The organism is Flavobacterium sp. W21_SRS_FM6 (assembly GCF_052119645.1).
Taxonomy (GTDB): Bacteria; Pseudomonadota; Gammaproteobacteria; order Enterobacterales; family Alteromonadaceae; genus Paraglaciecola.
In genome coordinates this window covers 1-57,671 of the sequence record NZ_JBGQOM010000011.1, presented here as the reverse complement: position 1 = coordinate 57,671, position 57,671 = coordinate 1, and the positions used below count along the sequence as shown (strand labels likewise).

Here is a 57,671-nt window from a genome sequence, read left to right as displayed (position 1 = left end):
TGCAAACAGTTGCTCTAATGCCAAACTACTTACCAGCCCATAAAGCGCAAGCCATGAGCAGCAGCGCCCAGCGCCTAGACATGATAAAACGGGTGTGTGATACCTACCCTTTATTTTATCCAGAGCCTTGGGAAATAGAACAAGCTCGTGTCACTTATAGCGTTGACACTCTAAGCGCATTTAGAGACCGCCATCCTAATTCCCCTATCTGTTTTTTTATCGGCACAGATTCACTTAATTCATTACCAACGTGGCATCGCTGGGAAACGCTATTGAACTTATGCCACTTTATTGTGTGTAAACGAAGCAGTGAGACAACAAAAAAACCGACAACTGAGCAGCAGAAAATTGTCGCTGATTTATTACGCAAACATCAAACGACTGAGCATGCTTCACTGCATCGAACATTGGCTGGCCACATTTACTTAGCCGATACGCCAGAAGTGAACGTATCCTCTACCAAAATAAGAGCCTTAATCGCCCAAGGATACCGTCCTCACGAAATGCTGCCTGAGTCGATTTTACAGTACATCGAATACACTAAGTTATATCAGCCTAAGAGCAATATCTGATAAACTACCCACTTAACTTAAATTTGTAAGGAATATCTTTGGACCATCAACAATTAAAAGCATTTGTCATCGAGAAAATAGAAGACCTGAAAGGTCGAGACATAGTTGATCTTGATGTCGCAGAAAAATCATCGGTCACTGAAACTATGGTAGTGTGCTCAGGTAACTCTAAACGTCATGTTGTTTCTATCGCCGAAAATATTATCGTTGAAGCAAAATTGGCCGGAAACCCTCCACTAGGTATTGAAGGTCGTGATACCGGTGATTGGGTGTTGGTTGATTTAGGGGATGTCATTGTGCATGTTATGCAGGACGAGGCCCGTGATTTTTATCAATTAGAAAAACTCTGGGGTTAAAAAACCTTGGTGAATATTTTCGTTAGTCTGCAGTCGTAATGCGAATTCAGCTTATTGCCGTTGGTCAAAAAATGCCTGCTTGGGTAGAACAAGGGTTTCAGGAATATCTGCGACGTTTTCCCAGTGATATGCCACTTGGACTAACAGAAATACCAGCAGGAAAACGAGGCAAAAATGCAGATATTAAACGCATTTTGCAAAAAGAAGGCGAACTGACCTTAGCCGCTATCCCTAAAGGCAACCGGATTGTCACATTGGAAGTCAATGGTGCAAGTTGGGACACCCCTAAACTGGCCAGCCAGATGGAAAAGTGGCAAATGGACGGGCGGGACGTTAGTCTTCTTATCGGAGGTCCAGAGGGGCTTGCACCAGAATGTATTCAAGCCGCGGAACAAAAGTGGTCATTGTCGAGTCTGACCTTACCTCACCCACTTGTTCGAATTGTAGTGGCAGAGAGTTTATATCGAGCTTGGTCAATCAATAATAATCATCCCTATCATAGAGAATAGTTTTGCCTACACCGCGTATTATCATTAAAGACCATACGGCTGAGGCCAACTTATTTGCCAGACGCAGCGTGATCGCCATTTTGGTTATTTTTGTCATGATCGCAATCGTTTTGACTAATCTACATTACCTGCAGGTCACCCGATTTGAAGACTACCAAACCCGGTCAAATGGTAATCGCATCAAGGTGCTGCCTGTCGCCCCTAATAGGGGCTTAATCTACGATCGCAACGGCATTCTCTTGGCCGAAAATTTACCCGTATATAGCATTGAAGTGATTCCAGAAGAAATCACTAATTTAGACGCAACCCTGGCTGAATTGCAGCAGCTTCTGGCACTAGAAGATGACGAAATAGCAGATTTTAAACAGGATTTGAAACGCCAACGTCGTTTCAAACCCGTCACATTGCGAAATCGATTATCACCAGAAGAAGTCGCGTTGTTTTCTGCCCATCAACATAAGTATCCCGGTGTATCAGTCGAAGCTCGGTTAGCCCGTCACTATCCCTTTGGTGAAGCCCTAACCCATGCTCTGGGCTATGTAGCTAAAATTAACAAAGCTGATTTACAAAAATTATCTGAAGCAGGACAAGAAGCCAACTATGCAGCGACTTACGATATCGGCAAGTTGGGCATAGAAAAATACCATGAAGAACTCTTACATGGTCAAGTGGGTTATCAAGAAGTTGAAGTAAACAGTAAGGGCCGAATTATTAGGACCTTAGATTTTGAACCGCCTATTCCAGGCAAAGATCTAGTGCTGAATATTGATATAAATTTGCAGCTAGAAGCCATGCGCGTGTTTGCAGGTGAACGAGGCTCCGTTGTTGCCATCGATCCTCGTGATGGAGGCGTGCTAGCCCTTTACAGTAGCCCAAGCTACGACCCCAATTTATTTGTCCACGGAATAAGCAGCAAAGAATATAAAAAGCTCCTTTCTTCGAAAGACCGTCCTCTTATCAACCGTGCCACACAAGGTCAATATCCACCGGCCTCTACGGTAAAACCGATGCTTGGTTTACTCGGTTTAGAGGAGAAACTCATCACACCTGATTACAAAATCCACGATTTGGGTCGTTACAAATTAAACAACGTTGAGCGAATATGGCGTGACCACAATAAGTGGGGGCATGGTTGGGTGAATATCACAAAGGCGATTGAAGTTTCCTGTGATACCTATTTTTACGACTTAGCCTACCGCTTAGGAATTGATCGCATCAGTGAAAGTATGAATGAATTCGGTTTTGGTGATTATACCGGCGTTGATCTACACGAAGAATCTGATGGACTGATGCCAAGTAGAGGTATCGTTAAAGCCATGTTTAACCGCCCCTGGTACATAGGCGATACCATTAATGTCGGTATCGGGCAAAGTTATTGGACCGCCACGCCTATTCAGTTAACTCAGGCAATTACTGACCTAGCAAATAGAGGCCGCAGACTGATACCACAAATATTGCGAGGCAACATGGTGGATAACCAACTTGAGCTAGAGCCGCTTAAGGAACGCCGCCCCATAGAAGTAAAAAACAAACAAAATTGGGATGTTATTCTAGATGCGATGTACGGCACGGTAAATCGCGCAGGCAGTGCATTTAAGGCATTTGCAAATACTCCTTATACCTCAGCCGGTAAAACCGGAACTGCACAATTAGTTACCATAGGCCAAAACGAAAAATACGATGCCAGTAAGTTATCGGAAGAGAACCGCGACAATGCTATGTATGTGGGCTATGCCCCCTATGATAAACCGCAAATTGTGATGACCATAGTGCTTGAAAACGCAGGACACGGCGGAGCACAGGCTGCGCCTATAGCCCGCGCTATGATGGATTATTATTTCAAAGATCAAGTTTTCCCTGAACATACTGTCATTGATTATCCACCTGTTACTAAGGTTTCTGAGCAATCATCTACAGCAACAAGAGCGGCGGATTAATCAGTGTTACGAACTAAATTTACCACGAATAACGACAGTTTTTTAAGACGCATTCATTGTGATGGACCGCTGCTCTTAGGTCTTTTTGTACTGATGTCTGTGGGGCTGGTGACAATATATTCTGCCGGTGGCCAAGATATTGATCTTATTCAGCGCCAAGTTACTCGACTAGGCCTCGCCTTAGCAGTCATGTTAGCTATTGCTCAAGTTCCCATTGCCGCCTTTCGTAAATTATCGCTGTATTTTTATCTCGTTGGCGTACTGATGTTAGTCGGTGTTCTTGTGTTTGGTGTAGTGGGTAAAGGGGCGCAACGTTGGCTTGATTTAGGTGTGTTTCGTTTTCAGCCTTCTGAAATCTTGAAACTCGCGGTACCGATGATGATTGCTTGGTACATTAGTCGTTTCAATCTACCACCTAAAATGATTCACGTTCTTGGTGGTTTTGTGCTGGTTGGCATACCCACCCTGCTGATTGCCAAACAGCCCGATTTGGGTACCGCTTTGTTGATTGCTAGCTCAGGTATTTTTGGCTTATTTTTGGCTGGCATGAGTTGGCGTTTCATTAGCGGCGTAGTGGTGTGCGCATCCGCGTTTACCCCCATCATGTGGATATTTCTGATGAAGGAATATCAAAAGCAACGGGTACTTACCTTCCTCAACCCCGAAACTGATCCGCTGGGCTCCGGCTATCATATCATTCAATCGCAAATTGCTATTGGCTCGGGTGGACTCGACGGCAAAGGGTGGTTACATGGCACGCAATCCCAATTAGAGTTTTTACCAGAACGTCATACCGATTTTATCTTTGCCGTTTTCAGTGAAGAGTTCGGTTTTTGGGGCGTGGTAGGCCTGTTGGTAATCTATGCATTTATTGTGGTGCGCGGGATGATTATCGCAGTAAACGCCCAAGATGCTTACAGCAAAATATTAGCCGGGAGTATCACGCTGACGTTTTTTGTTTATGTGTTCGTTAATATGGGCATGGTTTCGGGCATTTTACCGGTTGTTGGCGTCCCGCTCCCCCTAGTGAGTTATGGCGGCACGTCAATGGTGACTCTGCTGGCGGGTTTCGGCATATTGATGTCTATCAGTACCCAAAAACGTTTACTTTCTCGTTAATTTCAATGCCTTGTCAAAGGAGCTTTAATGGTGTCGATGGTTCAAATATTAATTGAAAATTGCAATGTTCAGCGCTCCTCATGCACTCGGGTATTACGAAGCACCTATGCATTATTTAGTTTGCTGTTTATAGCAAGCTTTGTCAGTAATTGTGCAATAGCCTCAAGTCAAAGTGCGGACAAACAGGCTGCTTTTATTGAAAAAATGGTTAGCAAACATCAATTTAATGAACACTATCTCACCGAATTATTTAGCCAGGCGACACCAAATCAAGCCATATTAGAGTCGATTGCAAAACCATGGGAGGCGAAGCCATGGTTTAAGTACTACCCCATATTTTTAACCGAAAAACGCCTTAATAAAGGGCTCGAATTTTGGCAGCAATACCAAACTGAACTGGCTGAAGTAGAAAAACAAACGGGCGTGCCTGCCCAAATTATTGTATCCATTATTGGCGTTGAAACGTTTTATGGCAGCTACTTAGGTAAATATACGGTTTTTGATGCGTTGCAAACGCTGGCGTTTAACTATCCACCTCGCTCCACGTTTTTTACCAGTGAATTGGAACATTTGTTTTTACTCGCCCGTGAAGAGCAATTCGATATCACCTCACTCATGGGCTCTTACGCAGGGGCCATGGGCTGGGGGCAATTTATTCCCTCAAGTTATAGAGCCTATGCCGTTGATTTTGATAAAGATGGTCAAAGAGATTTATTGAATAATCCTCTTGATGCCATCGCCAGTATTGCCAATTATTTCAAACGTCATGGCTGGCAAGCGGGAAAACCCATCGCGTATCCGGCAAGCGTAAAAGGAAGTCAATATAACTCCCTTTTAAGCAAAAGCTTAAAATTAAAGCATACATGGCAGCAGGTACAAGATGCTGGGGTAGGATTAAGCACAGAATCAAGCCCAGAGTTCCCTGCGGATACCAGCGTAAAACTCATTGAATTTGAACTAGAGCAAGGTAAGGAGTACTGGCTTGTTTTTGGCAATTTTTATAGTATTACTCGGTATAATCATAGCCCGCTTTATGCCATGGTAGTGTATCAATTAAGTGAACAGCTATTAGCGGCAAAACATCCAAATACCAAGGACAACGCTGTTAATTAATATGCGATCGAGCTTCCGCCACTGTGTCTATTGTCTGATCTTAATTACTATGGTGATGGGGTGTGCGCAACAGCCAAGCCGTTATCAACTAAAGCATGACTCAGCGCCCCATGCATTGCCTGATACGGTTCATATGCATGATGCTGAACCCAAATATGAACCCTACGCCCCAGCTAATCAACGTCCTTATACAATTCGTGGAGTGCATTATACGCCCCTACCAACTGGCAAGGGCTACAGTGCAGAAGGTTTAGCGTCGTGGTATGGGCAAAAATTCCATGGTCATTTAACCTCTAATGGTGAAATTTACGATATGTTTACCATGACCGCGGCCCATAAAACCTTACCGCTGCCTTCTTTTGCTCGTGTTACTAATTTAGCTAATGGTAATCAAGCCGTCGTTAGAATAAATGATAGGGGCCCGTTTCACTCCGAAAGGTTAATTGACCTTTCATATGCGGCTGCGTTAAAGCTAGGCATGCTAAGCAACGGAGTCGCAAAAGTAAAACTAGACGTGATACATATTGATGAACTTGGCCACATGACTATTGGAAATAGTCCAACCATTGCCCCGATAGCGCCCCCCCTTGCTACCTCGCCGGTAAAAAACACCACTAATTCACCTCAGATGGTCTATCTTCAAGTCGCCGCTTTACAAGACAAAAGCAAAATAGAGATGATAGGCAATGCATTAACCAACTTATATCAAATACCTTACCGGGTTCCTTTTGACGGTAGTATTTATCGTTTACAATTAGGACCTTTAACCGATGAACGAGCCATCGAACATTTACTAAACGAACTTAAATCCAATGGCTACTCCGGCGCCTACAAAGTATACCAACCTTGATATAAACCTAATAAAAATAAACTTTTAAGACATTATTTGGTCGTAATTTGTGGTTTGCAAATTCTTACAAATTGCCTGAATTTATTGTTCCATGAGCAGTTTTTTGAGTGCAAAAGTGCTATATTAGTGGCCGAATTTAAAGAGCTATAAACATACCTTAGCTCTCTGTCTCCTAACTCAAATCATAAAACGGTTGATTAATGCGAAAACTCTATTCTTTCAGTGCTGTTATTTTCAGCAGTCTTAGCCTTGTATTTATTAGTAGCGCCTCATTGGCTGCAGTTGTTATTCCCCCTGCTCCATCGGTTGCGGCAAAAGGATTTATTCTGCTTGATTATCAAACAGGTAAGGTCATCGCAGAACAAAATGCCGATATTTTATTACCTCCTGCCAGTTTAACTAAAATGATGACCAGTTATGTTATCGGCAAAGAAATTGTGAATGGCAACATTCAAGAGAATGACATGGTCACTATTTCTGAAAATGCGTGGGCTAAGAACTTTCCAGATTCATCGGTTATGTTTATTGAAGTTGGCAAACAAATATCAGTGGGTGATCTTAACCGCGGCATTATCGTGCAATCTGGTAACGATGCCTGTGTTGCAATGGCAGAACACATTGCCGGTAGCGAAGATGCCTTTGCTAGCATGATGAATATGCATGCAGAAAAGCTGGGTATGTCTTCAACGCACTTTATTAACAGTCACGGTTTACATGATGCTGATCACTATACTACCCCCAGAGATATGGCGACCTTGGCTAAAGCACTGATTCGCGATGTACCAAATGAATACGCGATTTACAGTGAAAAAGAATTTACCTTCAATGGCATAAAACAATACAACCGTAACGGTTTGTTGTGGGATAAAAGCTTAAACGTTGATGGCATTAAAACGGGGCACACTTCTGATGCAGGTTACAGTTTGGTGACCTCAGCAACCCAAGATGGAATGCGTTTAATTTCTGTGGTAATGGGTACTGAAAGCGACCGAGCCCGTAAAGAAGAAAACAAAAAGCTACTTAAATACGGGTTTAGGTTTTTTGAAACGATTACCCCTTATAAAGCAGGCAGTAGCTTTGTAACGCAGCGTATATTTATGGGTGACAAGGAAACGGTCGATCTTGGTATTTTACAAGATACCCCCATTACCATCCCCCGTGGACAAAGTAAGAAGTTAGAAGCGAATTTTAAATTAGATAAAAACCTGCAAGCCCCTTTAGCCAAAGGCGAAGTGGTAGGTACCTTATATTTGCAAATAGAAGGCGAAGATATTGCTGAGTATCCATTGGTTACTTTGCAAGAAGTCAATGAAGGTGGATTTTTTGATCGCATGGTCGATTTCGTAAAATTGAAACTTGGGTTTGACAGTTAAACTTCTATTCAACTGAGATTGAGAGCGTAATGGATACTAATTTTGACAAACTGTTAGATTTTCCTTGTCAACAAACATTTAAAATCATGGGTGTGGCACACGAGCGTCTGCCTGATGATGTTGTTAGTTGTTTACAGGTGCATGCTCCGGGTGATTACACCCCAAAGGTCAAACCAAGCTCAAAAGGCAACTATCACTCTATTTCCTTAAGTGTGACAGTCGTCAGCAAAGAGCATATGGAAACCCTTTACGTCGAACTGGCCAAATTAGAATTAGTTCGAGTTGTTCTGTAACAAGCTAAAGAGTGAGTTATGTCACATCAGCACCATGTCATTATTAGGCAGCTTGGCCAACAGGCCTACTTGCCTATTTGGCAAGCCATGCAAGACTTTACCGATAAGCGCGATGAGCATACACCTGATGAATTATGGTTAGTCGAACACGAGCCAGTTTTTACTCAAGGTCAAGCAGGTAAAGAAGAGCATTTACTTGCGCCCGGCACCATTCCTGTGGTTAAAGTCGATCGTGGCGGTCAAGTCACTTATCATGGTCCTGGCCAACAAATGTTGTATGTACTGCTCAATTTAAAACGTAATAGACTCGGAGTAAGAACTTTAGTGACGGCGCTCGAAGAGTGCATAGTCAATACCCTTAAAAAATATCAGATTGACGCTTATCCGAAAGCGGACGCCCCAGGTGTGTATGTTGAAGGTAAAAAAGTGTGCTCTATTGGCTTAAGAATACGCAAAGGGTGTTCGTTCCATGGTTTAGCATTGAACGTTAATATGGATCTAAGTCCGTTTTTACGTATTAATCCCTGTGGTTACGCAGGCTTAGAAATGGTAAATTGCGAACAACTTGGTGGCCCAGCGAATATCGATGAGGCAGGCATTAAAATAGTTAAATCATTATGTGAGTTAATTGGTATATCACCACAAGATTCATCCACATTAATTGAATACAGAGAAGGTTTTGATGAGTAAGGTGCAGGTACAAGGGCGTGTTCAAGCGGGTGTAAAACTGCGTGATGATGAGAAAGTAAAGCATATTCCCATTACCATTTTACCAACTGAAAAAACAGAAATGTTGCGTAAACCTAATTGGATTAAAATCAAATTACCCAGCAACACCAGTAATATTGATCACATCAAAAATACTCTACGCAAGAATAATTTACATTCAGTATGTGAAGAAGCAAGCTGCCCCAATTTGGCGGAATGTTTCAACCACGGTACGGCGACATTTATGATTTTAGGCGATATCTGCACCCGTCGTTGTCCCTTCTGTGACGTCGCTCACGGCAAACCGCTTCCCCCTAGCGCTGAAGAGCCAATTAAGCTTGCAAAAACCATCGCTGAAATGCGTTTAAAGTACGTGGTGATTACCTCTGTAGACCGTGATGACCTACGTGATGGTGGCGCCCAACATTTTGTTGATTGTATTAATGCCATTCGTGAACATAGCCCGACTACTAAAATCGAAGTTTTGGTGCCTGATTTTCGTGGTCGAATGGACCGTGCCCTCGAAATTTTTAAGAACGGCGTACCCGATGTGTTCAACCACAACCTAGAAACCATTCCACGTCTCTATTTAGAATGCCGCCCTGGTGCAAACTACCAATGGTCGCTGGATCTATTGAAAAAGTTCAAAGCCCAACATCCTGAGATCCCTACAAAGTCAGGTTTGATGATGGGCATGGGTGAAGACAAACACGAAATCGCCGAAGTGCTCAAAGACTTGCGCGCCCACAATGTAGAGATGCTAACGCTTGGCCAATATTTACAACCGAGTAAACACCACTACCCACTGAAGCGCTATGTTCACCCAGATGAATTTGACGAGTTAGGTGAAATTGCCAAAGAAATTGGTTTCACCCATGCAGCCTGTGGTCCTATGGTACGCTCCAGTTATCATGCAGATAAACAAGCAGCTGGTGAAGAAGTGAAATAAGCTTCGAGCTTCGAGCTTCGAGCTTCGAGCTTCGAGCTTCGATAAAAATAAAAAACAAAACTCGCCCTAAGGCGAGTTTTTTGTTTGAATAAGTAAAACATTATTCAGGCCTTTTATGAAAACCTTGCTATCCGTTTTGTTTCTCTTGCTTAGCCCTGTGGTATTAGCCATTGATGAATGGCGCACACCTGAAAATGACAATCTCATCTACATGCAACTTGATAGCGGCACGGTGGTTATCGAGCTCGCACCTTTTATGGCACCTAAACACGTTGAACAGTTTAAAGCACTAGTCAAAGAGGGTTTCTATGATGACTTGGATTTTTATCGAGTAATTGATGGTTTTGTCGCTCAGGGAGGAGATGTCAGTGAACAAAAATCCAGCCAACATAACCACACATTAAAAGCCGAATTTAGCCGCCCTGCTCCACAATACACAAGTTTTCTGCCCGTACAAAAGCCTGATTTCATGGCGCCTGAAACTGGGTTTCTAGCTGGTTTTGCTGCCGGACGTGATCCTGCCAGCAAACAAGAGTGGCTACTTCACTGCCCAGGCACTTTAGCGATGGCCAGAAGTAACGAAGCTAATTCAGCGAGCAGCGATTTTTACATTGTCATCGGCCAAGCCACCCGCCATTTAGATCGTAATATGAGCTCCTTTGGACGAGTCATTTACGGCATGCCTGCGATCCAAGCCTTGCAACGGGCCGATATCAATAATGCCAGTGGAGTAATCGACGAGCCCAGCAAACGCAGTAAAATAAAATGGATCAAATTAGCCAGTGATGTACCAGCCAATGCTCGTCTTAATGTTCAGGTGCAGAACGAAAAATCTGAGGCTGTCAGCCAACGTTTAGCCAGCGCGCGCACTCTAGATAGTGAGTTTTTTCACTTCAAAGGTAATGGCAATTTAGATGTTTGTTATTACCAGTTAAAATCTCGTTTACTTAGCCAATAAAGCCTCGTGTTAAGACAAATTAGCCTGCACTATGCACTTAATATCTATCTAGGATAAATACTCAAAATGAACTTGGACAAAGCGCAAAAACGCCTTACAAAACTGCACAAACGTGGCGATCATGGTTATCCACTGATTCAAATCCAGTATTTTGGTGCAAACACGTCTTTAGCAACAAAAGTAGAGATCAGCTTTACCCCCGAACAAGGCGCCCAAAGCTTTGCAGAATCCTTTACCACCACGACTGATATCCGCCTTGATGAAACGATACAAACTACCCTACTCAAAATTATTGACCGCGCAGAAGCAAAAACCGTGGTGCTTAGAGAGCAAGTACTGGTGTTGGCTAAATAACAAGGCAAAACATATCAGCCACACTGAGCTGCGCTCGCAGTGTAGATAAAGTGAATGGCTGCTAAGTGAGAATTGAGGAAAGCATGGTTAATATATCGGGCTAGGCTGGACAAAAAAAACAACTTTAAAATTATCTGATAATTTGAATATCAGTCAGCTGTCGACCCAAAGCGGACTAGATAATTTGACTACAGAACAGGAAAAATGAGTGATTCCATTTAATTTGGAGTCGAAGTTAGGCTTAAGCTGAAGGCAAAATTTACCAATTGCAGTCATTCACAGCACTTTTAGTAAGCGAGCCTAGTAAGCGGAAAATGGATCTTCGATTAAGCCCTCTGAAGATCCGTGTTTCTGGAAAACAGTCGTTAACAAATATTTTGAAGAGTTAAGCTACATTACGAGATAACGTCATTTCTCTGTTATCTAAGGCACCACTAACTCGGGTAAGAGCCAACGCAATGAGTACCACAACAGCACCAACCCAAGGTGTATTCATTAATCCAGACTGTTCGACAATGAGTCCTCCTCCCCAAGCTCCAAGTGCAATACCTACATTGAAAGCTGCGATGTTCAAACCTGAAGCAACATCGACGGCATCTGGGGTATGCTGCTCTGCTAATTTTACAACATAGACTTGTAAGCCTGGCACGTTACCAAAGGCAAAAGCGCCCCATACTAAAATGGTAATGATTGCGGCGATTGGATTGACAGCAGTAAAGTTAAATGTAAATAATATTACAGCAAGACCAGTAAAGATAATGGTGAGTGCCGTAATAGGCCCCATTTTATCAGCCATTTTCCCGCCCCAAATATTACCAACAGCAACCGAGACGCCGTAAACCAACATAACTAAGCCAATAACACTAGGAGCTAACCCTGTAATTTGATTAAGAATAGGCGCTAAATAAGTAAACGCGACAAACGTACCGCCATAACCGACAGCTGTTATGGCGTAAACTAATAGCAATCTTGGCTGGGTTAATACTTTTAGTTGGGCTGAAATTTTAGCGGGTTTAGCTTGTGCTAAGTTATTGGGAACTAGTATTGCACTGCCCAACATTGCAATTAAACCTAAAGCTGAAACGGTTAAAAATGTTGCTTCCCAGCCAAATTGTTGTCCTATATAAGTCCCGAGTGGCACGCCAGTTACCAAAGCAACCGTCAATCCTGTAAACATTATTGCTATGGCGCTAGCAGCTTTCTCTTTAGGTACTAAACCTGTTGCAATAGTAGAGCCGATTGAGAAAAAGACACCATGTGCTAGCCCCGTTAGGATTCGGGCTACAATAAGCGCTTCAAAACTTGGTGCTTGCCACGCCACTAGGTTACCAAAAACAAATAAGCCCATAACAAATAATAGAACGTGTTTTCTGTTCCATTTACCCGTTAACGCAGTAAGGACAGGGGCTCCAATTGCAACACCTAGTGCATACAAACTTACCAGTAAGCCTGCGGAAGGAATCGAAACATTTAGGTCTTGAGCCATGGTAGGGAGTAAACCTACGATAACAAATTCTGTCGTACCTATTGCAAAGGCACTGAGTGCTAATGCAAGTAATGCTAATGGCATAATCATCTCCAAGTATTTTTAAAAAGTGAATGGTAGAAAGTGATAGCAATAAAATTGAGCATCACTTTGTAGGCGCTATTATTAATCGCTATACTGTTGCGATAAATGGCATTATTAACAAATTACTTTTGCAATAAATGATAGGAATTTTTAATTGAAAACACGCTCAGATGATTTGGAACTTTTGCTTTGTGTTGTCGACTCCGGAGGATTTTCTGCGGCTGCCGACGTGTTAAACATTCAAGTCGCTCGTGTATCTAGAGCAGTAAGTAAAATAGAGCAGCAACTTGGTGTTAATATTTTAACCAGAACAACAAGACGCACAGAGCTCACAGACGAAGGCAGAAAATTTGTCAACTCGGTACGAACCGCTTTGCAGTCTATTCAAGTGGCAGAAGATGATATTATGACGCGAGGAGCATTACCTGCTGGTAAGTTACGGATAAATGCTGCTAGTCCTTTTATATTTCATCAGCTTGTTCCTTTGATCCAACCGTTTAAATTAGCCTATCCAGACATAGAGCTTGAACTTAGATCTAATGAAGCCTTTATTGATTTAATAGAAAATAGGACCGATGTTGCCATTCGCATTGGTAAGCTCGAAGATTCAACTTTGCAAGCAAGAGCACTCGGCAGAAGTCCTCTCTATGTTGTTGCGTCACCTGAGTATATTGCTAGACGAGGCATGGCTAAACACCCTCAAGACCTAAAAAATCATGACATTCTTGGATTTTCGGACATTAAATCACTAAATAAATGGCCTATTAAAGGAGGGGAGCTTGTAGTCCCTACTTTAACGGCAAGTAATGGCGAGACAATACGACAACTAGCCTTATCAGGAAATGGTATCGCCTGTTTATCAGGGTTTATGGTTACTGCAGATATTGCATCAGGCGCTTTGATAACATTATTAAACTCATATCGCTTACTCAATACAGATAGAGAAAAAATAAATGCCGTTTACTATAAATCCTCTCCTGTTGCTAAGCGGATATCTGCATTTCTAGACTTTATTAAACCCCTATTACAACTTGAATAGTTGAAAATAGCATACCAACTTTTGTTTAAATTAGAGCGTCAATTTTCTAAGTGTTTTTGCCGTTCAACCTGATAAGTAATGTAGTCCGCTATGGGTGTGAAGCCCTTGTGCATCTGCATTCGCTTATTTTGGTACAAAACTAAAGTTACGTTTTAAATTGCCGCTTCTAGCACATCAAAGCCAATTAGGCTGATTTCCAAGTAACATAAAATTTAAGTTAATGGCTGTTCTTCCTTTTAAAAAGAAAGATTCCGGCTAAAAACAACCGGAATGACGTGGGTTGGGTCATTTTAGCCAGTCAAACTGAGTTCTAGCACGAGTGTTTATCACTTGCTAGAACTTAGATTGCTCGCTGGTTAAATTTATTGGGTTTTGGGCTTAACGCGAATACTGCTGGGCGCGTTTACCCTTCAGAACTTTCTTCTTGGGGCCTATGTCTTGTGCTGGTTTATTGGTCTTTTTCACCCGCGCTGGTTTTGGTGCACTCGGTTTACTTGACTCTTCACTCGACTTGGCACGACGAGGTTTCCCTTTAGGGAGGGTGTCAGCTGATTTTTCAAAATCAATCAGGGTTTCACTCGCCCTGTTTGAGCGCCCAGATAAGACTTTACGAGAAATACTTTTTAGCAGCGAACCGCGGCTACTCACTTCAAAACCCGGTTTTACGATACGTTTAATATCCGTACCAATCAGTTTTTGAATACGTTCTAATGTTTGCTCTTCTTCGCGGCTAACAAATGAAATTGCATTACCGGCTGCTCCAGCTCGGCCTGTTCGACCAATTCGATGTACATAGTCTTCAGGTAGATACGGCAAGTTAAAGTTCACCACATAATCAAGGCCTTGAATATCAAGTCCTCGGGCAGCGACTTCAGTAGCAATCAATATTTGTAATTTTGCTGATTTAAAATCTGCAATGGCTCTGCGTCTCGAGCCTTGGCTTTTATCACCGTGGCAAACGGCAGCTTCAATTTTGCTTTTTTTCAAACCAGCAAGTAATGCATCGGCTTGTTCTTTAGTACTAGTAAAAACTAAAACTTGAAACCAATTTTTTTCGGCTAATAATTTTTCAAATAGCTCAATTTTGCGGCTTTCTTCGACGGGATAAATAGCATGCCTTACTGTATCAGCAGTGCTATTTACCTTGGTTACTCGAATTTGCTGATGGTCATGCAAAATTTTGTGTGATAACTCATTCACCGCCGGCGAAGTCGTCGCCGAAAACAAGAGGGTCTGTCGCTTTTCTGCAGTCAGCTGCATTAATTTAAGCACATCTGCAACAAAGCCCATATCTAACATGCGATCAGCTTCATCTAAAACAACAAATTCAACATTACCTAAGGCAACGTTACCCAAGGTAAGGTGCTCCATCAAACGTCCAGGTGTGCTGATTACGATGTCGACGCCCGCTTTTAATTTATTGGCTTGGCCGCCCATCTTTACTCCACCATACAGTGCCGTCACACTCACGGTAATAAATTGGGCATAACTCGCCACAGCATCAGCCAATTGCTCTGCTAATTCACGGGTTGGAGTCAAAATTAAAGCACGAGGACGACCCGCAACGGTATCTTTTGGCCTATCCAACATTTGCTGCAAAATAGGAATAGAAAAGGCTGCGGTTTTGCCCGTGCCTGTTTGAGCTGTTACTTGTAAATCTTTACCCCGACGGGCCGGCACAATAGCCTGCATTTGCACGGGTGTCATATTGCTGTAGCCGCACTCATCAAGGGCGCGTTGTAGCTCCGGGGCTAAATCTAAAGATGAAAATTGCATAAGGTTCCTCTGTAGAATTGCTACAGTCAAAAAAACGAGGGCGGAATATACAGCATTTTAGCTATAAAGGTGAGGATTGATTGTGCTTTTGTGCAAATTTTATGCAGCAGTAACGCTATTCTGATTTTATTGCTTTATTAAGTCTACATTTACATCTATTTCTAACTGCTACTAACAAGCCTGAAACAACAAGATTACCTGTGTTTGGCGCCCAAGACGAAGAATGGATAGTTTAAACATTTACCCAATAAAGCATCGACACTCTATGAACCAAAGAGAAATCACTAATGCTTAGTAGACAAACGCTTGTCCCAATTACCATTGTGACCAACGGCACACGCCTCTTCAGTGTCGAAAAACACGTTACGACGGACATCCTTGAGTAAGATACCCGCTTTTAACAATTGCTTTTGTACTAGTTTACGCAAATAGCCATCCTGCTTTTGTGCGCATGCTTGGCGTAACTGCTCTTCCGTAACAAAAACGCAGGTGACTGCCAAACTTTCAGGGAAGTTGCTAAAGTCAGCTCGATGAGTCAACCAAACAAAACCTTCGATGTGTCGTTTGGCCTCTTCACAGACCTTAGTGAGCGCCTTAACCACATTATCATCAAGCTTTTTGATAGTTGATTTCATCGAGCTCATATTACTTCCCGTAGGTGCACAAATAAGCGGTATCTCGTGTTACCTTTACTTGAAACTTAACATTAGCTTCAACGGTAAATACCTCATTATTACTAAAAGTTTGCCAAACAGAAGCACCAGGTAATAATACCGTTAAGGCACCACTTACCACTGTCATCGTTTCAAACTGACTCGTGCCAAACTCATATTCACCCGGCGCCATTACACCTACGGTAGCGGGCAAGGTAGCCGTTTGAAAGGCCATAGATGTGACATTGCCGTTGAAATATTCGTTAACTTTAAACATGTTGTTAATCCTATCAAAACTAAAAATGGCGGCTAATTTAACAGGTTTTAGCTGATAACTCGCCACCAAAATTGCCTATATTAGATAGATATAAACTAGCTCTTAGGTTTATCTAAAGGATCTCCATTTTCATCCTGTTGTTTTTTTACTTCTTGTTTTCGCTCGACCACGGCTTCGATAGTCTGCTGTGCTTTAGGATCGGGCAATAACATTTGTACCAATAAACCAATGGCAATCGCACCACTACGGCGTTTTTTAGCCCAGGACGTTAATTTAATACCTAGTAAAATAAAGATGACAAACATCATCCACGGCAATAGCCCTAACAAAATCATTAATAAATTGTGCATATTTTTCCTGCTTAACAAATTGAATAAAATAAAGGCCTCAGGCCAAGTAAACTTTATTGGGTGTTAAGAGAAATACTGCGGTTCCGAACTCTCGTTCGAGTATTGATGGGAATAAAAATAGATGGTTGTATTAAGCACAGCATTAAGCTGCTGTTTAATACTCAATTGATGTGAAAACCAGTTGTTAATGTTGTGCTGATATTGGTGTTTATCGTTATGGAGTAACTTTGTATAATTAAGGCTCTGCCAGAAAAGTCTACTCACTACATTTTGCATTGCTGCAGTTGCAAAGGAACCTGATAGTGAATTTTGACTCGTTGGTTGCCAATGGCTAGGGGCGAGTTTGGCTATAGGCAGCTCAGCAACACTAAGTTGTATGTGTGTAGGCGCGCGTTCTACTGGTGTTTGTGTTTGCTCTTGCGCCAATAACACCAAAGAGATAGAGGAAAATACCGCGACAAAAAATGCGATAAGGCAAAACTTAAATGTTTGTTTGAACATAACTTGCCTCCTCTCTACTGATTTACTCTACTATGGTTGCTTTTACTGTTTTTTCAATAGGATTAATGGGCACACTTAATACAAAAAATAGTAGTATTAACTTCATGGCTTTTTTATTCACTCAACAAGAATCTATTTATGCTTATCCAACAACATATAACCGACATCCCAACAGCCACAGGCACTATGCGCACTACTGTTTATCGCCCCCAACAAGCTGGGCAGTTTAATGCCATTATTTTTTATTCAGAGATTTTTCAACAAACAGGTCCCATAGCTCGCAGTGCAGCTATCCTTGCAGGCCACGGTTTTGTGGTCTTGGTACCTGAGATTTTTCATGAACTCAATCCCATTGGCACCGTCCTGGCGTATGATGATGCAGGAAAAGATAAAGGTAACGCAGACAAATTCGCTAAGCCTTTAGAACATCATGACAGTGATACTCAAGCCATGATTGACTATCTCGGTGCTCAATGCTTTTTTGCGAACAAAGTGTTTAGCATGGGGGTGTGTATTGGAGGCCACTTAGCGTTTAGAGCAGCATTGAATACCAGTATTAAAGGCGCATTTTGCCTCTACCCTACCGACATTCATTCCAATACTTTACCCTGTGCACCAAACAACGATAGTTTAAGTCGAAGTAAAGACATTCGCTGTCCTTTGGTACTTATATTTGGCAAACAAGATCCTCACGTGCCGCCTGAAGGAAGACACTTGATTTACCGCACATTAAGTGAAAGTAAGCAAGATTTTAGCTGGCACGAATTTAACGCTCAGCATGCCTTTATGCGTGATGAAGGAGAACGATATGACGCTGCCTTAGCTCTGCGCTGCTATAGTATGGCAGTGGATTTTTTTCAGCAAATGACCTAGCTTTCTAGGACTATACAATTATGACACCATCGTTCAAATCGCATCTAGTTTGCTTTTTGTTAGCAGCTAGCTTCGTTTCAACGGTACAAGCAAATCACGGTCAAGCAAGTAGTCCACAACAATCTTCTGCGCCTTATAGAAAGCAACTGGCACATCAATTTCGAATCCATGGTTTAAACCGATTTTCGGGCCCACAAAAAGAATTGCTCCGTGAATGGCTAAAAATGGGCGTGGGCTATACAAGAAATACCCTAGGCGTCTATCCAAGGCGTCTCGAACTGTATGTTTACCCTAGACCATCAAACCAACCCGTGCCATGGGCGCACACGCGAAGAGATGCCCAAGAGAGTATTCATTTTTATGTAGATACACGTTTCGATTTAACTGACTTTATAAATGATTGGACCATATACCATGAGCTTGCTCACCTTTCGATACCTTATGTGGGTGAAAGCTATGCCTGGTTTTCAGAAGGGTTCGCCAGTTATATGCAATATCAGATTATGGCGCAAAATAAAGTGCTTAAAGACAGTTTAAAGCAAGCCTATAACACTAAAATTGCGCCCCACTTAAGCCTTTTCGACGTCATTGACACACCTGCGAATGTGGCGAGTAAACTGATGGACAATAGAAACTTTCCTGCAGCGTATTGGGGCGGAGCTTACTTTTTTGTATTAGCTGAGCGTCAGTTGCGAGCTAAGCATCAATTAACCTTAGTTGAACTTATCGCCAAATATCAAACTGCGGGCAGATTGACAGATGACAGCGTGCATGCACTCGTCAGGTCTTGGGATGAATTAATCAACGACACGTTGTTTGTCGATTTATTAAATCGTTTCACACAAGATCCCGCTAGAGATATTTACCCAGCTCACTTTAATTAATACGAACTCGATATTTGTATAACGAACTGGGTGAGTCATACTCGGTAGAGCCTGTTGCTTGACGCCAACAATTAGTATATCGGCATCAAAACTACGTCTTAATTAGGCCAGTAAACTGATCGAAGTGATTGAAAACCCATTGAGCTAAATAGGCGTAATTGGGTACCTCGTTTGGCGCATAAAGCCCCGCAAACATATCCGCATTATTTGCAGCTTGAATGTCGTAGAGGTAATCACCAATATAGGCAACCTGCTGAACAGGCAATCCCCAGTTCTTCGCTATTTTTAATAAAGCGTAAGGATTAGGTTTCGGTGGCGCGTCCTCTCGCGTGATAACAGTATCAACAACAAGCTTATTATTTTTTAACTTGTGCAATGTGGCTTGCTTACTATTGCGGGTCACAATGGCGATAGGAATTTTTCTTTTTTTTAAGCTCGCTATTGCTTGCTCTGCACCGCTTATCCACATTGAGTCTTGGGCATCAGCCATTTCATGAGCGAGCACCACTTGATTCGCAACCTCTTGAGTCTGAGCGGGCAAGCCGGCAATAAAACTCAACACATCAAGATGCGAAGGACAGTGTATTTGTTCACGTATGGCTTTAAAATCGAGGCTGGATGTTAATAAAGTGCCATCTAAGTCAAAAATAATACCTTTAATTATGTCCAGTGGTTGGTGAAACATCAAAACGCTCTCTGCTAGTTATAATTAATAGCCTCTTACGTAAGTCATGGAATAAAAGACGCATGTAAACCAAGTAAGCCACGGAGTTGCTATTATTCACTGCTAATAAGATGAAATTGTTTTTGCCTACCGTGCAGGTATTCTACTTTCTCGCCATCAAAAAATGCCTCTTCTTCTAACATTATCCGAATTTCTTTTTGCCATTCAGGTATAAATGTCGCAGCGTTTAATTCGATAGAATACGCGGTGTTTGCATGTAATGGATAATCACCTTCACCTGGCACACCACCTTGTGAGTCCCACATACCAAGGGTCGTGCCAGCAGCATGACCATGAAAACCAATAGGATGAGTATAGATTGCGGGCTTGATTCCTTGCTCGATAGCTTGACGGCGAGACATTGCTAACACTTCGTTTCCAGTGCGCCCCTCTTTAAAGTTGGCAATAAAAATATCCTGTAATTTATTACCGTTGGCTAAGGCTTTTTTTAAGTATTCTGGTGCATCTTTTTCGCCCTTTTTTAGCACATAAGCATGTTGCTGCTGATCAGTATTTAAACGTAAGTACGTGATACCAAAATCGAGATGTAGTAAATCGCCTGGCATAATGGTTTGTAATTCAGGGCGTTTACTAAACGCTTGTAACTGATCAAACTTTTCATCAGAAGCACGCTGAATCGACACGGTTGGATGAAACCAGGTTTGCAGTTTCAACGCTGCGACCTTTTCACGTAACCACCAAACTACGTCCTCTGTGGTGGTCAGCCCCGGCGTAATTACGTCATTTGAGAAAGCTTGCGCCACAATATTGTGACTTAACTTAACGATACTCGGGTAGACCTCCATTTCTTTACTCGTACGTGTTTCTAACCATGCAACGGCCAAGGGCTGGGACGAGACAATTTGATTTTTAACGTCTTTGCCCATCGCATCCTTAAACTCTTCAAACTCTGTTGCGGTTAAACCATCGGCTAAGGCAGTTGTAGACGATTTATTTAGCGCAATTTTATATGGATTTTTTTGTTTGATTAATTCTACTAAGCTTTTCCATTGATTAGGCTGCTGCTCTTTGTCCCATGACTTTTGAAATAAAGTATCCACGTTATATCGCGCCACAGCTAAACGTTCGATAGGCTGATACTGACCCGATTCGTTTTTTCCTGGGTCAAATAAAACCAGAATGGTACGACGTCTGGCAGACAACCAATTGGCTGGCAACATAGTCTTAAGTACGGGGTCTTCGTTATACTCACGAGAAATTAAAATCCACATGTCAATTCCCTCACGGCGCATTAAATCAGGCAACAAGTGAGTTAATCGCTCATCTAGGGTTTCATCGATAAACTGCGCCTGTTCTCGCAGGTTAAGCATATCGCTAGTTGCAAAAGCTGCGCCTGTGAAAGCAACTAAAGTCACTAATAAAAACGCGTTCCAGGTTCTTTTCATTATGGTCATCCCGTATTAAATTTTTTACTGTTATCGAGCGTGAGTGCTGCCTTTAAAATGGGCTTAGCGTGACATCCATTCCGCGCTGAGCGTACAATATAATAAACGGCATAAGAATTCTTCAATATGAAAAAAACAATCTATGTGGCATACACTGGTGGCACCATTGGCATGCGCCCCTCAGCTCAAGGATACGTGCCAGCGGCAGGTTTTTTATCAGCAACGCTGGCGAAAATGCCTGAGTTTCACCGTGCAGAAATGCCATCTTTCACTATTCATGAATATGATGAACTTATCGACTCCTCAGATATGGATCCAACTGACTGGCAGCAGATTGCCGATGATATAGCGCAGAACTACCATTTATATGATGGTTTCATCATATTACATGGCACCGATACCATGGCTTATACTGCTTCAGCCCTATCATTTATGTTAGAGGATTTAGGTAAGCCGGTTATTGTAACGGGCTCACAAATACCTTTGGCAGAACTGCGCTCAGATGGACAAGTTAATTTACTTAACGCTCTGTACATTGCTGCTAACTTCCCTATTCCTGAAGTGACTTTATTTTTCAATAATCAATTATTTCGCGGAAACCGAAGTCGAAAAGTTGATGCGAATGGATTCAATGCCTTTGATTCACCCAATTTTCCAGCACTCCTTAAGGCAGGCATCAGTATTGATGTAGACGAACAACTTATAGGACTAAAACCTGAAAAGACCTTACGTGTCAGTCCAATGCGCTCTCAGCCTATTGGTGTTGTTACGCTTTACCCGGGTATCAGTGCTGATGTGTTGCGTAATACCCTACAACAACCAGTCAAAGCCTTAATATTATTAAGTTTCGGGGTCGGCAATGCCCCTAAAAATAAAGCGTTGCTTGATCAAATAAAAAACGCTGATACCCAAAAGATTATCGTTTTAAATTGCACGCAATGTATACGCGGCAAGGTTGATATGGGGGGCTATGCTAATGGACATGCTCTTAAAGAAATTGGCGTCGTGTCAGGTACCGATATGACACCAGAAGCGGCCTTAGCTAAGCTGCATTACTTATTAAGTAAGAATTTACCTATCAATGAGATTAAACGTTTATTAATTGAAAATTTGCGGGGGGAGTTATCAAAATAATGCTCAACAAAAAACAAGGGCGCTAAGGTGTTCGTTTATAGCCAAAACAACCCTTAGTTTATTTTTTAACGGCGGTTCTGCGAGTTATCTTTGCACTTAATTTCAGACATAAAAAAAGCAAACCGAAGTTTGCTTTTTTTGGCAATACTTTAATTTCGTTAAAAATTAAAGAACTACGATATTCTCTGCTTGAGGACCTTTTTGGCCTTGAGTTACAGTGAACTCAACTTTTTGACCTTCAGTCAAAGTTTTGAAGCCAGTTCCAGTTATAGCACGGAAATGAGCGAAAACGTCAGGACCATTCTCTTGTTGAATGAAACCGAAACCTTTAGACTCGTTGAACCATTTAACTGTACCAGTAGTAGTAGACATAATTTTTCCTATAAATAAAAAGTAATTTTGCCTCAAAATGAGGCGATTTTGGTGCTGAAGCGTGTTGCAATTACTTATGATCTACAAGACGAGGTACTGCTATGGAACATCGAAACAATGTGCATAAATATCAAACTTACTTTCAAGCCTGGCTAGTATAGCCCTCCTACCACAGAGGTCAACTACTATTATTAGGTAAACTGGTCTAACAAGGCTAATTTTCCCCAACTATCTACCATTATAATCAGTGAAAGACGAGTGAGATAAGGCTTTGCACGACAAGCGCAGAATACCTAAATAGTTATTTGATTTTAAAGATTTTTTTTACAAACGTACCTCAAAAAAATAGCCAACAAACGCTATTTTAAGGTGCAAACAAATGGCGCTAAAGCGCACCATCCATACGCTTGCGATTGATTGGTAGCAGACAAATCATAGCGAAAAATGCAGCAATAGCAGCCAATAAAAAAGTGAGCTCAGCTCCACTACCCTGATGCCAAAATTCACCTGCAGCATAACCTCCAACGGCGCCGCCAACTCCGAAAGCCAAGCTCATGTAAATTGCTTGTCCACGACTTTGAAATTTTTTGCCAAAATAATGATGAATAAAATAAATTGAGGCCGCATGAGCCATACCAAAGCTAAATGCATGTAACATCTGGCTAAATAACAACCAATAAAGGTGCTCAGCAAAAAACGCTAAAAGTCCCCATCTTACCGAGGTAAGTAACATACTTATGATTAATAAACGTTTAGCTCCAAATCGTTTAATTAGACCGCCAGCGATTACAAAGATCCCAACTTCGACCATAACCCCTGTTGCAATTAACCACCCTGTAGCTTGACCACTGTAGCCCAAGTCTTTCGCATACAATGCAAAAAAACTGTAATAAGGCCCAAAGCTCATTTGCAATAAAATGCCCGATAAGATGAAGCCAATAAAGGTGGGAGTTTTCAATAATGGCCACACAGTCTGTGTAAGCTTCTTTGCCTTTCCACTTGACTGAGGCTCTGTCAGTAAGAAAGTGCTTAGAAATAACGTTAATAAAATCAACAATGTGATATAGACAGGCGCTTCAGTAGAGTAGCGATCAATCATGGCCCCTGTGGCCACGGTTAAAAGAATGTAACCGATACTGCCCCATAGTCTAATCCGCCCATAACGATTCCCCTGCCCCTTTACACACGATAACGTGACCACTTCTATTTGCGGCAAAATGGCGGTTACAAACATCATCATCAAACCAATCGCAATGCTCAAAGCCCAAAAGCTCTCTGACCAAAGTACTAAACTAAAACAGCATAAACTGAGAAAGCAACCGAGTTGCAGCATCCTAAGATTTTTGCCAGATCTATCAGTAAATGACGACCATAGATGTGGTCCAACAATACGGGTAAGTGTTATCAAGGCAGACAGTTGACCAATTTCAACTGATGAAAAACCCCTAGAATCCAAAAACACCCCTAAGTAGGGAACGATTGCTCCTACGTGCCCAAAATAACAAAAGTAAGTAAAGGCAAGCAGAAATAGGTTTGTATGCGAAAAAGCGCGATGTGACAAAATCGATTGTGACAGGCTAAATAGCCTGTCCAGGAATAATAGGGGTTGTATTAATCACGTCAGCATTTTGTCCCCGATGACGTAGCAAATGATCCATGATCACTAACGCCATCATGGCTTCAGCGATAGGTACGGCGCGAATTCCTACACATGGATCATGACGCCCTTTGGTGATAACTTCAGCACTTTGCCCATGAATATCGATCGTTTCGCCAGGAACACTAATGCTAGATGTTGGCTTAAGTGCCATATGCACCACCAAATCTTGTCCACTTGAGATCCCACCAAGCACGCCACCTGAGCGATTTGATTTGAAACCTTGAGGTGACATAACATCGCGATGTTCACTGCCTTTTTGCTCAACTACAGCAAAACCATCGCCAATTTCTACCCCTTTAACCGCATTTATCCCCATCATGGCATGAGCTAAGTCAGCATCAAGACGGTCAAAAATAGGTTCACCTAAACCAACAGGCATATTGGTCGCAATAACTGAGATTTTAGCGCCTATTGAATCACCTTCTTTTTTAAGGGTACGCATGTATTCATCTAAAGCCTCAAGTTTGCTGGCATCAGGACAAAAGAAAGCATTAGTATTAGTTGTACCATGATCAACGGTGTCTATTTTTATGGGGCCAAGTTGAGATAAATAGCCCAGTACTTCAATTCCTAATTTCTCTTTCAGGTATTTTTTAGCCACGCCACCAGCAGCAACACGAATGGCAGTTTCGCGCGCAGACGAACGGCCACCGCCACGGTAATCTCGTAAACCATATTTTTGTTGGTAAGTATAATCAGCGTGTCCCGGTCTGAAAGTGTCTTTGATCTTTGAATAGTCGTTACTGCGTTGATCAGTATTTTTTATCAGTAAGCCAATGCTGGTGCCAGTTGTTTTTCCCTCAAACACACCAGATAAAATTTGCACCTCATCCTCTTCGCGTCTGGCTGTAGTGTACCGTGACGTACCTGGCTTTCGTCGATCTAAGTCAACTTGTAAGTCACTTTCGTTAATCTCTAAACCTGGAGGGCAACCATCTATGATCCCACCAATTGCAATCCCATGACTTTCGCCAAAGGTAGTAACTGTAAACAGTTTGCCGAAAGTATTACCCGCCATTATCTATTTCCTATTCTTTCACTTTAAATTTATATCTGGCCAATGCATCTTGACTGGCTTTACGACTTGTAAAATTTATTCATTGGTTTCAATGTTGCACTGAATGCCAATATTCCACTAAATCGGTTTTGTTAATAGCAAAAATACCACTGCCACCATTTTCAAATTCTACCCAAGTAAGGGGTAAATCAGGGTATTTAATTGGCATATGCACTTCACTATTTCCTACTTCCACAAATAACCAGCCACCCTCTGCTAAAAATTCAGGCGCTTGACGAAGTATATTGTCAACCAAGTCCAATCCATCTTCACCAGCAGCTAGTGCAAGTTCTGGCTCGTGATGATACTCGTCGGGTAAATCATCCATATCTTCTGCATCAACATAGGGAGGATTACAGACGATAAGATCGTAACTTTGACCTTTTAAAGCCGTCATCAAATCAGATTGAATTGGAAAGACTCTTTCAGCTAAACCGTGTTCATTAATGTTTATTTCGGCAACATCAAGTGCTTCAGAGCTAATATCTACCGCATCAACTTGCGAGTTTTCAAAGGCATAGGCCAAAGCGATTGCAATACAACCCCCACCAGTGCACAAATCTAAAATGGTGACGGGTTCATACGTTAACCAGGCATCAAACTTATTTTTTATCAACTCAGCAAAGGGAGAACGTGGAATTAAAACCCGTTCATCGACGAAGAAAGGCAGACCACAAAACCACGCTTGGTTGGTTAAATAGGCGGCCGGTATTCTTTCATTTACTCGTCGCAATATCATCGCAATTACGTTAATTTTTTCAACTGACGTTAGGCGACTATGAAACAATTGATCTCCTGTTTGGAGCGGCAAATTCTGTGGTAAATGTAAAAGCTGCAAAACCAAGCTGACTGCTTCATCCCAAGGATTATCTGTACCATGACCATAATAAAGGCCCGCTTCATTGAAGCGACTTACTGACCAGCGCACCACGTCAAGAATGGTGTCTAATTCACTGACGGTTTGTTCGATATTAATTTGATGATTCATTTTGTAATGTTTACTTGTTTAATGTTTGGATTGGCTTATGCCTATGTGTCAAACTGCGCTTTCACGAATTTCATTTTAGATAAATTGCCAATACATAATTTTGATGAAAGATAAAATACTAAAACAAAGTGCTTTATTACCCTCTGCTGACAAAGAGCTATTTAATCAGGAGTTTGGGGATATTGTACCTATAATTCAGGACAAAGTACCGCCTCAACGCCGTTCGGGCAAGAACATTTGGGAAGGTAAAAGAAAAAATACTGCTAACAGCAAACAAATAAAACAAGCCTCAGCCAGTTTTGTTTTTTCTGATGGTTTTGAAGCTTATTTTAATCCCGATGAAAAAATTAAGTATGTAAAACCAGGCTCCGATACTCAAGCAATTAAGCGTTTGGCAAGAGGTGACTACGCGCCAGAATACCTGCTTGACTTACACGGTTTAAAGCAAGAAGAGGCAAAATTAGAAATAGCGGCTCTTTTATTTACCGCGCAGAAGCAACAGGCTAATTGCGTCAATATTATGCACGGTATCGGTAAACACATCTTGAAAAAAAGTGTGCCCAACTGGTTAATACAGCATCCTAACGTACTGGCGTTTCATCAAGCACCAAAAGAATGGGGCGGTAAGTCTGCCTTACTAGTGCTTCTAGACGTTCCTTCTGAATTCGATAAAAACTAACTCTTTTTCCTCAATTTCTCGATTCCCCTCTCATAGATTGATAAAAACGCTATACCTTATTTACCACATTAAATACCTTGAGCTCCTGTGTAATTGCAGAACTGCAGCACCAAGCCACAAAAGTCATACTTGTCACGCTTGTCACAACAAAGCTTCAATGTTAGGATTCGGCTGTGATAAAAGAGGATAAACAGTGAAAAACACTAAATTTTTGACTACGGGCGAGATAGCTATCTATTGCGATGTAAATCTTCGCACCGTCATCCGTTGGATAGACAAAGGGAGTTTGAAAGGCTATAAATTACCTGGTGGTGGTAACAACAGGGTAAAAATGGAAGATTTTATTGATTTTTTACATAGCAACAATTTACCCATTCCTGATGAGTTAGCACCAAGCAAAACTAAGATACTTATTATTGATGACGAACCTGAAGTCGCCAAAGCAATAAAACGTGTAACCACGCGAGCAGGTTACGATGTAATAGTAGCCTGCGGTGGTTTTCAAGCAGGTACCATGCTGGCACTGCACAAGCCCGCTCTAATGACTCTTGATCTGAGTATGCCAGGATTAGATGGCTTTGATGTGATCCAATTTACAAAGCAAGAAAGCAGTATTGCGCATACCAAAATATTGGTCATCTCTGCTTTAAATCAAGAAAGTCTTGGTAAGGCCCTGCAAATGGGAGCTGATGCCGTGCTATCTAAGCCCTTTAGTCATGCAGAGCTGCTCGACAGTATCACGACACTTTTAGCTCACGAGGATTGATCACTGGGCAAGACACAGGGGACTAAAATGAAAACAATTTTTCTCGTTACCCAGTTATGGTTATGTACCTTGGCTTATGCATTAAGCACTGAAGAATCAGACACGCTTTTATTCGCTATAGTACCGCAACAATCTGCCGAGAGACTGGTAGCCGGTTGGAGCCCTATACTGCAGTTATTAAGTAGTAAAACGGGGATAAACCTCCAATTTGTTACCGCGCCCAATATCCCCCTATTTGAGCAACGTTTAGCGTCAGGTGATTATGATATCGCCTACATGAACCCTTACCATTTCGTTCATTTCAATCAGACATTAGGTTTTCAAGCACTGGCTCATCAAAAAGATAGAGGGATTACCGGTGTAATCGTTACACGAAAAGACTCATTAATTAATTCATTAAGTCAGTTGGCCGGACAAACTATTGCATTTCCAGCCCCAGCTGCATTTGCCGCAACCTTATTACCTAGAGCTGAATTAAAAAAAGCCAATGTTTTGTATACGGCTAGATATGTTTCATCTCACGATTCTGTTTACCTAGGGGTAGCAAAGGGCTTGTTTCCTGCAGGCGGTGGGGTTGAAACCACTTTGAACAACACACCAAAGGAAATTAGAGAGCAACTCACTATTTTGTGGCATACGGACACGTATACTCCCCATGCCATTGCAACACACCCAAGAGTAACAGAAACGATACGAACCAAACTTCAACAAGCACTGTTTGAACTAGATCAGGATCCAGAAGGCAGACGTTTATTGTCAGCACTTAATATTACCGGTTTTCAATCAGCAAGTAATGATTCATGGAATGATGTAAAAGCCCTTGAGCTAAACTTGTTAAGCCATCAGTGATGCAATAAAGCAGATGGATAAACTCAGACCATGAGGATCTCAATACGCAATAAAACCATCTTGGGTATTGCAGCAATTGAAGCAGTGCTACTTATCATCATAGTGATTACCGTTGTACATTTTATGCACACCACAGCAAACGACAACTTAGTTAAAAGAGCTATCACCACGGCGACTTTATTTGCCACACTTAGCAAAAACGCAGTGCTGTCTTATGATATAGCGTCTATTTATGATTTTGTAGACGAAGTCCTCGAAAATCCAGATATTAAATACGCCAGAGTATTAGGGGTTAAGGGGGTATTATTTGCTGAAGATGGAGATAACCAACATTTAGGGCGGCCCTTTAAAGAAGATACCCAAGTTTCAGACGTAGATGACGACATATTTGATACCTACGCAGAGATAAGTGTCAATGGGGAAATTTATGGTAGAGTCGAAATTGGTATTAGTGTCAACAGCATTCAGCGTTCCATCGATAAAGTAACGCAGTTGACAACCAGTTTGGCGATTGTTGAGATCATTCTGGTGGCACTGTTTTCATACATTCTCGGCAGCTATTTAACGCGCCAACTCAATAAACTGCGACAATCAGCTACCGCTATTTCTAAAAGTGCCGTTGATGGTAAATTTAAGTTGATTGAAGTAAACCCAAGCACCAAAGATGAAATTAACGACGTTAATAAAGCCTTCAATCAGCTGATCCTTACCTTGCAAACAGAGTATCTTAAAAGAGAGCACTATCAACGCGAATTAGTAGATTTGAACGCTCAGCTTGAAACTAAAATCAAACGTCGTACAGAGCGCTTAAGTGAAAAAAATGAACAATTAGAAGAAAGCAATAAATTACTAAAAAGTGCTCAACAGCAATTGCTTCATGCCGAAAAGATGGCGTCAATAGGACAACTAGCAGCCGGCGTGGCACACGAGATCAATAACCCTATTGGCTTTGTTATCAGTAACATTAATACCCTTGAAGAATACGTTACCAGTTATATTACCTTATCTCAGTATGTCTTAAGTTGGCTCGGACAAAACCCAAATGTTGATGCTCACATAGCTTCAACATTAACATCCTTAATTCAAGACAATGATTTTGAGTTTATTAACAGTGATGTGCTCAATTTACTGTCTGAGTCATCAGAGGGACTACAAAGGGTAAATGATATCGTCAAAGGATTGAGCCAGTTTGCTCGGATTGACAGTGAAACCAAGCAGCTTTTTGACATCAACAAGTGTATTCGCACTTCGTTAAGAATGCTTAACAATGAATTGAAATATCACTGTGAAGTTGAATTAGCCCTTACTGAGCTGCCTCTTATGCAAATGAATGTAGGAAAAATTACTCAGGTGTTAACTAATTTATTAGTCAATGCGAGTCACGCGATTGAAGATAAAGGCACCATCCGCGTGAGTAGCCAAATACTCGACAATACGGTAATCGTTACTGTGTGTGATACCGGCAAGGGCATCAAAACAGAACATTTAAGTAGCATTTTTAATCCTTTTTTTACCACCAAGCCTGAAGACAAAGGAACCGGTTTGGGTTTATCCATTTCTTATGATATTGCCAAAGAACATGGTGGGATGATAGCGGTTGAGAGTACGGAAGGAGAAGGCAGTTGCTTCTCTTTGCATCTCCCCTTATCAAGCATGGACTAAACTAAGAAAATAAAGCAGTTCAACCTTTTTAGATGTATTGGGAGTTAGAAATGGCCGACGTATTACAACCCTCCAAAGCGAACATGACGGTGTTATGTGTTGATGATGAAGCTAATATCCTCAGCTCAATGAAACGACTTTTACACAAGCAACCCTACAAGGTACTGCTAGCGGATAGTGGCGCAAAAGCGATTGAATTAATAAAAACAGAAAAAATTCATCTGATTATTTCTGATATGAAAATGCCCGCTATGTCTGGCGCTCAGCTACTTGAAAAAATAGCATCAGCAATGCCCGACTGTTATCGCATTCTATTAACTGGCTTTGCTGATATGGCATCGGTTATAGAAGCCGTTAACAAAGGTAAAATCCATCGCTATTTACAAAAGCCATGGGACAATGACGAATTAATCGCCTCGATAGATGAAGGCTTAAACCTAGTGAGTTTGAAAGAAGAAAATCACCGTTTAACCCACCTCATTAGCAAGCAGAACAAACAACTAAAGTTATTGAACCAAAGTTTGGACGAAAAGGTCCAGTTGCGCACAAAACAAATTCGAATAGCCCTGAAACGAATAGAAAAGAACACCTTTGAAACACATAAAGTGTTATACAACCTTATTGGTATTAATCCCCATCTCGATGGTGGTTTTGCCCACTGTGTTAGCGAATTAGCGACTAAGGTTGCCTTAGAGCTGAAGCTCAGCCAAGAACAAATTACCGATATTAAACTCGCTGGTTTGTTGTGTGAAATCGGCCTACTAGGTCTTGATACCGCGGTCTATAGTCGTCCTTTCTCTGAGTTAAATTTCAATCAACAACAGGAGTTCATCGACCAAACTAAAATGGCTGAGTTAATTCTAAGCCCAGCAAGTCATTTGCACGGAGTAGTTGAGATCATCACTAATCAATTCGAGTATTTTAATGGTACCGGCCACAACAAATTAGCTGGGCAGCAGATACCAATCGGCGCTCAAGTGCTAGCCATTGCTAGAGATTTTTGGCGCTTTAGTTTAGGCCGGATCACGGGGCATAAAATGGATATGCGAGAAGCACTTTCTGAGCTAAATAAGTTCAAGGGAACGCGTTTCAACCCAACAGTCTTAGAAGTATTGTTAGAACATAAAGATATTATTCCGACTAAACATATTGAAGATACCATCCCCGTCCACGCACTAAAACCAGGCATGGTACTGAAGTATCAATTACTAACAGAGTCTCATATTTTGATTTTACCAGAAGGTCATGTGTTCACAGCGGCTACCATTGAAAAGCTGGTTAAATTTCAGTCGAGCCAAAGAGGACGGTTGAGTATTACAATAGAATAATGACGCCTAGGTGAGCGTTAGGCTAAATTGAAACGATAGGAAAGATCAGTTCAAAGGTGGTGCCAACATTGACTTGGGATTCGACGTGCAGCTCAACATTATGCGCTTCTAAAATTGCATAAGACACTGATAAACCCAAGCCAGTCCCCACCCCAACAGGTTTGGTGGTAAAAAATGGGGTAAACAATTTTTTTAAGGTTTTATCATCCATACCGCAGCCAGTGTCAGCTATTTTGATTGTAACCAACTTATTTGACTGCTGCGCTGAAATGCTTAACGTGCCCCCGTTGGCCATCGCATAAGCGGCGTTGACGAATAAGTTAACAAAAACCTGCTGTAATTGCCCCGAATTCCCCATCACCATTGGTGAAACCGCTGGTAGTTGATTATCTACCGTATGTTCGTACTTCAGACTATTTGCCGATATTTTCAATGCACCAACAATACTTTCATATAAAGAAACAGGCTGCAGTTCACCATTACTATTGTGCGAGAACGTTTTTAAATTATCAACAATATCACTGACCCGATCCAAGCCTTCTATATTGGCAATAATCAATTCCTCACTATCGGACTCTATATAGGCCATATCTAACTTTTTATATAACTGCTGATAACTTAGAGCATCAATACTATCTTGCTGTTGGATTAACTGATCTATCTCAAAATGAAGTTGTCTGTAATCTTTCAAGTAGAGTTTGAGCATTTCTAAATTAGAACGAATAAAACCGATAGGATTATTAATTTCGTGTGCCACACCAGCCGCTAATTGCCCTAACGAAGCCATTTTTTCCGACTGGATAAGTTGTCTTTTGGCCTGTTCTAAACTGTTCACTGTATTTTGCAATTGAACGGTACGTTTTAAGATACGCATGTCTGTCATGCGACGTCTAATACCACTTTGCAATTGTCCTCTTACCGTCTCAAAGACATATAGTGACTCTTCGTCCACGTATTCGGTATCGTTAAAAAATGCCAGCCATATTATGCTGCCATTCGTCAGCGCAAAATTTACGTACACAAGCCATTGCAGCTCTGCGACTTCGGGGCCGAAGTTGCTATCGATAGGAGAAACCAGCCAAGTATCAAGCGCACCTTCATGATTTAGAGGCAGATATTGTATAGCTTGATCTAAAAACTCAGGGGCACTATGCCAGCCTAATTCTTGCCCCCATACTTTATTTTTGTCTAAATTGACCGGTGTGCCGTTTTTACTTATTAGCGAAAAACTATACTTCGCCTTCAGAAACATAGAGCTTAATTCAATAGTATTTGATACTAAATCTTGAAAAGATGACTCTGAGCCAACAAGCACAGACTCCTTAGCCAAAAACTCTAATTCAGCCTGCTTTTTGTTTGAATAAGCAAGAGACGTTTGTAAAGACTGGTTGGTTTGATAGATATCTCGGGAGTATTGTTCTAATTGTTGCTCAGCCATTTGCCGAGCTTTTTTTTCCCTCTCAATCTTACGCTCTAAAACCGCGATCCGACGCGCTAAATCTGCAGAGGGTGTCGTCAAATTTTTTCAACCTCAAGAACACATCGACTATCCCCATTATGCTCACATTCTTTATGGCTAACCAGCACATCTTGGTGTGTGTGCTCAGCTAAACCATATACCATACCCTCACAAAAAAAACACAGTTTGCGGGGGGACTGATAGTGAAAGGTTAAGGTCGTTGGTGATTCGTCCAAAAAAGTAAACTCAGGCAAAATAGCATCAGGATTAAACTTTTTAACTTCGATGTGAATAACGCTTTGCACACCATGTAAAAATTCAAAGGCGTCTTTAAAATCGTGGGCTTGAGGTGGTGCTGCCGCGTAGAGTTCTTTGAATACCCATTTACCAAACGCGATTTGTGCGTCTTTCGCCGATATGTTTTTCTTAGCAACAACAAGTCCAATTAGGGTAAACAACTCTTGGTCATCATACAGACCAACTGTGGTATAAACCCCTTCACTTGGCAACTTGGCTTCAAATAATAATTCGTCCCAAAATTCATCTCCCCATAAATGTTCGATAAATTCGTTAAACTTAACAAAAACAACGCCTTTCATACTCGTTCCTCGGATTTTGTGCTAAGCCTAGAGGCATATTTTTACGTGTTGTATTAGCGCGTTAGCTCGTCTAGGTTTCACAAATACAATGGCACAATACTTATAGAAAACAAGTGTGAGCAGTCAGTTTGGCAAAGTAGTTGTTAACTAAACAGTCGCCAAAACCAACCCTCTGAGAGCTCTTCTTCGCATTTTTTCAGCTGTCCAGCATAAGTCATTGCGCGAGCTTGCACCGTTTTAGCGACTTTCTTCAACCAAGCTTTTTTATGGTATGACCCTTTTTTATATCCACCCCACCCCTCATGGTAATTAAGATATTGCTTTTCAGCGTCCCATTTTGAAACGCCATTTATTTTGTGCGTTTTTGAAATGAACCATCCCATAAAATCAATAGCATCATCAAAATCAGTCCGGTCTGCCCAAGCGTTATTTGTTTCGCGAACATAATCATCCCACGTAGGGGTTTTAGCTTGTGAGTAACCATAAGCCGTGCTGATATGCCCCCAAGGAATGAGACCAAAAAAATAATAATCTTTGGGAGGTCTTGCTTTGGCTTTAAATGAACTTTCTTGGTACATCATCGACATAGGGACATGGATAGGCACCCCCCACTTTTCACTGGCGTCTTTGGCAGCATCATACCAGTCACGTTTTTCAAAAAATATTTCACACACATCACTGGTTATTTTAGGCGGGGTGACACTACAGGCCATTAAAAATGTACTACTGAGCAAAGAAACTAAAATAATTTTAATTTTTTTACTCTTTTTTGTGAACTTTTTGTGCATTGGCCACTCTGAATTAGCGTGTTCTAGTTTTGTGTGTGTTTTCCCTGGTAGTAGCTTTGAAGCCTGATTCATATCAGGCTTTTTTTTTGCCTAGCATTCAGCTAATACTTTCTGATCTGAAGAAAAATAATTAACTAAAAAGTCATCAAAGGATTCCGTATCCGATGCTTCTATTTCCTGCTGTTTACTCAAAGACAAAGTAGCCTGTTCTCGAAGCTCAGTCTCAGAAAGGGTCTGATATTCTTTAGCGAGTAAGCTGGCTTTATAACTGTTGGCAAACTTAAGTCCTAACTCACTATTGTCTTGTGAGTTCGATAACAACATGTCGAGTATTTTAGCTGAGGGTGTCAATTCAGGATGAAGCACCTTGTCCCACTCTAAAGCGACTGCTTGAGTATAGTCCGTTGTGTTGTTTACATTATCTAATAAAATGGCAACCTCTTTCATTTCAGAAAACAGACTTTCCGCCCATTGAGGTATGCTTGTCGGCTCACCTTTGTTTAACAAACGCAACTGAGGGTCACGCCCCTCTTTGACAACCGCTTTTAAGTTCTTTTCAGTTTCTTGATATTGCTCAGTTTGCATAAAATCGCTTGGGCTAATGGCACAATAAACCAAAAAGACATCTAAAAAGAAAAATTGGTTACGCTCTATGCCAATATCACTGAAAGGGTTGACATCTAACACCCTCACTTCAACATAATTCACCCCTCTTGCATCCAGCGCGTCTGTGGGCTTTTCTAAACGTTTAGTGGGTTGTTTTGGTCTAATTGGTGAGTACAGTTCATTTTCTATTTGCAGCACATTTGCATTTAACTGCTGATACTGACCGTCTTTTTTAGAATCAAATTTTTCATATGTCGCCGATGGTTTATTAATGGCGCAGCGAAGTGAATTTATGTAAGTCGATACGTCATTATAACAAACTGCCAAACCAGACTGGGCGCTATTGGTATACCCCAAGTCACTCATACGTAGTGATGTTGCATAAGGCAAATAATAGGTGCCCTTACCCAGAGTATTAAAAGGCAAGGTCGTTGCTTTATTTTTTATAAATGAACTACACAGCGCAGGAGAAGCGCCGTACAAATAAGGTAGTAACCAGCAAAACCGACGATAGTTTCTAATCAACGCAAAGTACGCGGCAGAAATAGTGTCTTTGTTTGCAACTTCACCAATGCATTTTGGGATCCATTCTTGCCAAAATGAATCAGGCAATGAAAAGTTAAAATGCACTCCAGAAATAGCCTGCATCATACTGCCATAACGGTTCTTAAGCCCCTGACGATATAGCGTTTTCATCTTACCAATATTCGATGTGCCATATTGAGCAAGTGGTATTTCGTCTTCACTGGTAATAAAACACGGCATGCTCATGGGCCATAACATCTCTTGGCCAATTTTAGACAGCGTATATTTGTGCACATCTTGTAACTGAGCAATAGTCAAATCTGCACTGGTTTCTGGTGGCGTAATAAATTCGAGTAAAGATTCTGAAAAGTCTGTGGTAATAAAGTCATGGGTTAATGCGGAACCCAATGATTTTGCATGCGGGGTTTGTGCTAAGCCGCCATTTGGATTAACTCTAAGGGTTTCACGTTCAACTCCATGTTTTATATCAGGAAGCGTAGCTTTGATTGCATCCTGTTGCAGTAAGGCGAGTCGCTGGGCAAAAGTGGTTGAATGTGTTTGCAAAGTGCTATTCCAATTGTTTTAGCTCTGTAAGATCAATACAAAGCCGGAGCTGAATCATTAAAGTAAAAGCCATAAAAGGCGCAAGCGTATCGTTATCTTATCGCACAAATTCCTAAGACCAAAATTTGTTGTTTAACACTTACTCTAAGTATGTTTGTTGTTGCTCGTCTACTATGATGCTCCTTTGCTTAATATCAAGTCATCTAGACCTTATTTATTGCACATACGGTGAAATTTGCTTGTAGAACTGAAATTTTTGTCTGTTAAACTAATCGAAAGTCATTATGAGAGAACTTGAGTTAATGGAAAATAAAGTCCCTTTAGTCGACCATACGTTTGCTCTGAAACAATTCAGTGGCAACAGCGCTTTACTATTAAAAATGTTAGGTAAGTTTGTTGAACAATACGAATCGATTGACGAGCTTTTGCGCGCACAATTGGCCGAACAAGACTTTACAAGTCTGAAGTTACAGGTGCACACAATCAAAGGTGTGAGCGGCAACTTAGGCATGACAGCTCTGCATTTAGCCAGCCGAGAATATGAAGGTCACATAGAAAGTTCGACTGACACACAGAACTTACAGCATTACCTTAGCGTACTTCAGCAAACCTTAAGTGAAGTTAAACGTTTGATCACTGAAGGTGGGTCAACAGCATCATCCTTTCCCTCTAACTCAGAAAATAAAAGCAAAGATCTGAAACAAAGCCTGCTTGATTCGCTAAATCGAAACGAATTTATCACCCAAAGTAAGCTAACTACCTACTTAAGCGAGCTTCCCTTGAGTGAAGAGCAAGCATTAAAACTAAAAACCGCGATAGCAGACTTTGACTATCAAACTGCCATAAGAATTATTGGTTAAACTATTTTGCTCATCGATATTATATTTGATCATCAAGATTTTGTTGTTTTAAACAAACCTTGTGGCATCGCAGTTCAAGACGAAGAGCACCGCCAAGGAATCATTCCAATTGCCTGTGCTCAGCTTGGTTTAGAACGCTTATGGCTGGTGCATCGATTAGATAAAGTCACTTCAGGCCTACTCATTTTGGCTAAGTCAGAAAAGGCTGCAGCGGAATTTGGCCGTCAGTTTGAGGCTCATCTTATCCAAAAATTTTATCTTGCCCTTGCACCTAAAAGGCCTAAAAAGAAGCAAGGTACTGTGAGTGGCGGCATGAAAAAAGTGCGTGACGGCTTATGGATGCTTGACGAGAGTTTCAATCAACGTGCCACTACTCAGTTTTTTAGCTTTTCGCTTATGCCTAATATGCGCTTATTTGTGGTCAAACCCTTAAGTGGCAAAACTCATCAAATACGAGTAATGATGAAAAGTTTAGGTAGCCCAATTCTGGGCGATAGCCTGTATAAAGGCGAAGCATCAGATCGCACCTATTTGCATGCTTATGGTTTGAAATTTGAATATCAACAGCAAAATATTGAACTACTTTGCCCGCCTAAAGAAGGCGGTGTATTTATCTCAGTAAACACTCAATCCTTTATTTCCTCACTTGCCTTGCCGTGGACTCTTAACTGGCCAAAGGTTAAGCACAGCGCTTAAACCCACCTTATGACAGAACTAAACCAACAAGACAAAAACTTGATCATTGTAGGTAATGGTGCGATCGGTAACGTATTAGCCACTCGCTGCAAACATCTAAACATAAACTATGGCGTTATCACTCGTAAGAGCCACAACATCGCGTTGCGGGTCAGTGATGCGCATTTGCAAGATTACACGTTTTCCTTACCGTTGGTGCCCGTTAAAGCGATTGAGCAATCTACGCTCATTATACTTCCCATTAAAGCCTATCAGGTGATGACTTTTATTGAACAAGCCCAACACTACTTTTCAGCAAACCACACGCTTGTTTTACTGCACAATGGTATGGGCACAATTGAGCGGGTTCAACAGCAACTACCACAGGTCAATATCGTTGCAGCCACCACCACCTACGGCGCATTTAAGCCCAGTGACGATTCACTGAGTATCAAAGGTATTGGTGACAGTCAGTTAGGTTGGGTAAAGCATCTACACTGTGATAAAAGCGCTGTTGAGTTACTGTTATCTTCTTTGCTACCACCCGCTACATGGCATAAGGATATTCGATTACCTCTGTGGCATAAACTCGCTGTGAATGCCGCCATCAACCCATTAACGGCAATCGATCAGGTAAAAAACGGCGACTTAATCAAGGCTGGTTATCAGCGACAAATTAAACATATATGTGAGGAAATAAGCGCAGTGATGCAAGCGCTAAAGTATACCAACGAGTCTTGTATTTTATATGATAGGGTCATGCAAGTTGTTGAGCAGACTGCTAACAACTACTCATCAATGAATCGTGATGTAATGGCTAAACGTAAAACTGAGATTGACTATATTAATGGCTATGTGGTCGATAGGGCCGCGCAATTTGGCATACCGTGTCCAGAAAACAATCGCTTAGTAAATGAGATAAAACGAATAGAACAGCAATACTAAGTTTAGAGAGTAACACGTTCAACCACCCTACATTGTGAGGTGTAAGGTGGCTGATATTCGTACTGTTACTCGCTGGCTTCTGGCTTCATGTGCGGGAATAAAATCACATCTTTGATTGTCGGGCTGTCAGTAAATAACATCACAAGACGGTCAATACCAATCCCCTCACCTGCCGTCGGCGGTAGGCCATATTCTAAGGCACGAATGTAATCTTCGTCGAAATGCATCGCTTCATCATCACCAGCGTCTTTTTCAGCCACTTGTTTACGGAAACGCTCTGCCTGATCTTCAGAATCATTTAACTCAGAAAATCCGTTGGCTAATTCACGCCCGCCTACAAAAAACTCGAAACGGTCGGTCACAAAACCATTGTCATCATTACGTCTAGCCAAGGGAGACACTTCCCATGGATAAGCAGTAATAAAGGTAGGTTGATCAAGTTTTTCTTCTGCGGTTGCTTCAAATATTTCACACAAATATTTACCCGCTCCCCAAATACCATCAACTACTGGCTCTTTAATATGCAGCTGTTTTGCCATGGCTTTAAGTTCAGCAAGATGGTTTTCAGGATCGTTGATCGCCGCAACATTTGCTTGGGGCCAATATTTCAAAATGGCTTCATTCATAGTTAAACGAGCAAATGGCTGACCAAAGTCGTAGTTAATCTCTTTTACAACCTTACCTTCTTTGTCTTTAACCGTATTTTTCACAATGCTACTACCAAGTACATTGTTGGCTAAGGTACGTAACATTTCTTCAGTTAGGTCCATCAGATCATGATAGTCAGCATACGATTGATAAAACTCAAGCATCGTAAATTCAGGATTATGACGGGTCGACAGGCCTTCATTTCTAAAGTTGCGGTTGATCTCAAATACTCGTTCAAACCCGCCCACTACTAAGCGTTTTAAATACAATTCAGGGGCAACACGAAGATACATATCGATATCGAGTGCATTGTGATGAGTGACAAAAGGTTTAGCTGTTGCGCCGCCAGGGATCACCTGCAGCATGGGCGTTTCAACTTCCATAAAATTGCGCTCAGTCAAAAATTGACGAATTCCACTGACAATCTTACTGCGGATCAGAAACGTGTCACGGGTATGTTGATTAGTAATTAAATCCACATAACGTTGGCGGTATTTGGTTTCTTGGTCAGCCAAACCATGGAATTTTTCAGGTAAAGGACGCAGTGATTTAGTCAGTAATTGATACTCACTCATATTAACGTATAAATCGCCCTTGCCAGACTTATGTAATTCACCTTTAACGCCAACAATATCGCCTATATCTAAACTGCCGTAACGCGTCTTAATATCAGCCTGAGTCTCTTTCGATGCATAGGCTTGAATGCGGCCTAACATGTCTTGCAACAATAAAAAGGGGCCACGTTTGGCTAAAATTCTACCTGCAATACTGACCACTTTTCCTAATGATTCAAGTTGCGCTTTATCGTGTTCACCAAACTCGGCTTGCAAATCAGCACTGTAAAATTCCCGTCTGAAATCATTGGGAAATCCTTTTGATTTGCACGTTTCGCGAAGATGAGCCAATTTAGCTCGGCGTTCTGCGATCAGTTTATTTTCGTCTTGTTGGTGTTCAGTCATCGACTTTCCTAAGATGTAATTAGCTAATTGTTTACAAACCAGACTTTAAACTGGCCTGAATAAATTTATCAAGATCACCGTCTAAAACGGCTTGTGTATTGCGGGTTTCTACGCCAGTACGTAAATCTTTAATACGTGAATCGTCTAATACGTATGAGCGAATTTGGCTACCCCAACCGATGTCGGACTTACTGTCTTCCATCGCTTGTTTTTCAACATTTTGTTTGTGCATTTCATGTTCGTACAACTTGGCTTTTAACTGCTTAAAGGCCTGATCTTTGTTTTTGTGTTGCGAACGATCACTTTGACATTGCACCACAATATTGGTGGGTAAATGGGTAATACGTACCGCAGAATCGGTCCGGTTAACGTGCTGACCACCCGCTCCTGAGGCGCGATAAGTATCAATGCGAAGATCTGCTGGATTTATCTCTATTTCAATATCATCATCGATTTCAGGATAAACAAATACAGAAGCAAATGAGGTATGTCGTCTGTTTCCAGAATCAAAAGGCGACTTGCGGACAAGACGGTGAACACCCGTTTCAGTACGTAACCAGCCAAAGGCATATTCACCACTAAATTTAATCGTTGCGCCTTTGATACCAGCAACATCGCCATCAGACACTTCCATTAACTCAGGCTTAAAGCCATGGGCCTCGCCCCAGCGTAAATACATACGCAAGATCATATTGGCCCAATCTTGCGCCTCGGTACCACCCGAGCCAGACTGAATATCTAAATAGGCATCGTTAATATCGTTTGGCCCGGAGAACATACGTCTGAATTCAAGTTTTTCTAACTGAACAACAAGATCATCAAGTTCTTTTACCGCATCATCGAAGGTTTCTTGGTCTTCGGCTTCTTGGGCTAACTCAACTAAACCTTCAACGTCGTCAGAACCTTGCGTTAAATTGTCAATGGTTTCAACCACTAACTCTAGGGCAACTTTTTCTTTACCAAGATTTTGTGCTCGCTCAGGGTTGTTCCAAACGTCGGCGCTTTCTAATTCTCTGTTAACTTCTTCTAAACGCTCTTTTTTGAGGTCATAGTCAAAGATACCCCCGAAGTGACTCAGCACGAAGCCTAACATCACTTAAGGTATTTATTATTGGATTGATTTCAAACATAAAATTGATAGATGAGTTACGTAGTTGATTATGGTTTAAGGGCGCGAATATTAGCGGATTTTACGGCTTTTTGACAGAGGCAAAACGAATTAAGATATAACAGGCGCCTGTGTTGTCAATGATCAAAACACAGGAGCAAAAATTGCGCTCAGCGCTGAAGTTTAGCTAAGGTTTCCGCCAATTCCTTACCAATGCGTTTCAGCCCGACTTGTGTTTGCTCGTCATCAATCTTATTTTCTTCATCTAGCAATGCCGTTATTTTAGCCACCGCCTTTTGATTGGGCAGTACCATAACCCCTATATTTTCTAATAACATACGCAGTGGTACCAAGCCTCTCAAACCGCCCAAAGCTCCCGGGCTTGCAGCCATAATACCGGCCACCTTTCCTTTGAAGCTTTCCATCGGTTTTTCACCGTCAGCCCGTCGTGATGCCCAATCAATGGTATTTTTTAACAAGGCGCTGTAAGCACTATTGTGCTCTGGAGAGGCAATCAACAAACCATCATGTTCGTTTAAAAGTTGCTTAAATTTTAGCGCGTTAGCGGGTATACCTAACTTTTTTTCAAGATCTTCGTCCATCAAAGGCATTGCAAAATCAGCGAGATCAATAAGCGTAACTTTAGCACCCGCTTCTGTTGCACCTTGAGCTGCGACTTTTAAGATGATTTTATTAAATGAATCTTTACGTGCACTGCCTGCAAAGGCCAATATTCTAATCATGGCTCATCTCCTTTTATTTGTAGCAGTATTTCTACTGTGAACTACGTTTAAATCTACACTAGATTTTACTCATCCATCTTCTTAATTAGGACGCAAAGATGATTACAAAGTTAACTATAGGTAAAAAGTTAGCCTCAGTCTTTGTTTAATGGTTTGAGTGTTCGTTATTGCCAGCACTACTGCTATAACAAATTTATACACGCCTAGTGATGATTTTACTCAATATAAAATTTTGTTTCGAGGGAATAAGTCAGATGTTTTGCCGTGGTAGCCGACAAAGTTAAGGCATTAGCCAAACGCACAGAACAAACAACCATCTCAATTCAAAGGCTAATAGAGCGATTGCAAACTGGCACTACACTAGTTGTAAATTCAATGAAGAAAGCCAGCGGCATTGCCAGTGACTCTTTGGCGTCATCTATTGATGCGTCAGTTGCGCTGAAGCAAATCAATCCGTTTGTTGGGGAAATGAGCGAACTCACGGGGCAAATTGCCGCAGCCGCTGAGGAATAAAGCAAGTAACGGAGGATATCAATTGCAATGTTACTAATATGAACCACCAAACCTCCAGCGCCGCCGATGAAGCGGCGTCTACTTGTTCGCTGTAAAAACGTTTCAGTAAACTTACAAACCAAAATCAAACAGTTCACTATTGCCTAAATGACTGTTTGATCTGGCTTTCGCAACTAAACGGTAGTAAAGCGCGTCGGATAAGCGAATGCGCTTTTACATTTTATCCATGGTTTCTATGCCTAATAAATCTAAACCTAACTGCAAGGTATTCGCGGTAAGTTTAGCCAATAATAGACGGCTGCCTTTTACCTCATCATTGATGCCTTCTTTTAAAATAGGGCATGCTTCGTAAAAACTCATAAACAAACTAGCGAGTTCATACAGATAGGTGCATAACACATGAGGTGTCGCTTCCTGACTGACCTGATTTAACGCTTCAGAACACTGCAATAATTTGATACCCAATGCTTTTTCCTGTGGTTCAAGCAAAGTGATCGTTGCAGGATTAGAATGCAAAAAAGCTTCTGCTTTACGGAATATACTCTGCACACGAGTATAAGCGTATTGTAAATAAGGCGCAGTATTGCCTTCAAAACTAAGCATTGAATCCCAATTAAAAATATAATCTGTCGTACGGTTTTTACTGAGATCCGCATATTTAACCGCACCAATACCAATTTTTTGCGCGATGTCTTTAATCTCTTCCGCACTTAATGCTGAATCACGTTTGTTGAGCAGTGCTTCTGCTCGCTCAATCGCTTCATCAAGCAATTCAGCTAACTTAACGGTACCGCCTGTACGTGTTTTAAACGGTTTGCCATCGTTGCCTAACATCATGCCAAAGGGGCAATGTTCATAACTTTGTTCAGGCAAAATAAAGCCTGCTTTACGTGCGACAATTTCAGTTTGTTTAAAGTGTAGTGCTTGCCTTGCATCGGTAAAAATTAATGTTCTGTCTGCGCCAAGTACCTTGTTTCGATAGCGGATCGCAGCTAAATCGGTGGTTGCATACAAATAGCCACCGCCTGATTTTTGAATAATATAAACCGCTGGCGTACCTTCTTTGTCTGCAAGTTCATGTAAAAATACGACTTGAGCACCTTGGTCTTCTACAGCGATACCAGAGGCTTTCAAATCCGCGACAACCGAGGCCAAATCATCGTTATAGGCGCTTTCGCCCATTACATCTTGTCGGGTTAAGCTTACATTGAGTTTTTGATATACATCTTCGCTGTGAGCAATCGATACGTCGATAAAATTTTGCCAAAGTTGTAAACATTGAGCATCACCACTTTGTAATTTAACAACATAATCGCGGGCTCTATCGGCAAAACCATCTTCGTTGTCAAAGCGTACTTTAGCTTGACGGTAAAAATCTTCTAAATCTGAAAGAGCGGTTTCAGCGACTAGGTTGGCAGCCAACTTATCGTTTAGGTGCGCCAATAACATACCAAACTGCGTGCCCCAATCACCCATATGATTTTGACGTATTACGGTACTTCCCATAAATTCTAGGGTCTTAGTTACGGCATCACCAATGATTGTGCTACGCAGGTGACCCACATGCATTTCTTTGGCTAAATTAGGGGCTGAATAGTCAACTACCACGGTTTGTGAGGTGTTTGGTTCGATATCAAGACGCTGACTATCACTGGCCGTATTTAGCAGAGAGGCCAACCATTGATCGTTTAAATAAATATTAATAAAGCCAGGGCCAGCAATTTCTAGCTTGTCAACTTCGCCTGATAAGTCCAGTGCATCAATAATTTTTTGCGCCACCTCTCTGGGGGGCAACTTCATACGTTTTGCTAAGGCCATTGCCCCGTTAAATTGATATTGACCAAATTCAGCGCGGGTGCTGCGGCTTAAAGGTAAAGGACTATCAGCAGGTGCGCCTATTTTTGCCACTGCTTGTTTAAATTTTTCCAATAAAAAACGCTGTAAATTCATGCTTTGCTATTCACTATAATTGAATGAGATTAATGCTCTCTGGTGGTATGGAACTCAACATCTGGATAGCGTTCTTTGGCAAGGGATAAATTCACCATAGTGGGCGCTATATAAGCCAAGTTGTCTCCACCATCCAAGGCTAAATTTGCCTCAGCTTTATTGCGAAACTCTTCTAGTTTGCGCTCGTCTTTGCAGGTCACCCACACTGCTGTTGATACATTGACATGTTCATACATAGCATCAACGTTGTATTCACCCTTTAACCTTGCAACTACAACATCAAACTGCAACACACCTACCGCACCAACGATAAGATCGTTATTTTGTAATGGGCGAAATACCTGAACAGCCCCCTCTTCTGATAATTGAATAAGGCCTTTTAATAGTTGCTTTTGTTTTAGAGGATCGCGCAAACGAATGCGCTTAAATAACTCAGGAGCAAAATTAGGTATCCCCGCAAAGCGAAATTTTTCGCCCTCGGTAAACGTATCACCAATTTGAATCGACCCATGATTATGCAAACCAATAATATCGCCTGCATACGCTTCTTCTAAGAGTTCTCTATCACCGGCTAAAAATGTCAAAGCATCGGATATTCTAACGTCTTTACCAATACGACTTTGAAACATCTTCATACCTTTTTGGTACTTGCCCGACACTATCCGGCAAAAGGCAATCCGGTCGCGGTGTTTGGGATCCATGTTGGCTTGAATTTTAAAGACAAAACCTGAAAATTTTTCCTCACTGGCAACCACATCGCGCTCACTGGTTTTGCGCCCTTGAGGCAAAGGTGCCCATTCGGCTAAACCATCAAGCATATGGTCAACACCAAAGTTCCCCATTGCGGTACCAAAGAACACTGGGGTTAATTCACCAGCAATAAATTCTTCGTGATTAAATTCATGGGACGCACCTTGTACCAGTTCTAACATATCACGCAGCTCTTGGGCGTAATTTCCAATCGCTTTGTCCAGTTCTGGGTTATCAATGCCTTTTATCGCCCGCACTTCTTGAATGGTGTGACCTTGACCGCTTTTGTATAAAAAAGTCTCGTCACGCAATATGTGGTAAACCCCCTTAAATTCTTTGCCCATACCGATGGGCCATGTGATGGGGGCGCACTTTATTTTAAGAACATCTTCCACTTCATCGAGTAAATCGATGGCATCACGGGTATCGCGATCCATCTTGTTCATAAAGGTAATAATTGGTGTATCCCGTAAACGAGTGACCTCCATCAATTTAATGGTACGTGCTTCTACCCCTTTCGCGGCATCAATCACCATCAAACAAGAGTCAACCGCGGTCAGGGTGCGGTAAGTGTCTTCTGAGAAGTCTTCGTGCCCCGGGGTATCAAGTAAATTGATTAGATTATCTTTGTAGGGAAATTGCATAACAGAAGTGGTGATCGAAATCCCCCGCTCTTTTTCCATATCCATCCAGTCAGATTTGGCATGTTGCCCTGACTTTTTGCCTTTTACCGTACCCGCTTTTTGTAGCGCGTTTCCGTATAAAAGTACTTTTTCAGTGATAGTGGTTTTACCTGCATCCGGGTGCGAAATGATCGCAAAGGTGCGGCGTTTATTAACTTCCTGCAAATATGACATTGGGCTACAAACTCAAAAATAACGGTTCAAATCTAATTGGGCGCGGATTATACACGATTTTAGGTACTTAGCCTCCCCCGAGGTTAAAGCAATATTAACTAATGACTGATTAATTGAAAATTTTTGCTGTTGAAAATAATTTATCGATTAAAAATCATACTGCAGTGCTACAGAGGCCACATATTATGCGACTTTCTACAGTTTTTTGTTTACTCATATCCAGGTTTAATTTATATTTCAAAGAGGTAATATTTTTACCTTAACTATGCTTTCGATTATCACAGTATGGAATCATCACTATGTCACGTAAAAAGAAATTCAGTGGCGCTCAGTTAAAAGCCTTACGTAAAGAAGCTGGGTATACCCAAGGCGAGCTTGCTTTACGAATTGGTATCAGCCGAGAAACCGTTTCGGCCATAGAAAACGAAAAGCCAGAAACGATGAATAATATCGGTGTTGAGGTCATCAGTAAGTGGTGGTCTATTTGTAGGCAAAAAGCCTCACAGCAAACCAGAGAGTCGTTCTTTTCAACAGTGATGGATTACTTCGGCTTCAACCTCAGCTAATGTTAGCCCGTGTTTATTTACCTCAGTTATTAACGGCCCTGTTTGGCGGAATTTTTGTCGCTTGTGGCATGTTAAGCTTTGGTAATGCTTATATTTTTGACCGATTGTTCATCGGAATTATTATTTTCACCGCTGCTGTGTGTTACCGCAATATCAATATCGTCAGCGTACTGGCCATAATTTTACTCCAGCGGTGTATCGAAGAATTCGCATGGTTTAGCTTAAGCAACGCCTTTGTAATAAAAGAATTCCTATATTGCTTGGCTCTAGCACTTGCCATTTATCTGCGTTTTGACCCCTTTGCTAAATTTGTTGGCCTTACCTTAGTGTTCGTAATTGGTGCTGAGTTTTATTGGTATATGGCTGACTATATTGCCCCAGAAATTTATTGGCATGTAGCACTAATGATGATTAATTTATTTAGTCGATATCTGGTCTTTTCAAGATTGGACATCGTTGATAGGTTATTCCCAGGCAGAGGACGGTCAACCAATTTAGACTGGATAATTTACCGTTTAATGGGTACCACCATTATCATACAGTGCGCCGTACTTATCGAATATTTAATGAGGCACCTATTGGGGTATTCTAATGTGCTAATCATTTACTATTCATACCCTTATTTAATGCACGCAATAGGCATGTTTGCGATTTGGGCCACATTTAATGAAAGCTATAAACAACTTCTTCCTCGTTTATTGAAAGCTTAACACTCTACAACTGAGCATAAAATGTACATAATGGTTTGGGCGAAAAAATTCGCCCAAAATCAACCATTAAAGAGGACATTTTATGAAACATTTATTCACCACCGTACTTATCTCTGCAGCCCTATCATTAAACACTAGCGTGATCTCACCGCTCACTCATTCAGATGCAGAGTTAGTTATGAGTAAAGGTCAGCAAAAGCCACCAGTAATGCTTGCCATGAGCAAAGGTCAGCAAAAGCCACCAGCAATGCTTGCCATGAGTAAAGGTCAGCAAAAGCCGCCAGTACTGCTTGCCATGAGCAAAGGTCAGCAAAAGCCACCAGCAATGCTTGCCATGAGCAAAGGTCAGCAAAAGCCACCTGTAATGCTTGCCATGAGCAAAGGTCAGCAAAAGCCACCTGTAACGCTTGCCATGAGTAAAGGTCAGCAAAAGCCACCTGTAATGCTTGCCATGAGCAAAGGTCAGCAAAAGCCACCTGTAATGCTTGCCATGAGCAAAGGTCAGCAAAAACCACCTGTAACGCTTGCCATGAGCAAAGGTCAGCAAAAGCCACCTATGTTGCTAGCATAAACTTGATAACAACTACTCAAACAAGCTATTAACGATTAACAGCTAATATGACAAATGTCTCATAGTTATGGGGCATTGCATATTTTACTTCCCCACCCTGCCAAGAAAAATATTTACCCATATTTTTCAGATACTTATCGGATTCAGGCGACTTTATTTACCATGTGGAATTCAATCCACATTTGTTGCTCTACACTACAGTCGAAAAAGAAAACAGAGTGACACTCAACATGTCACACACATAACTCTGTTGTTGTTTCACTAATAAAAAGGATAAAACATGTATATTACTGGTAGTGATTTGAGAAAAATGCGTTTAGATGCCGGTTTAACCACGGTAAAAATGGCTAAACTAGCGAATGTAAAAACACGTAAAACTTATGAAAACTGGGAAAAGAATGTAGGCAGCCCCAGCATGAATCAATTTATTGCGATGTGCGTCGGTTGCAACGTCAACTCATCTAAATTTGTAAAACTTGCACTCGATAGACAAGACAGCGCAGAGCCATTAAATATTGGCGCAGCAAGGCGCTAGGTTTTGCTTATTGCTTAAACGGAGTGTTAAGAAATACGATACTCCGTTAAATCCTCTGTTCTATCAATCCTAAAACATACGAAATTAGTTGAGGTTATCACTCAAGTTTAACTTCATAATTATGGCTGCTTCGTTGCCTGAATCTGTTTGATAATACGCTTTACGCTTTTCTATCACTGTAAAACCGGCACTCGTGTACAACTGTTTTGCTGCAGCATTAGACTCTCTTACTTCTAACCAAATATCAGCGGCTTGACGCACATGACATTGCTCAATAAAGCTCGTTAAGATATGCCGACCAATTCCCAGCCCTTGAAGCCTTGGTGATACCGCGATATCCATCAACGTTACCTCATCGAGAACCTGCATGGCCACGTAATAACCTTGTAGTTGTTGAGATTTTAAATACTGAAAGGCAAAATAAGGTGGACTAAGGCAATCCATAAAGACCGCCTTAGACCAAGGCTTGTATTGCACCTCTGCATGAATTGCATAGCAGGCTAAGGCGTTTTGAGGGGTTAAGGGTTCAAACATGGCACCGCCTAATCAGCTTTTTTTCTCAGCAACCTTTTGTAGCAATTGCCACAACGTTTTTTTAAAGACAGGATCGCGTAATTCGTTAATTGGTGGTGTGGAAAGTGTGTTGCTGGAAAACTCAATTGCGTTGTGCTGCATTGACCAAAGTAAAGCGTAGTCTTTGGCTAACTTGGTTTGCTCAGCCGTTAAATAAACAACAGCATGGTTATCCATCTCAAGGGCTAGCAGAATATCGTTTAATACCGCTGGTGCCGGTTCAATTTTTTCACATTGAAAAATAATCTTATCTTTATACGAAACCCGTTCTTGAACTTGCTTGAGCTGATTTAGTTTTTCTAAGGCATTGGCCTTAGTAACTTGTGAATTAGACTGTAGGTGTTTAGGTGCTGTGCCGGCTACATCACTTAACTTTGGCGCGTGTTGACTACGCTTATTTTGCGCTGCGTCCTGAGTTTGCCAACACATCACGCCAAGCTCAGTTAAAACGGCACGCTGATAATCAGATAACATGCTAATCACAAGGCTCCATACAAAGATTCTTAATAATGCTTAAGCATAACATGAACGCGAGAGGAGAAAAGTCGAAGATACATCGAGGAAAATTGGCAGGGGTGGAGGGATTCGAACCCCCAGCCATCGGTTTTGGAGACCGCTGTTCTACCATTGGAACTACACCCCTGCTGAGCCGCTGAATTATACTGATGCGACATTAAAGGTAAAGCGCTTTTAACGCACTTTTTGCAAACCCGCTTTCAAACGCTGATTTTTTATGCAAAACCGAGGTTAATTAGGTATGTTAGTACAAGCAAGGGCCCATAACTCGTAGGTTTTATTGACCACCGCTAGCATGCTGTGCACTTTTCCCGAAACAATATTGTTATCCAAGACAGCTAGCCTCGCATACTCTTCAATTACAATGTGTATTTCTACTTCATCAAACTGATTAATAATGCAGCAGGAAGCGATATCAAAATACGGACTGTTAAATGCGGCATACTCCCAATCAAAAATAACCCCGCTATCACTTTCTGGAACGTGTGAAAAAGACAAATCATTGTGACAAAGCACACTGTACTCCTCACATTCTAGCCGCCACAAACTAAGTAATTGTTGTTGTGCTTGTAGTTGTGAGCGACTAAATGTCGCCCCACTCAGACGCATATAGTTCTGCCAGTCAGAGGACAAATCCAGAGGGGGAAAACGCACACAAAGCTGGTGTATATCATTGAGCGCTTTCGCTAAACGCAGGCATTTCTGTTTTGAACTTAATTCGCTTTGAGTAAGATTGCTTTGTTCAATCCACTCCTCCAATTGAAAGTTACCTCGAGCTGATAAGTAAATAGGCTTTGGAGCCATCCCTTTCGCTGCGAGTATACGCTGCTGCTTAAACAATCTAGCACGGTCGAGTAAATCAATGGTACTGACATCAAATAACTTCAAAAAATAACGTCGTTCACCTTGGTCGACCGAAAAGCTGAGGTTGATGGCGCCGCCTTGGATGGGGTTAATGACAATTTCTTCCCCCAAAAAGCCGGTCAATTCTTCCACCACCTCTGCTTGGATAACCTGCACCACTTAGCGCTCGGTAACAGCATGCAATGTTTGTTTCTTCTCCTTGCTTTTACTCCATTGCAGGTAACCATAAATAGCAAATACACTGTAGATAACAAACAACAATCCGGTAAGTAACAGGCCTTTGGCGAGGTAGAGGTACACCGCCACTGCGTCAATAACAATCCAGTATAACCAATTTTCTCTCACCTTCTTCGCAACTAAAACAGTAGTAAATACGCTGAAAACCGTAATGAATGCATCAAGATACAAATAGGTCGAATCAAAGATAGACGCCCCAAGAACACTTAATAATACACTTATCAAAACAAGAATTAAGACGGCAGCGATGTGTTGTTTTACCGTCCAGCTTGTAATATCTAGGGCTTTATCGCTGTCCTTTTGCCACTGTAACCAACCGTATACCGCCATCAACATGTAGTATACATTGAGTAAAGCATGAAATGGCAACGTGACTTCCCAAAACACAAAGGTGTAGATGGCAGTACTAAGAAGCGCACAAGGCCAACACCAAATATTCTGCTTAGCGGCTAACCACACATAGGCCAAAGCTAATACAACAGCTAAAGCCTCTAACCCAGACTGAGCACTTAGCTGTTGCAGTAACTGACTTGCGAATTCACTCATCAGTCTTGCTGACTCATCTTGTCGCCATTAAGAAACTTACAAACAAAGATGGCCTGGCCAATTTCTTGATGACTGCGTTGCATTTCTTCAGCGAGAATTTGCATGGTAGGTAAATATTCCCCACTGACGATGGTATTGGTCATTGAAGTGACAACCTTCAGTTCTGCATAGTCATTTAATCTATCAATAAACGTTTGGATCGGTGGAATATAATCAAGGTTTAGAGGGTATAGCGAGATTTCAGCAACTAATTTCATTTTGGTAACCTGTGTAAAGTGAAAAAGGTGGGCTAATTGAATGAATCAGCCCACGGTGTTTCATTTAAAAGTGATAGTTTAGATTCACACCGATACGGCGCGGCTCACCAAACTGCTCCCATGTTTGGGGGGCATATTCATCTCTAGGATCATTGCCAAAATAAAAGCCACGGTTGGCATAAGCTCGGTCAAATAAATTACGCGCATACAAACTAATTCTCCAATCACCAAAGTCATAATCAAGGCTAGTGTGCACCACAAACTGTTTGTCAGAGATTTGATCATGCCCAAAGGAATAATAAAAATCGTCTTTTACATCCAACTCAAGTAACCAACTCACCTTTTCACTTAATTGCCAGTTTATGCCAGCATTAATTTGGTAATCAGGCGCATGAGCTTGATCACGCTTATCCAGCGTTTCAAATTCATCATCGACTAAGCGTGTAATACCTTCGATATTGGTTTTTAACCATCCCAGGTTTAAAAACATATCAAGGTTATCGGTCACTGCAGCCTGAATACTGGTCTCGATACCATAATTGGTGCCGCTCGCAGCATTGTCGTAAAAATCGACAAATGACTGGTCTTGAACAAACGAGTTCTTATATTGAATGTCATCACGCCACTGATAAAACAGCGTAAAATCCACCCTCAAACTCCCATCTTGGTTCGCGCCTTTTACACCAAATTCTGTGCCCACTAAAGACTCCGCGCCAAAGGTGGCATTACTTAGCAGTACATCTTTAAAAACCTCTAGGCCTTCGTCATTCGCTTTACTTAACGCTTGACCGTTGACCCCACCCATCTTGTAGCTGCGCAACACACTAAAATACAACATGGTATTCGCACTAGTTTGTTGATGGTAGCTTAGCTCTGCCCCCCAATCATCATGGTCAATGCTCTGCTTAATGGCTTGGCTATCTCGATAATCCATTTTTTGTGATGCTAAACGTAAACTGGCGGTAAGCCATTGCTTGTCGCTCAGATCAAATTTGTATTGACCAAATAGCGCTATATCTTCCCTTGCCACTTCACTTGAAAACGGCGCACTGTAGGTATAGTCACGATCAAGGTTTTCATCTTTATCGGCATAATAAAAACCGATTAACCAAGGGGTATCCACGTTATTTTTGCTGCTAAATTTTGCTTGCACCGTTTTATCGTTGCGGGTCCGATAATAGTAGTCAGTGGATGAATACTCCCATCCAGGTGCAATACCAACATAACTCCAGTCTTCATCATAGCCATAACTTAAATCCGCATCGAGCAAAGAGGTTTGTACTTGCACATCAGCCCAACTAAAACCCTGATAATCCGCCGTTAGGGCGACAGCATCACTTTTTTGCGTATCAACACCTGGCTCATCTGACAATGTAGTGCGGTTTCGGTCTAAAGAAAAAGCATCGTAACCGTTATCAACATCGATAAGATGTACTGTGGTATTGAGTTTTAAATCAGCGGTGATTTGCCAATCAACCTTGCCTCTAAAAGTAAACTCATCCTGATTGTTAGTGTCTTCACGATTTAAATAAGTGTTTGAAATGAACCCATCACTGGTATTTTGATGCAGTGATACTCGGCAATTGGCGGTATTGGTTAATGCGCCGCCCACCGCAGCGCCTAAGTTCCAACTATGGTAATTGGCATAGCCCGCTTGAAAATCCATAGTGGTCACATCACTGGTGGGTGCAGAAATCACGTTGATCATGCCGGCCAAACCATCGGCACCAAACCTCGCACTATTCGGGCCTTTAAAAATCTCTACCTGTGCCACATCAAAAGTACTTGCTCCGGCCAGTAATCCCGAATAATTAATCCCATCCACTAAGTAACCAACAGATGGGTTAATAGGATCCACAAACTGACTACGCTCGCCAATACCGCGAATTTGCACAAAACGACCACGGCTCGCTCCTGTCGCAAAGTTGACATTAGCCGAGCGATTAAAAAGTTCATCCAGATGTTGGGCATGGCGCTGTTCAATATCCAAAGCGGATATCACATCAATACTTGTCGCTAGTTCTGATAATGGTGTGGTAGTCAGTGCGCCATAAACAAGCACCCTTTCAACGTCTTCAGATTCATTTGCAAATGCAACATGACTCGCTCCAATCAGCAACGAAGAAACGGCTAAACTTATGTTACGTATTTTTGAATTTATCATGAGGATCTCTTCAATTCAGTTTGAAAAGATCCGGCTTTACGGCAGGTAAATGGGGATAGTGTCTCTTACCATTCCTACGCCGGTATTATCCGGATCAGGTGTAAGGGTTCGTGTTTTAATAACACATCTCAGCCTTGCGGCACCCCTTGGCTTACTACTTCTCTCTAAGAAAATAGCGTGCGCAGTCTATCAGTCTTAGTGTACCGCGCAAGTGAATATCAAAATTAAATATAACTAATTCATAATCTTAAGCGATTAACGAAATTTTAGTTTAGCTAATTTGTGAGTTGAAAAAAACGAACTTTCTTGACTGATCCACACTTCCCCGTTTGGACTCACACAAACGCCTTCAACCTGATTAAAGCCGTCAAGAGGATAGGTGGCGACCACGTTGAAACGTCTGTCTAGCAAAGCGATAAAAGGTGAAAACTTCCCGAAGCCGCTCACACTGTAACCTACCACAGTGAATTGCTTGCTTGATTTGTTAAAATCAATTCCCGTCACAACTCCTGGCAAACCATCAATTGAGGCGATCGGCGATACAACTTGCTCCGCTAGGGATGGCTCTATTTTATAAACATGAGAGACGGTGGACTGCCAACTCTTTGAAAAAAGTAGCAATTCATCATCAGCGCTAACTAAGGCTTCTGCGTCAAAATCATGTTTCAAATATTCATTGTTCTCAATGTTGTTATTAGCATAACTTAGCTTTAAGACCTTGGTAATCGCCGGCACTTGGTTTTGTTTATTGATGACGAGTATCTCTACAATTGCCCTTTTACCATTATTATTGCCGATATCACCCACATAAAAATTATCGTTATCACCTGTGATCGCCTCCCAGTCTTGATTTTTTTTATCAAGATCTTGCCTTCTAACTATTTCACCTGAGGTATTTAATTGATAAATAGTCGGCGAATTACCTGAATCGTTAATGGTAAAAATAGTGTCAGATGCGGGACAATATAAACCGGAGGTTTCGGCCAAATCGCCCGCTAAGTTAAATTCTGTTTCAACGGTATAACCAAGTTTGTCACTTGCTATTGAGCCACACGCGGTCAGCAACATAAAGCTTGCAATAAAAATAGCCTTCATCATTATCCTTTTATTTTCCACATGCATACTCCCCATTACGACACTAACCATCACTAGCCTAAATTAAACGACTAATCTCTTCTTTAGTTTGAATCTCTAATTGCTCTAGTGTTTTACCATGCTCTGCTGGCAAACGCGTTTCTGGATCGAGTTTTACAAACACAATATCGTCAGCAAAACAGATAGTTTTTTTGGTTATCTTGTTTCTTACCAAACAACTGACGGTAATAGATGTTTTACCCACTTTTTTGGTGGTTAGTCCAAACTCAACGACATCGCCAACCATCGCTGGCGATTCAAAACTAATTTCGCCAATATGCTTGGTCACCAGCACATTGGTTTCTAACTGACAAATAGCATAGATAGCCGCTTCTTCATCAATCCACTCCAAGGCTCGGCCACCAAACAATGAATTAGCATAATTGAGATCATTTGGCATCACTAACCGGCGAGATAAAAAGCGCATTCGTATTCCTTGTAAAGTTTGCATAAACTAGCGGCGCTATTATACATCCAAAGAACCCATAAAAGTGAAATTGTACAATCAAATTGAATCATGGCTGACTAGCCGCGCTAAAAATGTCGTTCACCGACAATTACTCGTTATTAGTGGTGACGAACCCTGGGCAATTGAGCAAGCAATTAAGCTCTGTGCAACCAATGATGACTTGTGGCTCGGAAATAGTGAAGGTGCCTGTAGCGAAATATCCCCTCAACAATATCAGAACTTTTTAGGACAAGAATACAATACACTTGTATTCAATGCTTACACAGGCTTTAGAGCCAATGCAGCTATTGCCTTAAGTGGCATCGTTACAAAAAACGGTTTGATGATTTTAATTTGCCCTGAGTTAGACAGTTGGCCACGTTATCCGGATCCCGATTGGGCAAACCGTGTATCTTACGGTTTTCAAGATGCCTTGGTACGAAGTCATTTTATTGATAAATTTATTAAAACCATCAAGCAAGATGAAAATGTTGCCTTACTCACCAAAGAAGGCTTCCAAGCAGCCCTACCGCTAGCCCCTAAAGAAGCACTGACTGAAAATGCATTACCAGCTATCGCTTTACAGCAACAAGAATTGGCGGTTGAAAACATCATAAAAGTGGCAACAGGGCATCGAAACCGTCCTTTAGTTCTCAGTGCTGATCGTGGTAGAGGTAAATCTGCGGCCCTGGGTATTGCCGCAGCGAAACTGATGCTGACCAAAGGTAAAAAGATTGCTTTAGTTGCGCCCTCACCTAGCACGGTGCAACACGTCTTTTCTCATGCCAAACACTACCTACCTGAGGCACAGCACAGCAAAAATAAGCTCAGTTTTAATGAGGGCTACATGCAGTACATTGCACCTGACGCGATACTTGCTCAGACAAGCAATTTTGAGCTTTTACTTATTGATGAAGCTGCTGCATTGCCTACTCATTTACTTTATAAGTTAATTGACCGATTTTCTCGCATTGTATTTAGTACCACACTGCATGGCTATGAGGGCAGCGGCCGAGGTTTTGATTTAAGAGTAAAAGAATACCTTAATGTGAATAAGCCACAGTGGCGTAATTTACACTTAACTTGCCCTATGCGTTGGTACAAAGGCGATTGTCTTGAGTCATTTTGGTTTAACGCCTTATGTATGCACAATACTCCCTGCGCCCTGCCCTATTCCCCTGAAACTGAAATATCATGCCGTTTTGTATCGCAAGTTGAGTTAGTTCAAGATACTCAACTTAGTCACAACTTATTTCAATTGCTTATCGAAGCCCACTATCAAACCAGTCCAGATGATCTAATCAGGTTATTCGATAGCCCAGAGCAACGTTGCTTTGTTTTAGTAAAAGGCAATGAGCTAGTAGGAGTGGCACTGGTGATCGAAGAAGGGGGCGAGCGTCTAGCTCCTTTGCACCAAGACATCGCGGCCGGAAAAAGACGAGTAAAAGGGCATTTAGTTGCGCAAAACATTGCTTTTAATTATGCCTATGCTGAATTTTGTCAGCACAAACAATGGCGAATTAGCCGAATTGCAATCGCCTCGGCATATCAATCACGTGGTTTAGGTCAGCAGCTTATCGATCATATTATCCAACACGCTCAAACTCGAGATATTACTTTTATGACCACCTCATTTGGCGCCAGCGTGCGACTCCTGAAATTTTGGCAACGCGCAGGTTTTACACTAGTCAATTTGAGTAAAAAGCCCGAGATTTCAAGCGCCCAGCATAGTGCTCAATTAATCTATCCTGTGACTGAACAGGTAAAAAATATTGAGCACTACTTAAAAAATGTATTTTTACTAGAGTTGTGTTTTCAAAGTGATAAAGCATTTAGTGATCTTGAGCCTCTGTTGTTGCATCACGCCTTAGCTTCTGTGCATTCAGGCGCTCCCCTTGAGCCTATCAATCTTGAAATAATCAAACAGTTTATCGATGGCACCAGACCTTTGAACGTATGCCTTCGCTCACTCAGAGCCTATTACTTAAAGCATATACGGGTGTTCAAAAAATTAGATAAACAACATCTCGCCCTCGTGGTCGCAACCTTAATGCAAAATCGCCCCTTTGCCGCTATTTCTAAAGAATTTTCTGTAACAGGCAAACATCAAATTGAATTGACAATAAGAAACGCGCTGAAGCTAATTGCAATGGATGAGCATAGGTAAACTTTTCTGTGTGCAAAAAGTCCGAGACGCAAGCTATTTTACCTCAACCAGACTTCCCCTTGGGGTTCAAGCCTTTTTCAGACATAAAAAAACCGCATAATTGCTTATGCGGTTTTGATATATGGCGTCCCCAAGGGGATTCGAACCCCTGTTACCGCCGTGAAAGGGCGGTGTCCTAGGCCTCTAGACGATGGG

At 41.6% G+C, this 57,671-nt stretch carries 60 protein-coding genes, 1 tRNA gene and 1 riboswitch (1 of these 62 running past the window's edge); of the genes, 31 read left to right on the top strand and 30 right to left on the bottom strand.

What is annotated here, in order from left to right:
• The 13 genes from nadD to ACEN2L_RS16790 form a co-directional block, all read left to right on the top strand.
• Positions 1-572 carry the 3' portion of a nicotinate-nucleotide adenylyltransferase gene (gene nadD / locus ACEN2L_RS16850; protein WP_441745302.1) on the top strand. It extends 100 nt beyond the left edge of the window, so only the last 572 of its 672 coding nucleotides appear in the window; the start codon falls outside the window, past its left edge; the stop codon is at positions 570-572.
• Positions 573-610: 38 nt separating this feature from the next.
• The gene (gene rsfS, locus ACEN2L_RS16845; RefSeq protein WP_306021488.1) at positions 611-928 is read left to right on the top strand and encodes a ribosome silencing factor; all 318 of its coding nucleotides are present in this window, start codon (positions 611-613) and stop codon (positions 926-928) included.
• A gap of 38 nt (positions 929-966) precedes the next feature.
• Complete coding sequence (gene rlmH / locus ACEN2L_RS16840) at positions 967-1,437, top strand: 23S rRNA (pseudouridine(1915)-N(3))-methyltransferase RlmH (RefSeq protein ID WP_306021489.1); 471 nt, start codon at positions 967-969, stop codon at positions 1,435-1,437.
• Positions 1,438-1,439: 2 nt separating this feature from the next.
• The gene (gene mrdA, locus ACEN2L_RS16835; protein ID WP_441745301.1) at positions 1,440-3,374 is read left to right on the top strand and encodes a penicillin-binding protein 2; all 1,935 of its coding nucleotides are present in this window, start codon (positions 1,440-1,442) and stop codon (positions 3,372-3,374) included.
• A 3-nt stretch (positions 3,375-3,377) separates the two neighbouring features.
• Positions 3,378-4,493 (top strand): rod shape-determining protein RodA, encoded by a 1,116-nt coding sequence (gene rodA / locus ACEN2L_RS16830; protein WP_441745300.1) that lies wholly within the window; start codon positions 3,378-3,380, stop codon positions 4,491-4,493.
• Between the two features lie 27 nt (positions 4,494-4,520).
• Positions 4,521-5,606, top strand: a complete 1,086-nt coding sequence (mltB, locus tag ACEN2L_RS16825; RefSeq protein ID WP_441745299.1) for a lytic murein transglycosylase B — start codon at positions 4,521-4,523, stop codon at positions 5,604-5,606.
• A 1-nt stretch (position 5,607) separates the two neighbouring features.
• The gene (locus ACEN2L_RS16820) at positions 5,608-6,456 is read left to right on the top strand and encodes a septal ring lytic transglycosylase RlpA family protein (protein WP_441745298.1); all 849 of its coding nucleotides are present in this window, start codon (positions 5,608-5,610) and stop codon (positions 6,454-6,456) included.
• Between the two features lie 200 nt (positions 6,457-6,656).
• Positions 6,657-7,829, top strand: coding sequence for a serine hydrolase (locus ACEN2L_RS16815; RefSeq protein ID WP_306021494.1), 1,173 nt, complete (start codon positions 6,657-6,659; stop codon positions 7,827-7,829).
• A gap of 29 nt (positions 7,830-7,858) precedes the next feature.
• Positions 7,859-8,122 (top strand): DUF493 family protein YbeD, encoded by a 264-nt coding sequence (ybeD, locus tag ACEN2L_RS16810; protein ID WP_306021495.1) that lies wholly within the window; start codon positions 7,859-7,861, stop codon positions 8,120-8,122.
• Between the two features lie 18 nt (positions 8,123-8,140).
• On the top strand, positions 8,141-8,812 hold the full coding sequence (gene lipB / locus ACEN2L_RS16805; protein WP_441745297.1) for a lipoyl(octanoyl) transferase LipB: 672 nt from the start codon (positions 8,141-8,143) through the stop codon (positions 8,810-8,812).
• Entirely contained in the window at positions 8,805-9,779 is a 975-nt protein-coding gene (gene lipA / locus ACEN2L_RS16800) for a lipoyl synthase (protein ID WP_441745296.1), read from the top strand. Before lipB ends, lipA begins: the two co-directional genes overlap by 8 nt.
• Positions 9,780-9,894: 115 nt before the next feature.
• Positions 9,895-10,737, top strand: coding sequence for a peptidylprolyl isomerase (locus ACEN2L_RS16795; RefSeq protein ID WP_441745295.1), 843 nt, complete (start codon positions 9,895-9,897; stop codon positions 10,735-10,737).
• 66 nt (positions 10,738-10,803) lie between these two features.
• The gene (locus ACEN2L_RS16790; RefSeq protein WP_441745294.1) at positions 10,804-11,091 is read left to right on the top strand and encodes a hypothetical protein; all 288 of its coding nucleotides are present in this window, start codon (positions 10,804-10,806) and stop codon (positions 11,089-11,091) included.
• A 385-nt stretch (positions 11,092-11,476) separates the two neighbouring features.
• On the opposite strand, the gene ACEN2L_RS16785 is transcribed toward ACEN2L_RS16790, so the two are convergent.
• Positions 11,477-12,661, bottom strand: a complete 1,185-nt coding sequence (locus tag ACEN2L_RS16785) for an MFS transporter (RefSeq protein WP_441745293.1) — start codon at positions 12,659-12,661, stop codon at positions 11,477-11,479.
• A 154-nt stretch (positions 12,662-12,815) separates the two neighbouring features.
• Between ACEN2L_RS16785 and ACEN2L_RS16780 the strand changes: the two genes are divergently transcribed.
• Positions 12,816-13,700, top strand: coding sequence for a LysR family transcriptional regulator (locus ACEN2L_RS16780; protein ID WP_441745292.1), 885 nt, complete (start codon positions 12,816-12,818; stop codon positions 13,698-13,700).
• A gap of 378 nt (positions 13,701-14,078) precedes the next feature.
• On the opposite strand, the gene ACEN2L_RS16775 is transcribed toward ACEN2L_RS16780, so the two are convergent.
• The 5 genes from ACEN2L_RS16775 to ACEN2L_RS16755 form a co-directional block, all read right to left on the bottom strand.
• On the bottom strand, positions 14,079-15,476 hold the full coding sequence (locus ACEN2L_RS16775) for a DEAD/DEAH box helicase (protein WP_441745291.1): 1,398 nt from the start codon (positions 15,474-15,476) through the stop codon (positions 14,079-14,081).
• Between the two features lie 284 nt (positions 15,477-15,760).
• The gene (locus tag ACEN2L_RS16770) at positions 15,761-16,111 is read right to left on the bottom strand and encodes a hypothetical protein (protein WP_441745290.1); all 351 of its coding nucleotides are present in this window, start codon (positions 16,109-16,111) and stop codon (positions 15,761-15,763) included.
• A 10-nt stretch (positions 16,112-16,121) separates the two neighbouring features.
• Positions 16,122-16,406, bottom strand: a complete 285-nt coding sequence (gene ppnP / locus ACEN2L_RS16765; RefSeq protein ID WP_441745289.1) for a pyrimidine/purine nucleoside phosphorylase — start codon at positions 16,404-16,406, stop codon at positions 16,122-16,124.
• 95 nt (positions 16,407-16,501) lie between these two features.
• A complete protein-coding gene (locus ACEN2L_RS16760; protein WP_441745288.1) occupies positions 16,502-16,756 on the bottom strand; it encodes a hypothetical protein in 255 nt (84 codons plus the stop codon).
• 63 nt (positions 16,757-16,819) lie between these two features.
• The gene (locus ACEN2L_RS16755) at positions 16,820-17,257 is read right to left on the bottom strand and encodes a hypothetical protein (RefSeq protein ID WP_441745287.1); all 438 of its coding nucleotides are present in this window, start codon (positions 17,255-17,257) and stop codon (positions 16,820-16,822) included.
• Positions 17,258-17,395: 138 nt separating this feature from the next.
• On the opposite strand from ACEN2L_RS16755, the gene ACEN2L_RS16750 reads away from it, so the two are divergent.
• Both ACEN2L_RS16750 and ACEN2L_RS16745 read left to right on the top strand, forming a co-directional pair.
• Positions 17,396-18,130, top strand: a complete 735-nt coding sequence (locus tag ACEN2L_RS16750; protein ID WP_441745286.1) for a dienelactone hydrolase family protein — start codon at positions 17,396-17,398, stop codon at positions 18,128-18,130.
• 20 nt (positions 18,131-18,150) lie between these two features.
• Positions 18,151-19,014 carry a hypothetical protein gene (locus ACEN2L_RS16745; RefSeq protein ID WP_441745285.1) on the top strand — a complete coding sequence of 288 codons (864 nt, stop codon included), beginning with the start codon at positions 18,151-18,153 and terminating at the stop codon, positions 19,012-19,014.
• Between the two features lie 91 nt (positions 19,015-19,105).
• On the opposite strand, the gene ACEN2L_RS16740 is transcribed toward ACEN2L_RS16745, so the two are convergent.
• Together ACEN2L_RS16740 and ACEN2L_RS16735 are read right to left on the bottom strand one after the other, a co-directional pair.
• The gene (locus ACEN2L_RS16740; protein WP_441745284.1) at positions 19,106-19,699 is read right to left on the bottom strand and encodes an HAD family hydrolase; all 594 of its coding nucleotides are present in this window, start codon (positions 19,697-19,699) and stop codon (positions 19,106-19,108) included.
• A gap of 92 nt (positions 19,700-19,791) precedes the next feature.
• Positions 19,792-21,144 carry a M24 family metallopeptidase gene (locus ACEN2L_RS16735; RefSeq protein ID WP_441745283.1) on the bottom strand — a complete coding sequence of 451 codons (1,353 nt, stop codon included), beginning with the start codon at positions 21,142-21,144 and terminating at the stop codon, positions 19,792-19,794.
• Between the two features lie 126 nt (positions 21,145-21,270).
• On the opposite strand from ACEN2L_RS16735, the gene ansA reads away from it, so the two are divergent.
• A complete protein-coding gene (gene ansA, locus ACEN2L_RS16730; protein WP_306023815.1) occupies positions 21,271-22,278 on the top strand; it encodes an asparaginase in 1,008 nt (335 codons plus the stop codon).
• Between the two features lie 165 nt (positions 22,279-22,443).
• Here the strand turns inward: ansA and ACEN2L_RS16725 are convergent, their stop codons facing one another.
• The 4 genes from ACEN2L_RS16725 to prmB all read right to left on the bottom strand — a co-directional run bounded on the left by ACEN2L_RS16725 (position 22,444) and on the right by prmB (position 26,355).
• Positions 22,444-22,650, bottom strand: a complete 207-nt coding sequence (locus tag ACEN2L_RS16725) for a cold-shock protein (protein WP_068379496.1) — start codon at positions 22,648-22,650, stop codon at positions 22,444-22,446.
• A 385-nt stretch (positions 22,651-23,035) separates the two neighbouring features.
• The gene (locus tag ACEN2L_RS16720) at positions 23,036-24,211 is read right to left on the bottom strand and encodes an MFS transporter (protein ID WP_441745282.1); all 1,176 of its coding nucleotides are present in this window, start codon (positions 24,209-24,211) and stop codon (positions 23,036-23,038) included.
• Positions 24,212-24,227: 16 nt separating this feature from the next.
• A complete protein-coding gene (aroC, locus tag ACEN2L_RS16715; protein ID WP_441745281.1) occupies positions 24,228-25,328 on the bottom strand; it encodes a chorismate synthase in 1,101 nt (366 codons plus the stop codon).
• Between the two features lie 88 nt (positions 25,329-25,416).
• On the bottom strand, positions 25,417-26,355 hold the full coding sequence (prmB, locus tag ACEN2L_RS16710) for a 50S ribosomal protein L3 N(5)-glutamine methyltransferase (protein ID WP_441745280.1): 939 nt from the start codon (positions 26,353-26,355) through the stop codon (positions 25,417-25,419).
• Positions 26,356-26,458: 103 nt separating this feature from the next.
• Between prmB and smrB the strand changes: the two genes are divergently transcribed.
• The 5 genes from smrB (at position 26,459) to ACEN2L_RS16685 (ending at position 31,639) form a co-directional block, all read left to right on the top strand.
• Entirely contained in the window at positions 26,459-27,034 is a 576-nt protein-coding gene (smrB, locus tag ACEN2L_RS16705) for an endonuclease SmrB (RefSeq protein WP_306023819.1), read from the top strand.
• Between the two features lie 193 nt (positions 27,035-27,227).
• On the top strand, positions 27,228-27,800 hold the full coding sequence (locus tag ACEN2L_RS16700; RefSeq protein WP_306023820.1) for a response regulator: 573 nt from the start codon (positions 27,228-27,230) through the stop codon (positions 27,798-27,800).
• A gap of 27 nt (positions 27,801-27,827) precedes the next feature.
• Positions 27,828-28,649 (top strand): phosphate/phosphite/phosphonate ABC transporter substrate-binding protein, encoded by an 822-nt coding sequence (locus ACEN2L_RS16695; protein WP_441745279.1) that lies wholly within the window; start codon positions 27,828-27,830, stop codon positions 28,647-28,649.
• 30 nt (positions 28,650-28,679) lie between these two features.
• A complete protein-coding gene (locus ACEN2L_RS16690) occupies positions 28,680-30,311 on the top strand; it encodes an ATP-binding protein (RefSeq protein ID WP_441745278.1) in 1,632 nt (543 codons plus the stop codon).
• A gap of 50 nt (positions 30,312-30,361) precedes the next feature.
• Positions 30,362-31,639: a response regulator gene (locus ACEN2L_RS16685; protein WP_306023823.1), complete on the top strand. Its 1,278-nt coding sequence runs from the start codon at positions 30,362-30,364 to the stop codon at positions 31,637-31,639.
• A 22-nt stretch (positions 31,640-31,661) separates the two neighbouring features.
• Here the strand turns inward: ACEN2L_RS16685 and ACEN2L_RS16680 are convergent, their stop codons facing one another.
• The 4 genes from ACEN2L_RS16680 to gshA form a co-directional block, all read right to left on the bottom strand.
• Positions 31,662-33,158 carry a sensor histidine kinase gene (locus ACEN2L_RS16680; protein WP_441745277.1) on the bottom strand — a complete coding sequence of 499 codons (1,497 nt, stop codon included), beginning with the start codon at positions 33,156-33,158 and terminating at the stop codon, positions 31,662-31,664.
• Positions 33,155-33,697 (bottom strand): heme NO-binding domain-containing protein, encoded by a 543-nt coding sequence (locus ACEN2L_RS16675; protein ID WP_306023825.1) that lies wholly within the window; start codon positions 33,695-33,697, stop codon positions 33,155-33,157. Before ACEN2L_RS16675 ends, ACEN2L_RS16680 begins: the two co-directional genes overlap by 4 nt.
• Before the next feature lie 143 nt (positions 33,698-33,840).
• Positions 33,841-34,485 carry a transglycosylase SLT domain-containing protein gene (locus ACEN2L_RS16670; protein WP_306023826.1) on the bottom strand — a complete coding sequence of 215 codons (645 nt, stop codon included), beginning with the start codon at positions 34,483-34,485 and terminating at the stop codon, positions 33,841-33,843.
• A 90-nt stretch (positions 34,486-34,575) separates the two neighbouring features.
• Positions 34,576-36,180: a glutamate--cysteine ligase gene (gene gshA, locus ACEN2L_RS16665; protein ID WP_441745276.1), complete on the bottom strand. Its 1,605-nt coding sequence runs from the start codon at positions 36,178-36,180 to the stop codon at positions 34,576-34,578.
• A 302-nt stretch (positions 36,181-36,482) separates the two neighbouring features.
• Here gshA and ACEN2L_RS16660 point away from each other — a divergent pair, with 302 nt between their 5' ends.
• Genes ACEN2L_RS16660 through ACEN2L_RS16650 form a run of 3 tightly spaced genes read left to right on the top strand, consistent with a single transcriptional unit; the run spans position 36,483 to position 38,660 of the window.
• Positions 36,483-37,040: an Hpt domain-containing protein gene (locus ACEN2L_RS16660; RefSeq protein WP_441745275.1), complete on the top strand. Its 558-nt coding sequence runs from the start codon at positions 36,483-36,485 to the stop codon at positions 37,038-37,040.
• Between the two features lie 6 nt (positions 37,041-37,046).
• Positions 37,047-37,736, top strand: coding sequence for a TIGR01621 family pseudouridine synthase (locus ACEN2L_RS16655; protein ID WP_306023829.1), 690 nt, complete (start codon positions 37,047-37,049; stop codon positions 37,734-37,736).
• Positions 37,737-37,745: 9 nt separating this feature from the next.
• Positions 37,746-38,660 (top strand): ketopantoate reductase family protein, encoded by a 915-nt coding sequence (locus ACEN2L_RS16650; protein ID WP_441745274.1) that lies wholly within the window; start codon positions 37,746-37,748, stop codon positions 38,658-38,660.
• A 65-nt stretch (positions 38,661-38,725) separates the two neighbouring features.
• On the opposite strand, the gene lysS is transcribed toward ACEN2L_RS16650, so the two are convergent.
• The 3 genes from lysS to ACEN2L_RS16635 form a co-directional block, all read right to left on the bottom strand.
• Positions 38,726-40,267, bottom strand: a complete 1,542-nt coding sequence (gene lysS / locus ACEN2L_RS16645) for a lysine--tRNA ligase (protein ID WP_306023831.1) — start codon at positions 40,265-40,267, stop codon at positions 38,726-38,728.
• Positions 40,268-40,298: 31 nt separating this feature from the next.
• A protein-coding gene (gene prfB, locus ACEN2L_RS16640; protein ID WP_306023832.1) for a peptide chain release factor 2 occupies positions 40,299-41,397 on the bottom strand; the annotation gives its coding sequence in 2 pieces (ribosomal slippage) (positions 40,299-41,321 and positions 41,323-41,397; 1,098 coding nt in all).
• A 148-nt stretch (positions 41,398-41,545) separates the two neighbouring features.
• A complete protein-coding gene (locus ACEN2L_RS16635; RefSeq protein ID WP_441745273.1) occupies positions 41,546-42,118 on the bottom strand; it encodes an NADPH-dependent FMN reductase in 573 nt (190 codons plus the stop codon).
• Between the two features lie 264 nt (positions 42,119-42,382).
• Here ACEN2L_RS16635 and ACEN2L_RS16630 point away from each other — a divergent pair, with 264 nt between their 5' ends.
• Positions 42,383-42,631 carry a hypothetical protein gene (locus ACEN2L_RS16630; protein ID WP_441745272.1) on the top strand — a complete coding sequence of 83 codons (249 nt, stop codon included), beginning with the start codon at positions 42,383-42,385 and terminating at the stop codon, positions 42,629-42,631.
• 213 nt (positions 42,632-42,844) lie between these two features.
• On the opposite strand, the gene argS is transcribed toward ACEN2L_RS16630, so the two are convergent.
• A complete protein-coding gene (gene argS, locus ACEN2L_RS16625; RefSeq protein WP_441745271.1) occupies positions 42,845-44,581 on the bottom strand; it encodes an arginine--tRNA ligase in 1,737 nt (578 codons plus the stop codon).
• Positions 44,582-44,610: 29 nt separating this feature from the next.
• Complete coding sequence (prfC, locus tag ACEN2L_RS16620) at positions 44,611-46,188, bottom strand: peptide chain release factor 3 (RefSeq protein ID WP_306023836.1); 1,578 nt, start codon at positions 46,186-46,188, stop codon at positions 44,611-44,613.
• 299 nt (positions 46,189-46,487) lie between these two features.
• Here prfC and ACEN2L_RS16615 point away from each other — a divergent pair, with 299 nt between their 5' ends.
• The 4 genes from ACEN2L_RS16615 to ACEN2L_RS16600 all read left to right on the top strand — a co-directional run bounded on the left by ACEN2L_RS16615 (position 46,488) and on the right by ACEN2L_RS16600 (position 48,570).
• The gene (locus tag ACEN2L_RS16615; protein WP_306023837.1) at positions 46,488-46,754 is read left to right on the top strand and encodes a helix-turn-helix domain-containing protein; all 267 of its coding nucleotides are present in this window, start codon (positions 46,488-46,490) and stop codon (positions 46,752-46,754) included.
• Positions 46,754-47,464, top strand: coding sequence for a hypothetical protein (locus ACEN2L_RS16610; RefSeq protein ID WP_441745270.1), 711 nt, complete (start codon positions 46,754-46,756; stop codon positions 47,462-47,464). Before ACEN2L_RS16615 ends, ACEN2L_RS16610 begins: the two co-directional genes overlap by 1 nt.
• 82 nt (positions 47,465-47,546) lie before the next feature.
• Entirely contained in the window at positions 47,547-48,035 is a 489-nt protein-coding gene (locus tag ACEN2L_RS16605; protein ID WP_441745269.1) for a hypothetical protein, read from the top strand.
• A 280-nt stretch (positions 48,036-48,315) separates the two neighbouring features.
• Positions 48,316-48,570 (top strand): helix-turn-helix transcriptional regulator, encoded by a 255-nt coding sequence (locus ACEN2L_RS16600; RefSeq protein WP_306023242.1) that lies wholly within the window; start codon positions 48,316-48,318, stop codon positions 48,568-48,570.
• An 84-nt stretch (positions 48,571-48,654) separates the two neighbouring features.
• On the opposite strand, the gene rimI is transcribed toward ACEN2L_RS16600, so the two are convergent.
• The 9 genes from rimI to ACEN2L_RS16555 form a co-directional block, all read right to left on the bottom strand.
• Complete coding sequence (gene rimI / locus ACEN2L_RS16595; protein ID WP_441745268.1) at positions 48,655-49,104, bottom strand: ribosomal protein S18-alanine N-acetyltransferase; 450 nt, start codon at positions 49,102-49,104, stop codon at positions 48,655-48,657.
• A gap of 12 nt (positions 49,105-49,116) precedes the next feature.
• Complete coding sequence (locus ACEN2L_RS16590) at positions 49,117-49,617, bottom strand: DNA polymerase III subunit psi (RefSeq protein ID WP_441745367.1); 501 nt, start codon at positions 49,615-49,617, stop codon at positions 49,117-49,119.
• 93 nt (positions 49,618-49,710) lie between these two features.
• Positions 49,711-49,786: transfer RNA gene (locus ACEN2L_RS16585), tRNA-Trp, on the bottom strand.
• A gap of 104 nt (positions 49,787-49,890) precedes the next feature.
• Positions 49,891-50,679, bottom strand: a complete 789-nt coding sequence (locus ACEN2L_RS16580) for a choline/ethanolamine kinase family protein (protein ID WP_441745267.1) — start codon at positions 50,677-50,679, stop codon at positions 49,891-49,893.
• A 3-nt stretch (positions 50,680-50,682) separates the two neighbouring features.
• Positions 50,683-51,306 (bottom strand): nicotinamide riboside transporter PnuC, encoded by a 624-nt coding sequence (gene pnuC / locus ACEN2L_RS16575; RefSeq protein ID WP_441745266.1) that lies wholly within the window; start codon positions 51,304-51,306, stop codon positions 50,683-50,685.
• Positions 51,306-51,563 carry a hypothetical protein gene (locus tag ACEN2L_RS16570; RefSeq protein WP_306023238.1) on the bottom strand — a complete coding sequence of 86 codons (258 nt, stop codon included), beginning with the start codon at positions 51,561-51,563 and terminating at the stop codon, positions 51,306-51,308. The genes pnuC and ACEN2L_RS16570 overlap by 1 nt, the downstream gene beginning before the upstream one ends.
• 64 nt (positions 51,564-51,627) lie before the next feature.
• Positions 51,628-53,727, bottom strand: a complete 2,100-nt coding sequence (locus ACEN2L_RS16565; protein WP_441745265.1) for a TonB-dependent receptor — start codon at positions 53,725-53,727, stop codon at positions 51,628-51,630.
• Positions 53,728-53,781: 54 nt separating this feature from the next.
• A riboswitch (TPP riboswitch) is annotated at positions 53,782-53,884 on the bottom strand.
• 98 nt (positions 53,885-53,982) lie between these two features.
• Positions 53,983-54,843: an SdiA-regulated domain-containing protein gene (locus tag ACEN2L_RS16560; RefSeq protein WP_441745264.1), complete on the bottom strand. Its 861-nt coding sequence runs from the start codon at positions 54,841-54,843 to the stop codon at positions 53,983-53,985.
• 37 nt (positions 54,844-54,880) lie between these two features.
• On the bottom strand, positions 54,881-55,288 hold the full coding sequence (locus ACEN2L_RS16555) for an acyl-CoA thioesterase (protein WP_306023235.1): 408 nt from the start codon (positions 55,286-55,288) through the stop codon (positions 54,881-54,883).
• 64 nt (positions 55,289-55,352) lie between these two features.
• Here ACEN2L_RS16555 and ACEN2L_RS16550 point away from each other — a divergent pair, with 64 nt between their 5' ends.
• On the top strand, positions 55,353-57,476 hold the full coding sequence (locus ACEN2L_RS16550) for a tRNA(Met) cytidine acetyltransferase TmcA (protein ID WP_441745263.1): 2,124 nt from the start codon (positions 55,353-55,355) through the stop codon (positions 57,474-57,476).
• The last annotated feature ends 195 nt before the right edge of the window (positions 57,477-57,671 follow it).

Coding starts and splice junctions, on each gene's coding strand:
- ACEN2L_RS16815 (WP_306021494.1), top strand. CDS start 6,657: ATGCGAAAACTCTATTCTTTCAGTGCTGTTATTTTCAGCAGTCTTAGC.
- ybeD (WP_306021495.1), top strand. CDS start 7,859: ATGGATACTAATTTTGACAAACTGTTAGATTTTCCTTGTCAACAAACA.
- lysS (WP_306023831.1), bottom strand. CDS start 40,267: ATGACTGAACACCAACAAGACGAAAATAAACTGATCGCAGAACGCCGA.
- ACEN2L_RS16785 (WP_441745293.1), bottom strand. CDS start 12,661: ATGCCATTAGCATTACTTGCATTAGCACTCAGTGCCTTTGCAATAGGT.
- argS (WP_441745271.1), bottom strand. CDS start 44,581: ATGAATTTACAGCGTTTTTTATTGGAAAAATTTAAACAAGCAGTGGCA.
- ACEN2L_RS16565 (WP_441745265.1), bottom strand. CDS start 53,727: ATGATAAATTCAAAAATACGTAACATAAGTTTAGCCGTTTCTTCGTTG.
- ACEN2L_RS16820 (WP_441745298.1), top strand. CDS start 5,608: ATGCGATCGAGCTTCCGCCACTGTGTCTATTGTCTGATCTTAATTACT.
- ACEN2L_RS16695 (WP_441745279.1), top strand. CDS start 27,828: ATGAAAACAATTTTTCTCGTTACCCAGTTATGGTTATGTACCTTGGCT.
- ACEN2L_RS16600 (WP_306023242.1), top strand. CDS start 48,316: ATGTATATTACTGGTAGTGATTTGAGAAAAATGCGTTTAGATGCCGGT.
- ansA (WP_306023815.1), top strand. CDS start 21,271: ATGAAAAAAACAATCTATGTGGCATACACTGGTGGCACCATTGGCATG.
- ACEN2L_RS16650 (WP_441745274.1), top strand. CDS start 37,746: ATGACAGAACTAAACCAACAAGACAAAAACTTGATCATTGTAGGTAAT.
- ACEN2L_RS16760 (WP_441745288.1), bottom strand. CDS start 16,756: ATGCACAATTTATTAATGATTTTGTTAGGGCTATTGCCGTGGATGATG.
- ACEN2L_RS16750 (WP_441745286.1), top strand. CDS start 17,396: ATGCTTATCCAACAACATATAACCGACATCCCAACAGCCACAGGCACT.
- prmB (WP_441745280.1), bottom strand. CDS start 26,355: ATGAATCATCAAATTAATATCGAACAAACCGTCAGTGAATTAGACACC.
- ACEN2L_RS16775 (WP_441745291.1), bottom strand. CDS start 15,476: ATGCAATTTTCATCTTTAGATTTAGCCCCGGAGCTACAACGCGCCCTT.
- ACEN2L_RS16555 (WP_306023235.1), bottom strand. CDS start 55,288: ATGCGCTTTTTATCTCGCCGGTTAGTGATGCCAAATGATCTCAATTAT.
- ACEN2L_RS16725 (WP_068379496.1), bottom strand. CDS start 22,650: ATGTCTACTACTACTGGTACAGTTAAATGGTTCAACGAGTCTAAAGGT.
- ACEN2L_RS16690 (WP_441745278.1), top strand. CDS start 28,680: ATGAGGATCTCAATACGCAATAAAACCATCTTGGGTATTGCAGCAATT.
- ACEN2L_RS16790 (WP_441745294.1), top strand. CDS start 10,804: ATGAACTTGGACAAAGCGCAAAAACGCCTTACAAAACTGCACAAACGT.
- ACEN2L_RS16660 (WP_441745275.1), top strand. CDS start 36,483: ATGGAAAATAAAGTCCCTTTAGTCGACCATACGTTTGCTCTGAAACAA.
- prfC (WP_306023836.1), bottom strand. CDS start 46,188: ATGTCATATTTGCAGGAAGTTAATAAACGCCGCACCTTTGCGATCATT.
- ppnP (WP_441745289.1), bottom strand. CDS start 16,406: ATGTTTAAAGTTAACGAATATTTCAACGGCAATGTCACATCTATGGCC.
- ACEN2L_RS16615 (WP_306023837.1), top strand. CDS start 46,488: ATGTCACGTAAAAAGAAATTCAGTGGCGCTCAGTTAAAAGCCTTACGT.
- ACEN2L_RS16635 (WP_441745273.1), bottom strand. CDS start 42,118: ATGATTAGAATATTGGCCTTTGCAGGCAGTGCACGTAAAGATTCATTT.
- aroC (WP_441745281.1), bottom strand. CDS start 25,328: ATGGCGGGTAATACTTTCGGCAAACTGTTTACAGTTACTACCTTTGGC.
- ACEN2L_RS16610 (WP_441745270.1), top strand. CDS start 46,754: ATGTTAGCCCGTGTTTATTTACCTCAGTTATTAACGGCCCTGTTTGGC.
- ACEN2L_RS16605 (WP_441745269.1), top strand. CDS start 47,547: ATGAAACATTTATTCACCACCGTACTTATCTCTGCAGCCCTATCATTA.
- ACEN2L_RS16670 (WP_306023826.1), bottom strand. CDS start 34,485: ATGCACAAAAAGTTCACAAAAAAGAGTAAAAAAATTAAAATTATTTTA.
- ACEN2L_RS16745 (WP_441745285.1), top strand. CDS start 18,151: ATGACACCATCGTTCAAATCGCATCTAGTTTGCTTTTTGTTAGCAGCT.
- lipB (WP_441745297.1), top strand. CDS start 8,141: ATGTCACATCAGCACCATGTCATTATTAGGCAGCTTGGCCAACAGGCC.
- ACEN2L_RS16590 (WP_441745367.1), bottom strand. CDS start 49,617: ATGTTATCTGATTATCAGCGTGCCGTTTTAACTGAGCTTGGCGTGATG.
- ACEN2L_RS16685 (WP_306023823.1), top strand. CDS start 30,362: ATGGCCGACGTATTACAACCCTCCAAAGCGAACATGACGGTGTTATGT.
- ACEN2L_RS16740 (WP_441745284.1), bottom strand. CDS start 19,699: ATGTTTCACCAACCACTGGACATAATTAAAGGTATTATTTTTGACTTA.
- ACEN2L_RS16735 (WP_441745283.1), bottom strand. CDS start 21,144: ATGAAAAGAACCTGGAACGCGTTTTTATTAGTGACTTTAGTTGCTTTC.
- ACEN2L_RS16755 (WP_441745287.1), bottom strand. CDS start 17,257: ATGTTCAAACAAACATTTAAGTTTTGCCTTATCGCATTTTTTGTCGCG.
- ACEN2L_RS16675 (WP_306023825.1), bottom strand. CDS start 33,697: ATGAAAGGCGTTGTTTTTGTTAAGTTTAACGAATTTATCGAACATTTA.
- pnuC (WP_441745266.1), bottom strand. CDS start 51,306: ATGAGTGAATTCGCAAGTCAGTTACTGCAACAGCTAAGTGCTCAGTCT.
- ACEN2L_RS16795 (WP_441745295.1), top strand. CDS start 9,895: ATGAAAACCTTGCTATCCGTTTTGTTTCTCTTGCTTAGCCCTGTGGTA.
- rlmH (WP_306021489.1), top strand. CDS start 967: ATGCGAATTCAGCTTATTGCCGTTGGTCAAAAAATGCCTGCTTGGGTA.
- rimI (WP_441745268.1), bottom strand. CDS start 49,104: ATGTTTGAACCCTTAACCCCTCAAAACGCCTTAGCCTGCTATGCAATT.
- ACEN2L_RS16570 (WP_306023238.1), bottom strand. CDS start 51,563: ATGAAATTAGTTGCTGAAATCTCGCTATACCCTCTAAACCTTGATTAT.
- ACEN2L_RS16770 (WP_441745290.1), bottom strand. CDS start 16,111: ATGAAATCAACTATCAAAAAGCTTGATGATAATGTGGTTAAGGCGCTC.
- smrB (WP_306023819.1), top strand. CDS start 26,459: ATGAAAGATAAAATACTAAAACAAAGTGCTTTATTACCCTCTGCTGAC.
- mltB (WP_441745299.1), top strand. CDS start 4,521: ATGGTGTCGATGGTTCAAATATTAATTGAAAATTGCAATGTTCAGCGC.
- lipA (WP_441745296.1), top strand. CDS start 8,805: ATGAGTAAGGTGCAGGTACAAGGGCGTGTTCAAGCGGGTGTAAAACTG.